The 57,671-nt window shown below is 35.1% G+C and carries 53 protein-coding genes; 43 read left to right on the top strand and 10 right to left on the bottom strand.

Annotation, left to right across the window (positions count from 1 at the left end):
* Window positions 1-99: 99 nt before the first annotated feature.
* The gene (gene rpmH, locus BLQ19_RS17275; protein ID WP_013548937.1) at window positions 100-267 is read right to left on the bottom strand and encodes a 50S ribosomal protein L34; all 168 of its coding nucleotides are present in this window, start codon (window positions 265-267) and stop codon (window positions 100-102) included.
* 195 nt (window positions 268-462) lie between these two features.
* Between rpmH and BLQ19_RS17270 the strand changes: the two genes are divergently transcribed.
* Window positions 463-978, top strand: coding sequence for a hypothetical protein (locus BLQ19_RS17270; RefSeq protein ID WP_074539173.1), 516 nt, complete (start codon window positions 463-465; stop codon window positions 976-978).
* Window positions 979-1,054: 76 nt separating this feature from the next.
* Here the strand turns inward: BLQ19_RS17270 and BLQ19_RS17265 are convergent, their stop codons facing one another.
* A complete protein-coding gene (locus BLQ19_RS17265) occupies window positions 1,055-2,002 on the bottom strand; it encodes a lytic transglycosylase domain-containing protein (protein WP_024479828.1) in 948 nt (315 codons plus the stop codon).
* A 29-nt stretch (window positions 2,003-2,031) separates the two neighbouring features.
* Entirely contained in the window at window positions 2,032-2,709 is a 678-nt protein-coding gene (locus BLQ19_RS17260) for an alpha/beta hydrolase (RefSeq protein WP_029448440.1), read from the bottom strand.
* 168 nt (window positions 2,710-2,877) lie between these two features.
* On the opposite strand from BLQ19_RS17260, the gene BLQ19_RS17255 reads away from it, so the two are divergent.
* The gene (locus BLQ19_RS17255; protein ID WP_024479826.1) at window positions 2,878-3,174 is read left to right on the top strand and encodes a GNAT family N-acetyltransferase; all 297 of its coding nucleotides are present in this window, start codon (window positions 2,878-2,880) and stop codon (window positions 3,172-3,174) included.
* A 33-nt stretch (window positions 3,175-3,207) separates the two neighbouring features.
* On the opposite strand, the gene mtaB is transcribed toward BLQ19_RS17255, so the two are convergent.
* From mtaB to BLQ19_RS17240, 3 genes are all read right to left on the bottom strand, one after another.
* Entirely contained in the window at window positions 3,208-4,536 is a 1,329-nt protein-coding gene (mtaB, locus tag BLQ19_RS17250) for a tRNA (N(6)-L-threonylcarbamoyladenosine(37)-C(2))-methylthiotransferase MtaB (protein WP_024479825.1), read from the bottom strand.
* Window positions 4,537-4,539: 3 nt separating this feature from the next.
* Window positions 4,540-5,715 carry a GlmU family protein gene (locus tag BLQ19_RS17245; RefSeq protein WP_029445732.1) on the bottom strand — a complete coding sequence of 392 codons (1,176 nt, stop codon included), beginning with the start codon at window positions 5,713-5,715 and terminating at the stop codon, window positions 4,540-4,542.
* An 88-nt stretch (window positions 5,716-5,803) separates the two neighbouring features.
* On the bottom strand, window positions 5,804-6,055 hold the full coding sequence (locus BLQ19_RS17240; RefSeq protein ID WP_024479823.1) for a type B 50S ribosomal protein L31: 252 nt from the start codon (window positions 6,053-6,055) through the stop codon (window positions 5,804-5,806).
* A 166-nt stretch (window positions 6,056-6,221) separates the two neighbouring features.
* Between BLQ19_RS17240 and BLQ19_RS17235 the strand changes: the two genes are divergently transcribed.
* The 9 genes from BLQ19_RS17235 (at window position 6,222) to BLQ19_RS17195 (ending at window position 14,227) form a co-directional block, all read left to right on the top strand.
* Window positions 6,222-6,728: a DUF4199 family protein gene (locus BLQ19_RS17235; protein WP_162147796.1), complete on the top strand. Its 507-nt coding sequence runs from the start codon at window positions 6,222-6,224 to the stop codon at window positions 6,726-6,728.
* A gap of 31 nt (window positions 6,729-6,759) precedes the next feature.
* Window positions 6,760-7,266, top strand: coding sequence for a DUF4199 domain-containing protein (locus BLQ19_RS17230; RefSeq protein WP_074539172.1), 507 nt, complete (start codon window positions 6,760-6,762; stop codon window positions 7,264-7,266).
* Between the two features lie 92 nt (window positions 7,267-7,358).
* Window positions 7,359-7,880: a DUF4199 domain-containing protein gene (locus BLQ19_RS17225; RefSeq protein ID WP_024479820.1), complete on the top strand. Its 522-nt coding sequence runs from the start codon at window positions 7,359-7,361 to the stop codon at window positions 7,878-7,880.
* A 34-nt stretch (window positions 7,881-7,914) separates the two neighbouring features.
* Entirely contained in the window at window positions 7,915-8,886 is a 972-nt protein-coding gene (locus BLQ19_RS17220) for a glycosyltransferase family 2 protein (RefSeq protein ID WP_024479819.1), read from the top strand.
* 30 nt (window positions 8,887-8,916) lie between these two features.
* On the top strand, window positions 8,917-10,626 hold the full coding sequence (locus BLQ19_RS17215; protein ID WP_024479818.1) for a phospho-sugar mutase: 1,710 nt from the start codon (window positions 8,917-8,919) through the stop codon (window positions 10,624-10,626).
* Complete coding sequence (locus BLQ19_RS17210; RefSeq protein WP_024479817.1) at window positions 10,626-12,449, top strand: ABC transporter ATP-binding protein; 1,824 nt, start codon at window positions 10,626-10,628, stop codon at window positions 12,447-12,449. Before BLQ19_RS17215 ends, BLQ19_RS17210 begins: the two co-directional genes overlap by 1 nt.
* Window positions 12,450-12,699: 250 nt before the next feature.
* The gene (locus BLQ19_RS17205; protein WP_025614414.1) at window positions 12,700-13,242 is read left to right on the top strand and encodes an RNA polymerase sigma factor; all 543 of its coding nucleotides are present in this window, start codon (window positions 12,700-12,702) and stop codon (window positions 13,240-13,242) included.
* Between the two features lie 33 nt (window positions 13,243-13,275).
* A complete protein-coding gene (locus BLQ19_RS17200; RefSeq protein ID WP_074539171.1) occupies window positions 13,276-13,782 on the top strand; it encodes a hypothetical protein in 507 nt (168 codons plus the stop codon).
* Window positions 13,775-14,227, top strand: a complete 453-nt coding sequence (locus tag BLQ19_RS17195) for a hypothetical protein (protein ID WP_024479814.1) — start codon at window positions 13,775-13,777, stop codon at window positions 14,225-14,227. Before BLQ19_RS17200 ends, BLQ19_RS17195 begins: the two co-directional genes overlap by 8 nt.
* A gap of 40 nt (window positions 14,228-14,267) precedes the next feature.
* Here the strand turns inward: BLQ19_RS17195 and BLQ19_RS17190 are convergent, their stop codons facing one another.
* The gene (locus tag BLQ19_RS17190) at window positions 14,268-15,296 is read right to left on the bottom strand and encodes a WD40/YVTN/BNR-like repeat-containing protein (protein WP_074539206.1); all 1,029 of its coding nucleotides are present in this window, start codon (window positions 15,294-15,296) and stop codon (window positions 14,268-14,270) included.
* Between the two features lie 164 nt (window positions 15,297-15,460).
* Here BLQ19_RS17190 and BLQ19_RS17185 point away from each other — a divergent pair, with 164 nt between their 5' ends.
* Window positions 15,461-16,687 (top strand): RsmB/NOP family class I SAM-dependent RNA methyltransferase, encoded by a 1,227-nt coding sequence (locus BLQ19_RS17185; protein WP_074539170.1) that lies wholly within the window; start codon window positions 15,461-15,463, stop codon window positions 16,685-16,687.
* A 114-nt stretch (window positions 16,688-16,801) separates the two neighbouring features.
* Window positions 16,802-20,461, top strand: a complete 3,660-nt coding sequence (gene purL / locus BLQ19_RS17180) for a phosphoribosylformylglycinamidine synthase (RefSeq protein ID WP_074539169.1) — start codon at window positions 16,802-16,804, stop codon at window positions 20,459-20,461.
* Window positions 20,462-20,747: 286 nt separating this feature from the next.
* On the opposite strand, the gene BLQ19_RS17175 is transcribed toward purL, so the two are convergent.
* Window positions 20,748-23,348, bottom strand: coding sequence for a T9SS type A sorting domain-containing protein (locus BLQ19_RS17175; protein WP_074539168.1), 2,601 nt, complete (start codon window positions 23,346-23,348; stop codon window positions 20,748-20,750).
* 247 nt (window positions 23,349-23,595) lie between these two features.
* Between BLQ19_RS17175 and BLQ19_RS17170 the strand changes: the two genes are divergently transcribed.
* The 5 genes from BLQ19_RS17170 (at window position 23,596) to BLQ19_RS17150 (ending at window position 31,789) form a co-directional block, all read left to right on the top strand.
* A complete protein-coding gene (locus BLQ19_RS17170; RefSeq protein ID WP_074539167.1) occupies window positions 23,596-25,365 on the top strand; it encodes an AMP-dependent synthetase/ligase in 1,770 nt (589 codons plus the stop codon).
* A gap of 436 nt (window positions 25,366-25,801) precedes the next feature.
* On the top strand, window positions 25,802-26,254 hold the full coding sequence (locus tag BLQ19_RS17165; RefSeq protein WP_029445720.1) for a MarR family winged helix-turn-helix transcriptional regulator: 453 nt from the start codon (window positions 25,802-25,804) through the stop codon (window positions 26,252-26,254).
* A 14-nt stretch (window positions 26,255-26,268) separates the two neighbouring features.
* On the top strand, window positions 26,269-28,674 hold the full coding sequence (locus BLQ19_RS17160) for a 3-hydroxyacyl-CoA dehydrogenase/enoyl-CoA hydratase family protein (RefSeq protein ID WP_074539166.1): 2,406 nt from the start codon (window positions 26,269-26,271) through the stop codon (window positions 28,672-28,674).
* Window positions 28,675-28,678: 4 nt separating this feature from the next.
* Window positions 28,679-29,869 (top strand): acetyl-CoA C-acyltransferase, encoded by a 1,191-nt coding sequence (locus BLQ19_RS17155; protein WP_025614406.1) that lies wholly within the window; start codon window positions 28,679-28,681, stop codon window positions 29,867-29,869.
* A 120-nt stretch (window positions 29,870-29,989) separates the two neighbouring features.
* A complete protein-coding gene (locus tag BLQ19_RS17150) occupies window positions 29,990-31,789 on the top strand; it encodes an acyl-CoA dehydrogenase FadE (RefSeq protein WP_025614405.1) in 1,800 nt (599 codons plus the stop codon).
* Window positions 31,790-32,074: 285 nt separating this feature from the next.
* Here the strand turns inward: BLQ19_RS17150 and BLQ19_RS17145 are convergent, their stop codons facing one another.
* Entirely contained in the window at window positions 32,075-33,880 is a 1,806-nt protein-coding gene (locus BLQ19_RS17145) for a glycoside hydrolase family 15 protein (protein WP_074539165.1), read from the bottom strand.
* Between the two features lie 104 nt (window positions 33,881-33,984).
* On the opposite strand from BLQ19_RS17145, the gene BLQ19_RS17140 reads away from it, so the two are divergent.
* Genes BLQ19_RS17140 through BLQ19_RS17130 form a run of 3 tightly spaced genes read left to right on the top strand, consistent with a single transcriptional unit; the run spans window position 33,985 to window position 38,754 of the window.
* Complete coding sequence (locus BLQ19_RS17140) at window positions 33,985-36,192, top strand: bifunctional alpha,alpha-trehalose-phosphate synthase (UDP-forming)/trehalose-phosphatase (RefSeq protein ID WP_029445717.1); 2,208 nt, start codon at window positions 33,985-33,987, stop codon at window positions 36,190-36,192.
* A gap of 41 nt (window positions 36,193-36,233) precedes the next feature.
* On the top strand, window positions 36,234-37,394 hold the full coding sequence (locus BLQ19_RS17135; RefSeq protein ID WP_074539164.1) for an MFS transporter: 1,161 nt from the start codon (window positions 36,234-36,236) through the stop codon (window positions 37,392-37,394).
* Window positions 37,395-37,416: 22 nt separating this feature from the next.
* Window positions 37,417-38,754 (top strand): M28 family peptidase, encoded by a 1,338-nt coding sequence (locus BLQ19_RS17130; protein WP_074539163.1) that lies wholly within the window; start codon window positions 37,417-37,419, stop codon window positions 38,752-38,754.
* Window positions 38,755-38,824: 70 nt separating this feature from the next.
* Here BLQ19_RS17130 and BLQ19_RS17125 read toward each other — a convergent pair whose 3' ends face one another.
* Window positions 38,825-39,766: a 3-keto-disaccharide hydrolase gene (locus BLQ19_RS17125; RefSeq protein ID WP_074539162.1), complete on the bottom strand. Its 942-nt coding sequence runs from the start codon at window positions 39,764-39,766 to the stop codon at window positions 38,825-38,827.
* 149 nt (window positions 39,767-39,915) lie between these two features.
* Here BLQ19_RS17125 and BLQ19_RS17120 point away from each other — a divergent pair, with 149 nt between their 5' ends.
* From BLQ19_RS17120 to BLQ19_RS17020, 22 genes are all read left to right on the top strand, one after another.
* The gene (locus BLQ19_RS17120) at window positions 39,916-41,562 is read left to right on the top strand and encodes a M1 family metallopeptidase (RefSeq protein WP_074539161.1); all 1,647 of its coding nucleotides are present in this window, start codon (window positions 39,916-39,918) and stop codon (window positions 41,560-41,562) included.
* Between the two features lie 62 nt (window positions 41,563-41,624).
* The gene (locus BLQ19_RS17115; protein ID WP_074539160.1) at window positions 41,625-42,545 is read left to right on the top strand and encodes a hypothetical protein; all 921 of its coding nucleotides are present in this window, start codon (window positions 41,625-41,627) and stop codon (window positions 42,543-42,545) included.
* 175 nt (window positions 42,546-42,720) lie between these two features.
* On the top strand, window positions 42,721-43,386 hold the full coding sequence (locus tag BLQ19_RS17110) for a hypothetical protein (RefSeq protein WP_074539159.1): 666 nt from the start codon (window positions 42,721-42,723) through the stop codon (window positions 43,384-43,386).
* A 181-nt stretch (window positions 43,387-43,567) separates the two neighbouring features.
* A complete protein-coding gene (locus BLQ19_RS17105; protein WP_029448398.1) occupies window positions 43,568-44,371 on the top strand; it encodes a BatD family protein in 804 nt (267 codons plus the stop codon).
* Window positions 44,372-44,466: 95 nt separating this feature from the next.
* Entirely contained in the window at window positions 44,467-44,937 is a 471-nt protein-coding gene (locus BLQ19_RS17100; RefSeq protein WP_074539158.1) for a hypothetical protein, read from the top strand.
* A 39-nt stretch (window positions 44,938-44,976) separates the two neighbouring features.
* On the top strand, window positions 44,977-46,056 hold the full coding sequence (locus BLQ19_RS17095) for a hypothetical protein (protein ID WP_074539157.1): 1,080 nt from the start codon (window positions 44,977-44,979) through the stop codon (window positions 46,054-46,056).
* A gap of 77 nt (window positions 46,057-46,133) precedes the next feature.
* Window positions 46,134-46,625 carry a nuclear transport factor 2 family protein gene (locus tag BLQ19_RS17090; protein WP_074539156.1) on the top strand — a complete coding sequence of 164 codons (492 nt, stop codon included), beginning with the start codon at window positions 46,134-46,136 and terminating at the stop codon, window positions 46,623-46,625.
* Window positions 46,626-47,008: 383 nt separating this feature from the next.
* The gene (locus BLQ19_RS17085; protein ID WP_139150278.1) at window positions 47,009-47,236 is read left to right on the top strand and encodes a hypothetical protein; all 228 of its coding nucleotides are present in this window, start codon (window positions 47,009-47,011) and stop codon (window positions 47,234-47,236) included.
* Window positions 47,237-47,295: 59 nt separating this feature from the next.
* On the top strand, window positions 47,296-47,967 hold the full coding sequence (locus BLQ19_RS17080) for a hypothetical protein (RefSeq protein WP_074539154.1): 672 nt from the start codon (window positions 47,296-47,298) through the stop codon (window positions 47,965-47,967).
* Window positions 47,968-48,006: 39 nt separating this feature from the next.
* Complete coding sequence (locus BLQ19_RS21080) at window positions 48,007-48,372, top strand: hypothetical protein (protein WP_139150277.1); 366 nt, start codon at window positions 48,007-48,009, stop codon at window positions 48,370-48,372.
* Between the two features lie 54 nt (window positions 48,373-48,426).
* On the top strand, window positions 48,427-49,482 hold the full coding sequence (locus BLQ19_RS17075; protein WP_074539153.1) for a helix-turn-helix transcriptional regulator: 1,056 nt from the start codon (window positions 48,427-48,429) through the stop codon (window positions 49,480-49,482).
* Window positions 49,436-49,567, top strand: a complete 132-nt coding sequence (locus tag BLQ19_RS21825; protein ID WP_175444447.1) for a helix-turn-helix domain-containing protein — start codon at window positions 49,436-49,438, stop codon at window positions 49,565-49,567. The genes BLQ19_RS17075 and BLQ19_RS21825 overlap by 47 nt, the downstream gene beginning before the upstream one ends.
* An 82-nt stretch (window positions 49,568-49,649) precedes the next feature.
* Window positions 49,650-50,426 carry a hypothetical protein gene (locus tag BLQ19_RS17065; protein ID WP_074539152.1) on the top strand — a complete coding sequence of 259 codons (777 nt, stop codon included), beginning with the start codon at window positions 49,650-49,652 and terminating at the stop codon, window positions 50,424-50,426.
* A gap of 1 nt (window position 50,427) precedes the next feature.
* Window positions 50,428-51,462 carry a S41 family peptidase gene (locus BLQ19_RS17060; RefSeq protein ID WP_074539151.1) on the top strand — a complete coding sequence of 345 codons (1,035 nt, stop codon included), beginning with the start codon at window positions 50,428-50,430 and terminating at the stop codon, window positions 51,460-51,462.
* Window positions 51,463-51,634: 172 nt separating this feature from the next.
* Window positions 51,635-52,651: an LLM class flavin-dependent oxidoreductase gene (locus BLQ19_RS17055; RefSeq protein ID WP_074539150.1), complete on the top strand. Its 1,017-nt coding sequence runs from the start codon at window positions 51,635-51,637 to the stop codon at window positions 52,649-52,651.
* Window positions 52,652-53,000: 349 nt separating this feature from the next.
* Complete coding sequence (locus BLQ19_RS17050; protein ID WP_074539149.1) at window positions 53,001-53,582, top strand: suppressor of fused domain protein; 582 nt, start codon at window positions 53,001-53,003, stop codon at window positions 53,580-53,582.
* Window positions 53,583-53,617: 35 nt separating this feature from the next.
* Entirely contained in the window at window positions 53,618-54,205 is a 588-nt protein-coding gene (locus tag BLQ19_RS17045) for a hypothetical protein (RefSeq protein WP_074539148.1), read from the top strand.
* Between the two features lie 124 nt (window positions 54,206-54,329).
* The gene (locus BLQ19_RS17040; protein ID WP_074539147.1) at window positions 54,330-55,472 is read left to right on the top strand and encodes an outer membrane protein assembly factor BamB family protein; all 1,143 of its coding nucleotides are present in this window, start codon (window positions 54,330-54,332) and stop codon (window positions 55,470-55,472) included.
* Window positions 55,473-55,604: 132 nt separating this feature from the next.
* A complete protein-coding gene (locus BLQ19_RS17035; RefSeq protein WP_074539146.1) occupies window positions 55,605-55,868 on the top strand; it encodes a hypothetical protein in 264 nt (87 codons plus the stop codon).
* A complete protein-coding gene (locus tag BLQ19_RS21865; RefSeq protein WP_074539145.1) occupies window positions 55,865-56,188 on the top strand; it encodes a hypothetical protein in 324 nt (107 codons plus the stop codon). The genes BLQ19_RS17035 and BLQ19_RS21865 overlap by 4 nt, the downstream gene beginning before the upstream one ends.
* A gap of 159 nt (window positions 56,189-56,347) precedes the next feature.
* A complete protein-coding gene (locus BLQ19_RS17025; RefSeq protein ID WP_074539144.1) occupies window positions 56,348-57,022 on the top strand; it encodes an SIMPL domain-containing protein in 675 nt (224 codons plus the stop codon).
* 253 nt (window positions 57,023-57,275) lie between these two features.
* The coding region (locus BLQ19_RS17020) for a hypothetical protein (protein ID WP_139150276.1) at window positions 57,276-57,671 on the top strand (396 nt) is incomplete at its 3' end.

Below are 57,671 nucleotides of genomic sequence, written 5' to 3'. Positions count from 1 at the left end.
TATTATATAGTGTTCGCTAATTATTTTTAAAAATAGGCAAAAAAAAAGGTGTTACTTATAAAAAAGTAACACCTAATATTTTAAATAACAAATGAATCATTATTTTTTATGTCTTGTTTCTGAAGATACAGTTAATTTTTTTCTTCCTTTTGCTCTTCTTCTAGCAATAACTTTTCTTCCATTTACAGACGCCATGCGTTCTCTAAAACCATGTTTATTTCTTCTTTTACGCTTTGATGGCTGATATGTTCTTTTTTGTCCGGGCATCTTATAATATCTTTAGTATCCTTTAATTTTCAATTATTAGTTTTGTCGATGGCTCGTCCAAAACTGGGCGCAAATATACAAAGACTTTTCGCATTGACAAATCTAATTTAAAAAATATTTTAGTTTGTTTTTATTACTTTTGCCAAATTAAAAAATAGAAGTAAAAACTAACTCCTTTTCAAATTTACAAATAACATGTTTAATAAAATTTTTAAATTAATAATTGCCGGATTAATTATAGCCTATGCTATATACCAATTTATTGAAGGTAACATTGGTAATGGTATCTTTTTAATCTTGTTTTCATTAATTTTTATATTCCTTTATTTCAGAAATGAAATTATACTTCTAGCCTTTTTAAGAATGCGAAAGCAAGATTTAGCTGGAACTGAAAAATGGCTTTCTAAAATAAAAAACCCAGAAGCAGCGCTAACACTGAAGCAACAAGGGTATTATAACTATTTACATGGCATCATTTTTTCTCAAACAAACTTAACTACCGCTGAGAAATACTTTAAGAAAGCTTTAAAACTTGGCTTAACAATGAATTACGACGTCGCTATGGCTAAATTAAGCCTTGCGGGTATCTCTATGCAGAAAAGAAGAAAAAGAGAAGCTACAATGCTTCTTAATGAGGCTAAAAAATTAGACAAACAGAATATGCTTTCGGATCAAATAAAAATGATGAAAGAGCAATTGAAGAAAATATAAGCTTCTTAACAACAACCAATAAAAAAGCTTTAGTGGTTCGCTAAAGCTTTTTTATATCTAAATGGTACTTAAATGTCTATTTTGATTCCTTGTAATAGCCCTTATTCGGAATTTCAATAATATATTTCTTTCTAGAATTATTGTTTAAATGCGGCTCACGCAACCAAGGATTATGACGTTTTAATATCTTATAGTTAATCTCATATTGCTTAGCAAAATCTGCAAAGTTTGTCACTGGAACATCTACTTCCACATTGAACGTAGGCACTTGTGTATACATATCCTCTTTAGCAATATCAAAACCATATTTACTAGGGTGCGATAAGATCTCTTTAATAGCTAAAATTCGGAAGACATAACGACCAGTTTCTTGACCTAAAAGCAAATCATAATACGCATTTACATCTTGCGCATTCAAATATTTCTGAATTCCGTAAGATCCCGCGTTGTAAGATGCTGCTGCCAAAGTCCATGTACCAAATTTCTCTTTAGACTTTTTCAAGTAATCACAAGCAACCTCTGTAGCTTTTTCTATATGGTAACGCTCATCTACGTTATCATTCACTTCTAAACCATACTCTCTACCTGTAGTTTTCATAATCTGCCAAAAACCAGAAGCACCTGCAGGAGACTTTACATTCTCTAAGCCGCTTTCTGCTACAGCCAAGTATTTAAAATCATCTGGAATTCCATTTTTAGCCAAAATAGGTTCTATAATTGGAAAGTATTTATTAGCGCGTTTCATTAATAAAAGCGCGTTAGATTGCCAGTAAGTATTAACTAAAAATTCACGATCTACACGCTCCATAATTTCAGGATCTTCAAAAGGAACAGCCTCCCCCGCAAAATTTAGGTCATCTGGAATATCAATAGCAGATATTTTGTATCCTGTTGCTTTTTCTGACACCATTGTTGCATCTTTTGCAATCTGGTTTTCATCTGTAGAATTTTGGACTGCAAAAATAAGTGTACTCACGACACATAGCACTCCCAAAAGCATTAACGTATTTTTTAAAAATTTCATAGCTACCATAGTTTTATACATCAAAGATATTAAATAGAACTTTCGTTTTGCAAAATAATTGTAGGAAGATGCTCATTAAACCATTTATATCTGTGAATTATCATGGTATGAGTCCCATTTTTAACTTTTATGCAATTTTTAATGTTTTCTACAGGAAAAACAGGGTCTTTCTCCCCTTGAATATGAATCAAATTTTTAAGCTCCTCCCCTTCTTTCCAATTTATGATATGATCTATACACCAATCCAAATAATATTTATCCCGTACAGACAGGTACCGCTCATACAACTCCAATCGTTTTACCACTGTTTCGCCAAAAGCATATTTTGCCAGCAACTCTACATTGTTCACAAGCCCTGTAGGAAGCAATTTATGAATCTTGGTATATTTCGCAAACTGCATTCTTTTTGGAAGCTCTGACTGCGCTTTTACGCTTGAAATTATAATAAGCTTTCTCACAGGAATAATTCGTGCTATTTCCTGAACGAGGATACCCCCAAAAGAAACGCCAATGAGCACCGGATTAGGTTCTGTTATTTGTTCACTCATTAGTTTTGCATAGGCTACTAGAGAAATTCCTTTTTCTGGAGCAAACCATTCTAACCTATGAACGGTAAATAACTCTTCAGGCAATTTGATATGCTCAAAAATTAAAGAAGAAGCAGCCATACCTGGCATAAAATAAACGGGGATTTTTATTTGTGTCATAGGAAAGTAAACTATCAGAAAACTAGGAAATTAGCAAAAAAATAAGTACTTTTATGCTCTTGCTAATTTTTATATTAAACATTTATTTTTACATCTTACCACCAATCAACCTTTACAACTTTGAGAACCTTGTATGGGTTAATTTTAATGAACTAAAATCAAAACTATATGAATGAAGTAAACATTACAGACAATAGTTTCTTACGTCAATTTGAAACAACGGTTAATGGGCACTTAGCAAAGATTGAATATTCTGCTCAGGAAAGAAAGATTTTCTTAACTAAATTGATAATCCCTGAAACTGTTACTCAAGAAGGCTTTAAAGAACAATTCATCGAAGCTGTATTAAACGTAATTCAAGAAAGAAATTTACGAGTAGTACCTACAAGTCCGCAAATTGCTGGATTTCTAAGAAAAAATAGCAGGAAATATAAAGATATGCTGCCCGTCGGTATTCGCATCTAATCCTAAAAAAACCGCTCCAAAAGAGCGGTTTTTTTATGCTTCTATTTTTTCTGACACAAAATCAAACCGAACCAAACCGTCCTCGTCAATAGTGGTAAGCGTAACTTGCTTTAACTGATTGACCAATTCTGGATTCCACGGTGATTTTACCTTAACATAATTCTCTGTAAAACCATGGATATACCCTTCCTTATTCTCTCCTTCAAAGAGAACGGTACGGGTAGTTCCGAGCTGACTTTCATAAAAAGCTCTTCTCTTTTTAGCAGATAAGCCCCGTAACATCTTACTACGTTTACTACGCACATTTTTAGAGACCACTCCATTCATTTCTGCAGCAACAGTATTATCACGTTCTGAATAGGTAAATACATGCAAGTAAGAGATGTCCAACGTATTTAAGAAATGGTAGGTTTCTAAGAACAGCTCATCGGTTTCTCCTGGAAAACCAACTATAACATCCACACCAACACAAGCGTGCGGCATAACCTCTTTAATACGCGTAACACGGTCTACATATAAACCACTCAAATACCTACGACGCATTAATTTCAAGATTTCATCACTCCCACTTTGAAGCGGAATATGAAAGTGTGGCACAAAAGAATTACTCTTAGCCACAAAATCTATAGTTTTATTTTTCAACAAATTAGGTTCTATACTAGAAATCCTTAACCTATGGATTCCCTCAATAGCATCTAAAGCTTCTACCAAATCATAAAAAGTATGTTCGTGTTTCTTATTCCCGAACTCCCCTTTACCATAATCACCAATATTTACACCGGTAAGTACAATTTCTTTAATGTCTTGCGCCGCAATTTCTTTTGCATTTTTAAGCACATTCTGCAAAGTATCACTACGCGAAATTCCACGAGCTAAAGGAATAGTGCAATAGGTGCACTTGTAATCACAACCATCTTGCACTTTTAAAAAAGCGCGGGTTCTATCGCCAATAGCATAGCTCCCTACATAAAAATCTGCCTCAACAATTTCACAAGAATGCACTTCTCCAAAATCATTTTTAGACAAATCGTTTATATAATCTGTAATTTTAAATTTTTCGGTAGCTCCTAAAACCAAATCTACACCGTGCACAGACGCTAATTCTTCTGGTTTTAATTGCGCGTAACAACCAATAGCCGCAACGAAAGCATCTGGATTTACTTTTTGCGCTTGTTTTACAATACTTTTAAAACGTTTATCTGCATTTTCTGTAACAGAACATGTATTTATAACGTACATATCTGCATGTTCAGAAAAATCTACACGATCAAAACCTTCTTCTTGAAAATCTCTCGCAATTGTAGATGTTTCTGAAAAATTCAATTTACATCCTAAGGTATAAAATGCAACTTTCTTTTTCATCGCTTAGTAATTTCTCCACTTTTTAGTTTCCTCAAAAACATGGGTTAAAATTGCCTCTTCTTTTTCATCAAATTCTATTCCCCTGCGAGACATCACTAATCTTGCAGTTTCAAATGCTTTATTAGGCAAATATTCTGTAAAGCCAGAAGCACCGCCCCAACTATAACTCGGCACAAAATTTCTAGGAAAACCTGCTCCATAAATATTTGTACTTACCCCAACTACAGTTCCTGTATTAAACATGGTATTTATGCCACATTTACTATGATCACCCATCATTAAACCACAAAACTGAAGTCCCGTTTTCGAAAAATCCTCGGTTTCATAATTCCATAATCGGACATGATCGTAATTATTTTTTAGATTAGAATTATTGGTATCTGCTCCTAAATTACACCACTCCCCAATTACCGAGTTCCCTAAATAACCATCATGACCTTTATTAGCATATCCCAACAAAACAGAATTATTAACTTCTCCTCCTATACGAGAATGTGGTCCTACTGTAGTTGCTCCATATATTTTAGCCCCCATCTTCACTATAGCTCCTTCACATAATGCAAAAGCGCCACGTATCATAGCACCTTCCATAACTTCAGCATTAGCACCAATATAAATTGGTCCTGAAGATGCATTTAAGATACTACACTCAACCACAGCACCTTCTTCTAAAAATATGTTCTCAGGATTAATTACTGTATTTGTTTTAGAAATAGGCTGACTTTTACGGTCTTCTGTAATAAAATCAAAATCTTCTTGTATCGCCGCTGCATTCTTAGAAAAAATATCCCATGAATTTTCGATACGTAGTACGTCACCATCAAATTCAATAGCCTCATAGGTAGCTAAATCTACCTCCTCTTGCGACTCTTTAGTATAAAATGCAATAACTTCTTCTCCAAAAAAAATAGCTTGGTTCTCTGACAACTCAGTAACCATAGTCACCAAAGTTTCATTCGGCAAAAAAGACGCATTAATTAACACATTCTCTTCCAACTCTACCATTGGGTATTTTTCCGATAAATATTCCTCAGTAATGGACGTGGTCGTACTTTTTAAATAATTTTCCCACTTTTCACGAATCGTAAAAATCCCAACACGGATATCAGCCACAGGCTTTGTAAAAGTAAAAGGCAAAAGCGCTGTCCGTACGGTACCATCAAAAAGAATGTAATTCATCAGTCAGTAATTTTTTGGTAAAAATAAAAAAAGTCACGTTCCGTTGTTTAACGGAACGTGACTTAATTGCTAAAAGTAGCAAAAAATATTATTTTTCGAACTTCTTGTATTTGTTCTTGAACTTATCAATACGCCCTGCAGTATCCACTAATTTAGCTTTACCAGTATAAAAAGGGTGTGATGTTCTTGAAATTTCTAATTTAATTAAAGGATACTCTACACCTTCAACTTCTAACGTCTCTTTCGTATCTGCAGTAGATTTCGTAATAAAAACATCCTCATTAGACATGTCTTTGAAAGCAACTAATCTATAATTCTGTGGGTGTATATCTTTTTTCATTTTTAAAAAACTTAATAACTTCTATTTTTAGAGAATGCAAATTTATGTTTTTTTCTTAAACCTACAATTATTAATCACTAAAAATTCAATAAAAAATATTCTGAGTGATTCTTTCCCAAGAATTAAAGCCTATTTTTGTGCTATTAAAGTCAAAAATAAGCAAATTTTGGAATCAGATAACTCTAGTGCAATTAAAAAAATAGTTTTACCAATAGCCCTTATATTCGGGGCTGGAAGAATTATCTTCGATTTAATTCCCAAAATAGCAGGCGCCAATAGTAAAGTTTACTACGCTACTTTTTTAGTTGCATTTGTTTTTGAGGTACTAACCATCATTTATATCATAAAAAAGTACAAGAAAAGTCAAAATAACAGCATAAATCTAAAAGAAGCCTTAATTGTTGGTGTTATGTTTATGGTAATAGTGGGTGGTTTATACGCCATTCAATCGTATTTATATGATGTATATATAGATCCAGAGTTTCAAAGAGAGACCGCTTTGGAATGGGCTAATCTCTATGGAAAAAGTGGGGATGTAGAAAAAATGATGAATGAAGGAGACCGTATTCAAGAGACGAGTTCTATTTTTAGCATTATCAGTAGCATTCTTAAATTCTCTTTACTTGGCATTCTAGTTTCTTTTATCGTAGGAACTATAGTAAGAAACCGTTAAAACAAGGACATCCATTTATATATAGCAACATATGAAACCACATCAAATTGAAGCTTTAAAATTTGGAACAAAATACGGCATCATAACTGGAGTTATTGGCATTATTTTTACAGTGGTATTGATTGCTTTAAACATGCTTTATAATCAATCTATAGAAAAGACCCTTAGTGGTTTCGTCGTTTTAATTGTTCCCATAATCACAGCTATCTATATATTTAAAAAGAAAAATAACAGTTTAGCCGTAGAACAAGCCATAGGTGTTGGCGTTATTACCGCTTTGGTTGCGGCAATAGTTACCATTCTTTTTACCTACCTATTAACCAATTTTATCTTAACAGATTTCTGGGATAACTCTGCTGCCATTAACAGAATACAACTCAAAGAACAATACCCAGCAATTACTCCTGAGCAGCTACAAGAGAACATTGCATTAAAGCAAAAAATGTCTTGGATCACCTATCCTTTCATCTTATTATTCAATTTATGCATTGGTTTTGTAGTATCACTCCTTACCGGAATTGCACTAAAAACTAAATAATACTTCGTTAAATTCTTTATTTATCCGTTAATTCTTGTAACATTTTACATTAAACTGATACTAAGTAGTAGAACCACTTTAAGTAAGATGACATGGAAGCTAAGAAACCAACAACAGGAAAATTTGGATTAATTTACGGAACAGCAGCAGCTATAATCGGTATTGTATTTACCTTTATGCTCATGGCTAGCGATTTGCTTTTTGATCCATCGCCCGTAAAATCTATTGTGCAAGCCATCATATTTATCGTCATTGTTATCCTAGCAATTTATAATTTCAAAAAAAATAATGACAACTACTTATCTCTAGGACAATCCTTAGCTATAGGCGCTATAGTAGCTATAGTTGCTTCTATCATCGGTCTTATTTTCATGTATTGCCTCACTACCTTTATAGTTCCTGACTTTTGGGCGCAAAACGCAGAAGCCACTAGAGCTATTATGATTGAAAACAACCCTTCAATATCTCCTGAAGATCTTGAAAACATGCTAGAAATGCAAAGTAAGTTTAATTGGATTATCTATCCTGCTATGTTAGTTATGAATCTTGTCGTAGGATTTTTTACAGCATTAATTACAGGTCTGATATTAAAAAAGACTGAAAATTTATATTAATCCGTACTTTTGAAAAGATTTTCAGAAGTATTGCATGAATTTATCTATTATTATACCTCTTCTTAATGAAGAAGAATCTTTAAAAGAATTACATAATTGGGTTGTTTCCGTCATGGAAAGCAATAACTTCTCCTACGAGATTATTTTCATCGATGATGGTAGTACAGATAACTCATGGCAAGAAATTTCGGCTTTATCAAACACTAATCCTGCTGTAAAAGGAATTAGATTTTTACGTAATTACGGAAAATCACAAGCTTTACATGCAGGTTTTAAAGCGGCGGCTGGTGATGTGATCATTACTATGGATGCCGATTTACAGGATAATCCAGACGAAATTCCGGAATTATATACTGCCATAAAAACAGAAGGATACGATCTTGTTTCTGGATGGAAGAAAAAAAGGTATGACTCAGTTTTAAGTAAAAACATGCCTTCTAAACTTTTTAATTGGGCGGCACGCAAAACTTCAGGGGTAAAACTTCACGATTTTAATTGCGGACTTAAAGCGTTTAACAGCAAAGTGATTAAAAACATTGAGGTTTCTGGAGAAATGCACCGATACATTCCTGTTTTAGCCAAAAACGCAGGCTTTTCTAATATTGGAGAGAAAGTCGTACAACACCAAGCCCGTAAATACGGGAAGACCAAATTTGGCATGGAACGCTTTATTAATGGCTTTCTAGATTTAATTACCATTTGGTTTGTTTCTAAATTCGGAAAACGTCCTATGCATTTATTTGGTGCTTTAGGCGTATTAATGTTTTTTGTAGGTTTTTCTTTTGCCTTATATTTGGGTATTGATAAACTATTTATTCATAGAACAGGAAGATTGATTACAGACCGACCACAATTTTTCATCTCTTTAACCGCTATGATTATTGGTACACAGTTATTTTTGGCTGGTTTTTTAGGAGAAATAATGGTACGATCTAAAACAAATGAAACACGCTATACCGTAGCGGAAGAATTAAACACAACAATTTTAAACGAATATTCTAAATAAATTTACGACACACCCTAAAGCACTATTTTTATGGACAATATACTAAATACAGCCAAAACCTGGTTAACCGATTTCTTTGATGCTGATACTAAAAAAGAAGTTCAAGATTTAATAGATAACAATACCGAAGAACTAAAAGACAGGTTCTATAAGAATATGGAGTTTGGTACTGGCGGTATGCGCGGTGTAATGGGCGCTGGAACAAATAGAATAAACAAATACACTTTAGGAAAAAGTACACAAGGTTTAAGTAATTACTTAAACGAAGTATATAAAGGAGAAGAATTAAAAGTGGTTATTGCTTTTGATTGCCGCCATAATAGTGACACTTTAGCAAAAACAGTGGCTGAAGTATTCTCTGCAAACGGAATTAAAGTATTTTTGTTTTCTGAATTAAGAACTACTCCTGAGCTTTCTTTTGCGGTAAGACATTTAAATTGCCATGCAGGTATTGTACTGACTGCGTCACACAACCCACCTGAATATAATGGGTACAAAGTATACTGGACAGATGGCGGACAAATAGTACCCCCACAAGACGGGAAAATTGTAGCAGAAATTAATTCGCTTTCTTTTGAGGATATTAATTTTAAAGCTAACCCTGACTTAATTGAATTAATAGATAAAGAAGTTGATGAAGCTTTTATTTCAGAATCTGTTGCCAGAGGTAGTTTTAATGCAAAAGGTAAAGACGATTTTAAAATAGTATTCACTTCCTTACACGGAACATCCATCACTGCTATTCCAGAAGTTCTAAAACGCGCTGGATATAAAAACGTGACGATTATAGAAGAGCAAGCTAAACCAGATGGTAATTTCCCAACGGTAAAGTCTCCCAACCCAGAAGAGCCGGAAGCGCTTTCTATGGCGATTAAAAAAGCTACGGAAATTGGAGCTGATATGGTGGTAGGTACCGATCCAGATAGTGATAGATTAGGTATTGCCGTACGTAATCTTGATGGCGAAATGGAAATTTTGAATGGAAACCAGACGATGGTTTTAATGACTAAATTTCTTTTAGAAAAAGCCAAGCAAGAAGGTTTTAAGGGGAACGAATTTGTTGCCTCTACTATTGTTTCCACGCCAATGATGGAAGCGATGTCTAATGCCTATGGTGTAGAATACAAAACTGCATTAACAGGATTTAAGTGGATTGGAAAAATGATTAAAGATTTCCCTAACCAAAACTTTATTGGTGGTGGCGAGGAAAGCTTTGGTTTTATGGTAGGTGATTTTGTTCGCGATAAAGATGCCGTTACTTCTACCCTATTGGCTTGTGAGATTGCTGCAAACGCAAAAGCGAATGGCAGCTCATTCTACAAAGATTTAATTGATTGTTATGTTGATTACGGCTTCTACAAAGAAAAGCTTATTTCTTTAACTAAAAAAGGAATGCAAGGTGCGGAAGAGATCAAGCAGATGATGATTGATTTTAAAGAAAACCCTGTTCTTAGTATTGATGGTTCAAAAGTGATTATCGTTGATGATTACAACACATCAACCTCTAAAAACCTAAATACTGGCGAAATTTCTACTATTGACATTCCTAAATCTAACGTACTAATCTATACCACAGAAGATGGCACCAAAATGGCCGCTAGACCAAGTGGAACTGAACCTAAAATTAAATTTTATTTCAGCATCAATACTTCTTTAGATACAGCCTCGGCATTCAAAGAAGTTAATGCCAAATTAGAAGCTAAAGTTGCTCGTATTTTGAGTGAACTTAAATTGAATTAATGGATAATTACAAAAAGATTCTTCGCTACGCGAAACCTTACCGTAGCTACGGATATTTAAACATATTTTTCAACATTTTATACGCATTGTTCAGCGCGCTATCTTTTGCCGCGCTGATGCCAATGTTAAATGTTTTATTTGATAAAAACGAAGCCTTAACAGTTCCGCCTACCTATACAGGTATCAGCAATGTTAAAGATTATTACATGGATTACATGAATTATCAAGTAACCCAATATGCTGCAGAGGATGAAATGAAAGCCTTAGTATTAGTGATTGGCCTTGTAATTGTATTATTTCTACTAAAGAATTTGGCTAATTATTTTGCCATGTATTTTATTACATTTTTAAGAAACGGCGTTCTCAAAGATGTCCGTAATTCGATGTATAAAAAAATTACAGAGCTTCCTATTTCGTTTTATTCTGAAAAGCGAAAAGGAGATGTTATTGCTCGGATTACTTCCGATGTATTAGAAGTCCAACACTCCTTCTTATCTGTTTTAGAGTTGATTGTTCGTGAGCCTTTAACGATAATTTTCACTATAACGGTAATGTTTTTGATTAGCGGACAACTGACCCTATTTGTTTTTATTTTTATTCCACTTTCTGGTTATGTTATCTCTCTGATTGGGAAGTCCCTAAAAAAGCAATCTGATGACGTGCAACGCGAACAAGGAGAATTTTTATCGGTTGTAGAAGAAACTCTTGGTGGGTTACGGGTTATTAAAGCATTCAATTCAGAATCTCGTTTTTACAAAACTTTCTCAGCATCTACTAATCGATTTTACAATTTCTCAAATAAATTATTAAACCGACAAAATCTAGCATCCCCGTCTGGTGAATTCTTAGGAATCTTAACGATTAGTGTTTTACTATGGTTTGGGGGGAAAATGGTTTTAGTAGACAAAACATTAGATGCACCTTCTTTCATTACCTACATGAGTTTAGCATATGGTGTTTTAACACCGGCTAAAGCAATAAGCAAGGCAATTTACGGGGTTAAAAAAGGAGACGCTGCAGCAGAACGTATTTTAGAAATACTTGAAACAGAAAATCCAATTACCGAAATCACGAATCCAATAGAAAAAAATACGTTCGATACTGGTATAGCACTACAAAATATAAGTTTTAAGTATGATGATGAATATGTACTTAAAAACTTCAACCTGAAGGTACCAAAAGGATCTACGGTGGCATTGGTAGGGCAATCTGGAAGTGGAAAAAGTACTATAGCTAATCTTGTTACGCGCTTTTATGATGTTAATGAAGGAAGCATCAGTATCGACGGAGTCAATATTAAAGAATACTCTAAAGGCTCTTTACGCGGCCTTTTAGGTTTAGTAACACAAGATTCTATTCTTTTTAACGAGACAGTTCGTAATAACATCAGTTTAGGAAAAGAAAATGCTACAGATGAAGAGATAATAGAAGCTGCAAAAATAGCAAATGCTCATGATTTTATTATGGAGTTACCAAAAGGCTATGATACCAACATTGGAGACAGTGGGAATAAATTAAGCGGCGGGCAAAAACAACGTTTGTCTATTGCACGTGCCGTATTAAAAAACCCTCCTATCATGATTCTTGATGAAGCTACTTCTGCTTTAGATACAGAAAGTGAACGTTTGGTGCAAGATGCCTTAGAAAAAATGATGCGTAACCGTACTTCTATTGTTATTGCACACCGTTTATCTACCATTCAAAGTGCAGACAATATTGTGGTATTACAAAAAGGAGAAATTGTAGAGCAAGGTTCACATACCGAACTTTTAGCAATGAATGGCACCTACAAGAAGTTAGTGACCATGCAATCCTTAGGATAATATTTTGTCCATCTATTTTAATAGATGATACAGACGCGTCTGATGTTTATAAATTTCGAATTGATTTTAGCCTGATTTAAAATCAATTCGAAGTATCTAGATACTGATATACAGAAGGCTACAGAACTTTTCTTCACACACCAGAACAATGTAAATTCTCAGTACACTTCATAAATTTTAACAAATTTCTCTATTCCCATTAAACCTTTTTATAAATTTAGAGTCCTACCTACATCTAATGCATTAAAATTTGATAGAAGAAGCACTCTTGGTTAAGCAACTACAGACTGAGGCCACGCAAAAACGGGCTTTTGAATTGTTGGTGAATACCTACAAGGAGAAACTCTATTGGCATATAAGACGGATTGTTTTAGATCATGACGATACCGATGATGTTTTACAGAACACATTTATAAAGGTGTTCAAAAACATTAACGGCTTTAAAGGCGAAAGCAAACTATATTCTTGGATGTATCGGATAGCCACAAACGAAGCACTGTCGTTTCTAAATTCAAAAAGTAAAAAATTGAATATTGGCAATTCTGAAATTCAGGAAAAGATGATTGCTAACTTAGAATCTGATGTTTATTTTGAAGGTGATTATATTCAATTGGCATTGCAAAAAGCTATTGCCACATTACCCGAAAAGCAGAAATTAGTTTTCAACATGAAATATTATCAAGAAATGAAATATGAAGAAATTTCAGATATTCTTGAGACATCGGTAGGAGCCTTGAAAGCATCTTATCATTTAGCAACTAAAAAAATTGAAGCATTTTTAAAAGACGATTAAACCTATTAACAAATTGATAGTCAAACAATAGCAATGAAAAAAACAGGAAATAGTTTCAAGGTTCCAGAAGGTTATTTTGATAACTTCACCAGTAAATTACTCGATAATTTACTTGAAGAAGCAGCTATTACCCCTAAAAATGAAGGGTTTAAAGTTCCAGATGGCTATTTTGAGAATTTCAATAAAGAATTAGAAGCCAAACTTGAAACAAAAGAACCTAAAGTAATCGCTTTAAAATCTTATAAAAAATACTATTACGCTGCAGCATCAATAGCAGCTGCAATTACCATAGCCATTGGTCTAAATTTAAATAAAACTCCGGAATTGAGCTTTGATGATTTAGCCGATGTAGATATTGAAAATTATTTTGACAGTAACGAATCTAGCTTGAGCAGTTATGATATCGCCGAAATTATTCCGGTAGATGAATTGGAAATTTACGATGTTATAGACAACCATTTGAGTGATGAAAATGTAATGGATTATCTAGAAAACAATATTGATGATTTTGATGAATTAAACATAGAAAGCAATGAATAACTTAAAAAATATAATTCCCATACTACTACTTATGCTTACCGTTTCGCTTTCTTTTGGACAACGAAATGGCGATTGGGATAAGATTAGAACGCTTAAAATAGCGTTTATCACTGAACGTTTAGATCTTTCTAGTAAAGAAGCGCAGACCTTTTGGCCTATTTATAATGAATACCAAGCTAAAAGAGAAGACTTGCACGAAAAAGGTCATACTGAAATAAGAAAGAAACTCGATGCTTCTGATAATTTATCCGAAAACGATTCTGCCAAGCTTTTAGATAAATACCTTCAGTTTGAGAAAGAAGAAGAAGAATTAGAGCAAACATACCTAAAGAAAATTCAGAAGGTTATCTCTGCAAAGAAAACTTTATTATTGATTAGATCTGAAGGAGACTTTAAACGAAAATTGATCAAGCAATATCGCGATAAGCATAAAAATAACAAGTAAATATCTTTAAAAACCGTTACTCATCTATGTAGCGGTTTTTTTAGTTGAAAATTAATTTAGACACTCTTCCTTTTCCTGCTGCATACGCCACAGAATCATTTTTAAAACGAAGCGTAAAAAAGCCCTCATCAGATAATTTCTTCCAAGTAGCTCCCATATCACTAGAATAACTTATTCCTGTGAAGCCCACAGCAACTAATCCTTTCCCATCAGAATTTGGTATAAATTGCACACAACTTTTATAATTAGGTTCCACACCGTCGGCTACTAAATTCCATGTTTTCCCACCATCTGTAGTCATCACTTTATTGGCCTTACTGCTTTCCGGCTGTGTATAATCGCCTCCTACAGCAAATCCTAAACGATCATCATAAAAATCTAGAGAATAAATACCCTGCGTAGCTTCTTTATGTAACACTGGAGTTTGGATAACCGACCAAGTATTAGCTTTGTCGTCCGAATAATAAATACGTCCGTGGGTAGTTGCCACCCAGGTTTGATTTCCAATCACTTTAATATTGGTGTTGCTGGCTGCAAAAGCCCCTTCATCCGCTTTTCCTTTAGGTAAGGAAGTACAATCTTGCTTGTGCCAAGTTTTCCCTCCATCTCTGGTTATTATAATTGATAAGCATCCATTACTACTATCGCCAATAGCAATCCCTTCCTGATCATTCCAAAAGGTCATTGCATCATAAAATACATTTTCCCCTTCTTCCTTATACACTAATTCTAGTTTGCCATGATCCCCTGTTTTGTATAATAAAGCGGGCGTTCCAATAGATAATACAAAAACATCGGTTCCTGTATGTGCAATACTTCTAAATTCTGGGCGAATAGAATCATACTGAACATTAGTTCCAAAAACTTTTCCTGTAGTTAAATTTACAGTCCCTACAAATCCCTTATTAGCCGAAAAAGCTAGGGTATTATCTATAAGCTCTATAGCACGTATACTTAAGGAGTCTTCATAAATAGTGTCTACTGTCACGACCGTAAACGGTTTACGGGTTGTTTCTTCATGACAGGAAACTACTAGCAGGGAAATTATAGCAATAAATACGTATTTCATAACACTCAACATTTACAAAAACCAAAAGGTATTGGTTCTTTTTTTCGATTAAGGTCTAATCTAGACCGCGACAATGATAATTTTAATCAAAATTAAAGGGAATCAGTTCTAATACAATACCTTTGCAGCCTTAATTTTTAGTTAAAACAAAAAGATTTAAATAAATGAAGCTACATAGAAATTTGGTGTTTGCTGTTGTGGATGCCTTAAACCTCATTTTTAATGAAGAGGAATATGCTGATAAAGTAGTTCAGAAAGTATTAAAGTTTGATAAGCGTTGGGGTGCTCGCGATAGAGGTTTTATAGCAGAAACTACCTATGAAATTGTACGTTACAAACGTTTGTACATAGAAATTGCAGAAGTAAAAGCACCATTTAGTAGGCCTAATTTATTTAGGGTATTTGCTGTTTGGGCTGTACTGAGAGGTATTGAATTACCCGATTGGAAACAAATAGAAACCGTTCCTACTCGTAAGATTAAAGGACGTTTTGATGAGCTTTCAAAAATTAGAAAATTTAAAGAATCTATTCCAGATTGGATGGATGAAATTGGAGAGAAATCATTAGGTGAAAAACGCTGGACTAAAGAAATAAGCGCCTTAAACCAACAAGCAGATGTAATTTTAAGAGTAAATACTTTAAAAACTACCAAAGAAGCACTTAGAGCTAATTTATTAGAAAACGGTATAGATTGTGAACCTATTGCAGGGTATACAGATGCACTAAAATTAGCAGAACGTGGCAATGTATTTAGAACAGATGCATTTCAAAACGGAATGTTTGAAGTACAAGATGCTTCTTCGCAGCTAGTTGCAGAATTTTTAGATGTAAAACCTGGGCAACGTGTAATAGATACTTGTGCTGGTGCGGGTGGTAAAACCTTGCATATTGCTGCCTTAATGGAAAACAAAGGGCAGTTAATTGCCATGGACATCTACGAAAACAAGCTAAAAGAATTAAAACGTAGAGCAAAGCGAAATGGTGCTTTTAATATAGAGCCTAGAGTTATTGATTCTACCAAAGTAATTAAAAAGCTATATGGTAAGGCTGATCGTATTTTGATTGATGCGCCTTGTACTGGCTTAGGTGTTTTACGTAGAAACCCCGATGCAAAATGGAAGCTACAACCAGAGTTTTTAGAAAAAATAATGGCTACTCAGCAAGAAATTCTTCGTAGTTACAGTAGAATGTTGAAACCAGAAGGGAAAATGGTATATGCTACCTGCTCTATTTTACCGCAAGAGAACAATGAACAGGTAAAAACTTTCTTAGCTTCTGAGGAAGGAAGAGATTTTAGATTGCTAAAAGAAAACAAAATTTACTCCTCTGAAAGTGGGTATGATGGGTTCTATATGGCGCTATTAGAAAAAGTAGCTGAGAAAAAAGCATAAAGTCGATTAAAAAGTAATCAACAATTAAGCTGAAAACTGTTAACTATTCCTGTAAATAATTCAATGAAAAAAATGTAAATTTGTGCTTTCTTAAACGAACAATTTAGACCGCACATGATTCACTTTTTCGGGGAAGTCACCAGTAAAGTTTTTGCAGTACAAACCAAAAACGAACTATCAGAAGAAAATATTTCAAAATTATCGTGGTTGTTTGGCAACCAACCTAAAATAAATACGGCGTCTCTTGACGCCTTTTTTGTTGGCCCACGGGCAGCGATGATCACACCTTGGAGCACCAATGCCACAGAGATTACTCAGAATATGGGTATCGAAGGTATTATTAGAATTGAGGAGTTTTCTGCTTCGAATGAAACAGATAACGGCTTTGATCCAATGCTCTTACAGAAGTACAAGGCATTGGATCAAGCTATATTTACGATAGCGATTGCTCCTGAAGCGGTATTAAATATTCAAGATATTGCCGCTTTCAATCAAAAAGAGGGTTTAGCCTTAAGTGATGAAGAAGTAGGCTATCTAGAAACACTCGCTAAAAAGTTAGGCCGTAAACTTACGGATTCTGAAGTTTTTGGCTTTAGCCAAGTAAACTCAGAACATTGTCGTCATAAAATTTTCAATGGTACTTTTGTCATTGACGGAAAAGAAAAGCCGTCTTCTCTTTTCAAATTAATTAAAAAGACTTCTAAAGAAAATCCTGGAACCATAGTATCTGCTTATAAAGATAATGTAGCCTTTGTCTCGGGCCCTAAAGTGGTACAATTTGCTCCAAAAAGTGCCGATAAACCAGATTTCTACGAAGAAAAAGATTTTGATTCCGTTATTTCATTAAAAGCAGAGACACATAACTTCCCTACCACTGTAGAGCCATTTAACGGCGCAGCTACGGGAGCTGGAGGCGAAATTAGAGACCGACTAGCAGGCGGTAAAGGTTCTTTACCTTTAGCAGGAACTGCGGTATACATGACTGCTTATTCTAGACTAGAAGAAAACAGACCATGGGAAAAAGGGATGCCTGAGCGTGAATGGTTGTACCAAACCCCTATGGATATCTTAATAAAAGCATCTAATGGCGCGTCTGATTTTGGAAACAAATTTGGACAACCGCTAATTACAGGTTCGGTGTTAACCTTTGAACACACAGAAGATGATCGTCGTTTAGCCTATGACAAAGTAATTATGCAAGCAGGTGGTATCGGCTACGGAAAAGCAGAACAAGCAATAAAAGACAAGCCGGAGACTGGAGATAAAATTGTAATCCTTGGTGGTGACAATTACCGTATTGGGATGGGTGGCGCTGCTGTATCTAGTGCAGATACGGGAGAATTTAGTGCTTCCATAGAATTAAATGCTATACAACGTTCCAATCCTGAAATGCAGAAACGTGCCGCTAACGCTGTTCGTGGCATGGTAGAGAGTGATGTGAATACCATTGTTTCTATTCACGATCATGGAGCAGGCGGACATCTAAATTGCTTATCAGAATTAGTAGAAGAAACGGGTGGTAAGATAGATTTAGATAAATTACCTATAGGCGACCCTACCTTATCGGCTAAAGAAATTATAGGGAACGAATCTCAAGAACGTATGGGATTAGTTATTGGCAAAAAAGATGTAGATCTCCTAGCGCGTATTGCAGAACGCGAGCGTTCTCCTATGTATGAAGTAGGAGAAGTAACTGGTGATAATCGGTTTACTTTCGAATCTAAAACTACAGGTGAAAAACCTATGGATTTAGCCTTGGAAGATATGTTTGGCAGCTCCCCAAAGACGGTAATGACCGATAAAACAATCCCTAGAAACTATGATAACGCCCAGTATTCTTTAGAGTTTTTCCATGATTACTTAGATCATGTTTTACAATTAGAAGCGGTAGGATCTAAAGATTGGCTTACCAATAAAGTAGACCGTTGTGTAGGAGGTAAAGTAGCCAAGCAACAATGTGCTGGTCCATTACAATTACCCTTAAACAATTGTGGTGTAATGGCCTTAGATTTTAAAGGTAAAGAAGGTATCGCTACTTCTATTGGCCACTCTCCTATTTCTGGTTTAATAGATCCTGCGGCAGGAAGTAAAAATAGTATTACAGAAGCACTTACAAATCTTGTTTGGGCGCCATTAAAAGATGGCTTGGCCTCTGTTTCGCTATCTGCTAACTGGATGTGGCCTTGTAAAAATGAAGGTGAAGATGCCCGTTTATATGAAGCTGTTCAAGCAATTTCGGATTTCTCTATTGCATTAGGGGTTAATGTACCCACTGGAAAAGATTCTCTTTCCATGAAGCAAAAATATAAAGATGGTGATGTAATTTCTCCAGGTACCGTAATTATATCAGCAGCAGGAAATTGTAACGATATTACGAAAGTAGTAGAACCCGTATTACAAAAAAATGGGGGTGCTATCTACTACATCAACCTATCCAAAGACAACTATAAATTAGGGGGCTCCTCTTTTTCACAAGTATTAAATAAAATTGGTAATGAAGCACCTACGGTTACAGATGCTGAGTACGTAAAAACTGTATTTAATACGCTACAAACATTAATAAAAGCAGATCAAATTACGGCTGGTCATGATGTTGCTTCAGGCGGACTAATTACTACGTTATTAGAATTATGCTTTGCTGATGTTGATTTAGGAGCTACGCTGGACCTCTCTAGTTTAGGTGAAGAAGATACCATAAAATTATTATTCGCTGAGAATGCAGGAGTTGTTTTTCAAGCAAAAGATGATACCATTGAGACCTCATTAAAAGCTGCAGGCATAGATTTTAAAAAGATAGGAACCGTTACTCACGAGAGTACCTTAACCATTAAAAATGGAGGTATGGAAATGGGATTAAACATTGTTTCCTTAAGAGATACTTGGTTTAAAACTTCTTATTTATTAGATAATAAACAAACGGCAAATGGCTTAGCTAAAGACCGGTTTGATAATTACAAGAATCAAGCTTTAGACTATGTCTTCCCAGTTGGTTTTGAAGGTAAATTACCTAAAATTGAAGGAAAACGACCGAAAGCGGCAATTTTAAGAGAAAAAGGAAGTAATTCTGAACGAGAAATGGCTAACGCAATGTACTTAGCTGGTTTTGATGTAAAGGATGTACATATGACCGATTTAATCTCTGGTCGTGAGAATCTAGAAGACATACAGTTTATTGGTGCTGTTGGTGGCTTCTCTAATTCAGATGTTTTAGGAAGTGCCAAAGGATGGGCAGGAGCTTTTAAATACAATGAGAAAGCAAATACTGCGCTAAAGAATTTCTTTGCAAGACCAGACACATTATCGGTAGGTATTTGCAATGGTTGTCAGCTATTCATGGAACTAGATTTAATTAATCCGGAACATCATACCCATGGAAAAATGACGCATAATGATTCTAACAAACACGAAAGCAACTTTACTTCTGTAGAAATTCAGAAAAACAATTCTGTAATGCTTTCCTCTCTTGAAGGTTTAAAATTAGGTGTATGGATTTCTCATGGTGAAGGTAAATTTAATCTACCGCTTTCTGAGTCTGATTATGCTATTGTAGCTAAATATGGTTATCAGGGCTATCCTGCAAACCCAAATGGTAGTGATTTTAATACCGCTATGCTTTGTGATAAAACAGGAAGACACTTGGTTACGATGCCACATATTGAACGTTCCACATTTCCTTGGAACTGGGCACATTACCCATCCTATAGAAAAGATGAAGTAACGCCTTGGCTACAAGCTTTTATAAATGCTAGAGTTTGGATTGAAACACAAGAATAATAAACTTCATTTAGAATATAAAAAAAGACCACTTTTCGCAAAGTGGTCTTTTTTATTTTGAATTAGCATTAAGGTTAGTTTCAAAATACTATTTAAAGTGAGAAGCTGTAGCTGCATTAATTTCACTTTCTACAGCAAATATTCCGTTTTTAGTACTTAAAGATTTTAATGCCATATGGAATCTATTAATATGAGGTTGGTTAGTAGTTTGATTTTATTTGCAATAAAAAAGACCATCTAAAATTAAATGGCCTTTCTATTCATAGCAATTAATTATCAATCAATATCATTTAACAACAATCTTTCCGCTCCATATCTGATCTTTACTCGCTAACTTGTAAAAATAAATTCCAGGACTCAAGTCTTTACGAGGTATTGTAATTTCGTTCTTTCCGACTACACTTGTTCCTTCTTGCGAATGGTTATTTAATAAAATTCCATTTAGAGAAAATAACTCCAACGTATAGGTATCATCTGTTCTTGAAGTATAATATAAGGTAGTTGAAGCTTCTACTGGGTTAGGATATATTAAAGCTTTTGTGCTCGTTTCTTCCTCCACGATAATTTCTTCTTCTATAGCAGATCTATTATTAAAATCGATCTCGGATACTGTCATTTCTTTTTCCTGAACACTTCCATCCGTAGAATGCATATTAAAAAGTACCACTTTTAAGTTTGAAAAATCTCCTATACTATTTTCTTCATTTTTAAAATCTGAAGCAAGAATCGTAAACATTTTATCTTCATCACTTAGCAGAAGTTCTGTGGTGTAAAAAGCGCCATCACCTTTTAATATTTTAACTTCTAAAGTTCCTGTTCCAGAGGCATTAAAAGATAATTTCTCATAAGCAGACAAATCTACTGCTTGAAAACGTGGTGTTAATGCACGATAAACACCTAAATAATTGGCAGTCGTTCCTTTAGCATGAACATTCCGTTCTATCCTATATCCACTATGTGCATAGCTAGTTTCATTCTGCTGCACATCATACACAGTTACGGTGGTATTGTCAGAAGATTCATCTAAGCCCCAAGGTGCATCTGCAACAAAAAGATCATCTGGTGTATCGCCTTGCGCATTTTGTATTCTAAATCCAAAATCAAACAATGCTCCTGTTTCTACCGTAATACTTTCTACCCTTGAAGTAATAGTTGTCGCTAAGTTCAAGTTATCTGTACCACTAGTTTCTGTCTTTTTCATTCCACCATCCATAGTAATAGACGTACTATTATTATTGTTGGTAAGCTGTAAGTTTATAGCACCATTAGCATAACTAGCGCTTCTTACAAAAACCGGAGGTGGTGTAGACCCTTTATAATCGATAATTACGCTATTAGCCTCCAAAAGGTTTAGTATTTCATCTCCTAACTTCAGTAAATCGTCAACCGAATTAGACCATATTTGAAAATTATAATAAGCTGTATTCTTTTCATAAGCATCAATATTCCAATGAGATTCTACTACAAATTCATCATTCTCGTTAACTCTTGCAGAAAATGTCAAAGCAAATTCTATACTGCCGTCTGCTTGTTTAATAATTGACTTAATAAAATCTTTTTCTCGTAATTGAATCGTAGACACCGATAACAATTGGGCGCCTAGAAAACGATCACATATAAACTTACTGTGTTCATACACATTATCATCCGTTTTTATCACCATTAAAGCACTAACGGTTTCGCTCTCTTTTAAATAATCAACAGAGAAAATATCAGAGGCATTCGTAAGCGCTAATAAATCTGCTGGCGAAGATTCTATCGTAGAAGTCTCCCCTACAATACCTAAAGGCACCAACGTATTTAATGGAATTTCTTTACTGGTATAGGCTCCTTTTCTTTTATAATTAAATCCTTTCTTTATGGTTTTAGCGGTGGTTTTATCAAACTTATAATTAGCTGTTGCTCGATTAAAGTTTCGCTGATTTATTAAACTAGAGAGTCTGTCATTACTTTCTAATCCTCCATCATTACCTCCTGATGTTGTTGTAATGGTAGGGCAAGAACTTATTCCTGAACAAGAAGGATCATCACAATCTACCAATCCATCACCATCATCATCTACTCCATTTATACAATCTTCTTGCGGTACAGGTGCTGTAGGACAACGTGCACCATCATTACTTGCACTCGCCGGACCAAAGGCAAATATATTAGACACCATAGCACCGTTAGAAATAGTATGTACATTGTTTATTTTATACACAGAGCCCGTTTGATTGGCAGAGATATAGAAATTACCATCTACATCAAAATATACCGCTCCATAGGTATAGTCAAATCCTGAAAGTATAGGCACAATGCCCAAGTCTTCCACGTCTCCTGTAGCTACAGAAATTCTATACAAAATATTGGACCCTTTTTCAACCGCATATAATTTGTTATCCACTGCATTAAAGGCCCAATCATGTATACTAATATTTTTATTTAAAGTAAAAGAACCAAGATATTCTAAGTACGTTTCAGAAGCTGGATTTAAATCTATCCCATAAAAAGTACTACCTCCTGCTTTGAAATAATAAATCCCATCAATACTAATATCTCCTACATACTTATTTTTAGTGTCTGGTAATTCTGGAATCTCAAAAATTTCTGGTATAAAATCTTTTCCGATACGGACAATTGATTTAGCTGGTGAGGATAAATATCCCCAAATATAACCATCAGCAGAATTATATGCCGCCGCATTAATACTACCTGGTGTAATGTCTTCAGCTACAATATAAGATCCGCCCGAAGCTAAATCTACCGCATAGATATCGTTATACTGAAATAAATACGCATTAAAATCACATTCAAAAGGTTCTGATTGCGCTTTTAAAAAGGTGAAATTACAGAGGACTACTAGGATAAAAATAGCATAATTAAGATTGGAGTAGTTTTTTTTCATCGATTTTAGTTTTAGTACTGATTAAAACAAAAATACGAAATAATCGAAGGATTTTTCCTACATTTGGTTTAACAGTACTTATAACTAGTTAAATTGCAGTTTATTGTAGATGACTGGAAAAATTAATTTTACCAGAAGCTTAAAATCATTTTAACGAATTTGATGACAGAAACGTTAATATTTATGTGATTCTCAGTTTTAAAGTCGGTTTTTTTCTTATTTTGCAATACAAATTCAGATTAAACCTATGCAAAACATAACCCGACTCTTTGATTTTCCTTATTATCAGCTAGAAAAATACAACCTTGAAAAGGCACTAGTTACTAAAACTGATGGGAAATGGGTTGCGACATCAACAGAAGAGTATTTAGACAAAGCCAATACGATAAGTAGAGCTTTATTACGTTTAGGCGTAAAAACTAATGACAAAATTGCTCTTATATCTTCCTCGAATAGGACCGAGTGGAATATTATGGATATTGGTATACTCCAATTAGGAGCGCAAAATGTTCCTATATACCCAACAATATCGGAAGAAGATTATGCGTATGTTTTAAATCATTCGGAGGCAAGCTACTGTTTTGTTTCTTGCTCAGAAGTGTATGAAAAAATTAAAGCGATTAGACATGAGGTGCCTAACTTAATTGATGTCTTCTCTTTTGACACGCTAGGTGACTGCAAAAATTGGTCAGAAGTTTTAGATTTAGGAAAAGATACTTCGAATCAAAATGAAGTAGATGATTTAAAAAATGCGGTTAAAACCACAGATTTAGCTACTTTAATATACACTTCTGGTACCACAGGAAGACCAAAAGGTGTTATGCTTTCTCATGAGAACATTGTAAGCAATGCGCTTGGAAGTTTTCAACGGATTCCAATAGAAGTAGGAGCATCAAGAGCCTTAAGCTTTTTACCTTTATGCCATGTGTATGAGCGCATGCTTATTTATTTATACCAATATTGTGGCTGTGCTATTTACTACGCTCCTATTGATCAAATAAGTGAATATGCTCAGGAAGTAAAACCACATGTCATGACTGCGGTGCCTAGGTTGTTAGAAAAAGTATATGACAAAATTATTGCCAAAGGAACTGACTTAACAGGTATTAAGAAAAAATTATTCTTTTGGGCAGTGGATATAGGCTTACAATATGAGCCTTATGCGCAAAATGGCTGGTGGTACGAACAAAAACTGAGCTTAGCGCGTAAATTAATTTTCAGCAAATGGAAAGCTGCCCTTGGTGGGGAGCTGTCTGTAATGGCTTCTGGTAGTGCTGCACTACAACCTAGATTAGCGCGCATCTTTAATGCTGCAGATTTTGGTGTGATGGAAGGCTACGGCTTAACAGAGACATCACCAGTAGTTTCGGTTAATGATATGCGTAATGGCGGTTTTAAAATAGGTACTGTTGGAAAACCAATTGACAGAACTGAAGTTAAGATCGAAAGTGATGGTGAAATTTGTATTAAAGGGCCACAAGTAATGCTAGGGTACTTTAAAGATGATGCAAAAACTAAAGAAGTAATCATTAATGGCTATTTCCATACCGGAGATATTGGAGAGATCGATGCTGAAGGATTTTTAAAAATCACTGATCGTAAAAAAGAAATGTTTAAAACATCTGGCGGTAAATATGTAGCGCCTCAATTGTTAGAAAACAGATTTAAGCAATCTAGATTTATAGACCAAATTATGGTGATTGGAGAAGGTGAGAAAATGCCTGCCGCATTTATTCAACCCGATTTTGATTTTGTTAAAAATTGGGCTAAGATTCACAATGTCACCATCACAAGTAATGAAGACCTTGTTAAAAATGAAAAGGTTATTGCTAGAATTCAAGAAGAAGTAGATGATGCCAATACAAACTTTGCAAAATGGGAAACGGTGAAACAATTCCGATTAACACCAGATGCATGGAGTGTTGAAAATGGACATCTGACCCCTACCCTAAAATTACGTCGTAAGATTGTAAAAGAGAAATACGTAGAATTATACAATGACATTTTCGGACATTAACCATTTTTATAAGTTCTAAAATAACAATGCCAATACGATACGCAGTTAAAACGCAGATTGTATTGGCATTTTTATTTTTACCCTTCATTCTACAACCAAGCTACCTTATTACACTTTTTAGAACCTATACTAAAACCTAGATAGTAAAATTTTTATTTCCCTACCACTCCATCATAAATTTATTTTTTTTGCAAAAATACAGGCTCAACGGACCCAATGCATTCTAAACCTACCACCCTGTTGTTATGAGTAGAAAATTTCTTACAAAAACCAACTTGCTTTTATAATTAATTAGTCTACAGTACGTTAAAACCTTAGTGTAATACATTATCTTAGATTGTAGTTTAAAGAATTAACAATCAACATCAAAAAATTTCCACAAATTTATTATGCATGCATAATAAATTTTACTATATTTGAGTTCTATAAATAATGTATGAAGGAGCTTACAATAGATTATGCTTTAAGAGCCACTTGGCAAGCAGTTGCCAGAATGTATAACGAAGAGGCTAAAAATTTTGAGACCACCATGGCGGTAGGTTTCACTTTATTAAGTATTGATCCAAAAACAGGCACCCCTTCTACTGCACTAGGTCCTAAAATGGGCATGGAAGCAACGAGCCTTTCTAGAATACTAAAAAGTATGGAAGAAAAAGGCTTGATTATTAGAAAACCAAATCCTAATGATGGAAGAGGTGTTTTAATTCACCTAACACCATTTGGCCTAGAAAAAAGAGTGGATTCAAAAAATGTTGTACTTCGTTTTAATGAAGTAGTTAAAGACAACGTTCAGGAAGATCACTTAAATGGTTTTTTTGAAGTTATGGATACCATTAATAAGTTGGTTATAGATAAGAAAATTTACACTAAAGATTCAAAAACAATTTAATCGTAATGAATTCGATGAATAAACACATTAAGAAAGTAGCCGTTGTTGGTTCTGGAATTATGGGAAGTGGCATAGCATGTCATTTTGCTAATATCGGAGTTGAAGTATTATTACTAGATATTGTCCCTAGAGAACTAAATGAGAAAGAAAAAGCTAAAGGCTTTACGCTTGAAGATAAAGTGGTTCGCAATAGATTGGTAAATGACTCATTAACCGCAGCATTAAAATCTAAACCGTCACCAATTTATAATCAGAAATTTGCTGATCGTATCACAACAGGAAACCTTGAAGATGATATTGCTAAAGTTTCTAAGGTAGATTGGATTATTGAAGTGGTGGTAGAACGACTTGACATTAAAAAGATAGTCTTTGAAAATTTAGAAAAACATAGAACACCAGGTACTTTGATTACCTCAAACACCTCTGGTATTCCTATAAAATTCATGAGTGAAGGGCGTAGTGAAGATTTCCAGAAACATTTCTGTGGAACGCACTTTTTTAACCCTGCACGATACTTAAAACTTTTTGAAATAATTCCTGGTCCTAAAACTTCACCTGAAGTATTAGACTTTTTAAATGGATATGGGGAACAGTTTTTAGGTAAAACTTCAGTTGTTGCTAAAGATACTCCTGCTTTTATTGGAAACAGAATTGGTATTTTTAGCATTCAGAGTCTTTTCCATATGGTAAAAGAGTTAGGAATGACTGTGGAAGAAGTTGATAAATTAACGGGCCCCGTAATTGGCCGTCCTAAATCTGCTACCTTCAGAACTGTTGATGTGGTAGGTTTAGATACGTTGGTGCATGTGGCAAACGGAATTGCTGAGAATTGCAAAGACGATGAAAAATTAGACCTATTTAAATTACCAGCCTTCATCAATACTATGATGGAAAATAAATGGTTGGGAAGTAAAACAGGGCAAGGTTTTTACAAAAAATCAAAAGATGCTAAAGGAAAAACAGAGATCTTAACGCTAGATTTAGATACCATGGAGTATCGTTCTAGTAAGAGAGCGAGTTTTGCCACTTTAGAATTAACAAAGACTATTGATAAGGTTGCTGACCGATTTAAAGTATTAGTTGCTGGAAAAGATAAAGCTGGTGAATTCTACAGAAAGAGTTTTGCTGCATTATTTGCGTATGTATCGCATAGAATTCCAGAAATTACAGATGAGCTTTATAAGATTGATGATGCAATGAAAGCTGGATTTGGATGGGAACACGGACCTTTCCAAATTTGGGATGCTATAGGCATTGAAAAAGGACTTGATATAATGAAGGCAGAAGGAGAAACTCCTGCTGCTTGGGTCAATGATATGTTAGCCAGTGGAACAAAATCGTTCTACGCTGTTAAAGACGGAGCTACTTATTTCTATGATATCCCGAAGAAATCTATTGAAAAAATTCCAGGTCAAGATTCGTTTATCATTTTAGACAACATTAGAAAATCTAAAGAAGTTTTCAAAAACAGCGGTGTTGTGGTTGAAGATTTAGGAGATGGAATCTTGAATGTAGAATTCCAATCTAAAATGAATACCATTGGTGGTGATGTTTTAGCCGGTTTAAATAAGGCTATTGACCTTGCTGAAAAAGACTTCCAAGGTTTAGTCGTTGGTAATCAAGCGCCAAATTTCTCTGTGGGTGCAAACATCGGAATGATTTTCATGATGGCCGTAGAGCAAGAGTATGACGAGTTGAACATGGCTATTAAAATGTTCCAAGATACGATGATGCGCATGCGTTATTCTGCGATACCCACTGTAGCTGCTCCGCATGGAATGGCACTAGGGGGTGGTTGTGAGCTTTCACTTCATGCAGATAAAGTAGTCGCTGCAGCAGAAACTTATATTGGGTTAGTAGAATTTGGTGTTGGTGTCATCCCTGGCGGGGGTGGTTCTAAAGAGTTTGCGGTTAGAGCACAAGACCAATTTCATAAGAATGATGTAGAGCTTAACGTGCTTCAAGAATACTTCTTAACTATTGGTATGGCTAAGGTTTCTACCTCAGCCTATGAAGCCTTTGATTTAGGCATCTTACAAAAAGGGAAAGATATTGTTGTTGTTAATAAAGACCGACAAATTGCTACAGCTAAAGCGCATGCTAAATTAATGGCAGAGGCTGGATACACGCAACCGGTAAAACGTAAAGACATTAAAGTTTTAGGAAAACAAGCTTTAGGAATGTTCTTAGTAGGTACAGATTCTATGGAAGATAGTAACTACATCAGTGAACACGACAAAAAGATTGCTAACAAATTAGCTTATGTTATGGCTGGTGGAGATTTATCGGAACCTACACTAGTTACAGAGCAATATTTGTTGGATCTAGAGCGTGAAGCATTTTTATCTCTTTGTACAGAACATAAAACATTAGAAAGAATTCAGCACATGTTGAAAACTGGGAAACCTTTAAGAAACTAGAAAAATGAAAACAGCATATATAGTAAAAGCATATAGAACAGCAGTCGGTAAAGCTCCAAAAGGGGTCTTCCGATTCAAAAGAACAGATGAATTAGCCGCAGAGACCATTCAGTATATGATGAAGGAGCTGCCGCAATTAGATAAAAAAAGAATTGACGATGTTATCGTAGGGAATGCAATGCCAGAAGGTTCTCAAGGACTTAACATGGCCCGTTTAATTTCTTTAATGGGATTAGACGTGGTGGATGTTCCTGGAGTAACGGTAAACCGTTTTTGTTCTTCTGGTATTGAAACTATTGGTATTGCAACTGCAAAAATCCAGGCAGGAATGGCAGACTGTATCATCGCAGGTGGTGCAGAAAGCATGAGCTCTGTTCCTATGACTGGAAACAAACCAGAATTAAATTATGACCTCGTTAAATCTGGTCATGAAGATTACTACTGGGGAATGGGAAATACTGCAGAAGCCGTAGCTAAACAATTTAAAGTATCTCGTGAAGATCAAGATGAGTTTGCTTACCATTCTCATATGAAAGCTTTAAAAGCGCAAGCAGAGAATCGTTTTCAAGACCAAATTGTTCCTATTGATGTAGAGCAAATCTACGTGGACGAAAATGGAAAAAAAGCAACTAAAAAATATACGGTCACTAAAGACGAAGGTCCTAGAAAAGGAACAAGTAAAGAAGCTTTAGCTGGTTTAAGAGCTGTTTTTGCTGCTGGTGGTAGTGTTACTGCTGGTAACTCATCTCAAATGAGTGATGGTGCTGCTTTTGTAATGGTAATGAGTGAAGAGATGGTTAAAGAATTAAACCTTGAACCTATAGCTCGTTTGGTAAATTATGCTGCGGCAGGTGTTGAGCCACGTATCATGGGTATCGGTCCTGTAAAAGCAATTCCGAAAGCTTTAAAGCAAGCCGGATTAAAACAAGAAGATATTGAATTGATTGAGTTGAATGAAGCATTTGCTTCACAGTCTTTAGCCGTAATGCGTGAGTTGAAATTAAATCAAGATATCGTAAACGTTAATGGTGGTGCTATTGCCCTAGGTCACCCACTAGGATGTACTGGAGCAAAACTATCGGTGCAACTCTTTGATGAAATGCGCAAGAGAGATATGCAAGGCAAGTATGGTATGGTAACTATGTGTGTAGGTACTGGCCAAGGCGCTGCAGGAATTTTCGAATTCTTAAAATAAAATCCCTTCTCAATCTTTCTACTAAGGCCGGATTGAGAATAAAAAAAATAAAAATCTTAACTTAAAATAACATCGTTTTTCTCTTTTTTTAAAGAAATGGCGATAGGAAAAATTATAACAATGGCAGAAAAAGAAATACTACGTGGAGGTCAGTTCTTAGTAAAAGAAACCAACTGTGAAGACATATTTACGCTTGAAGATTTATCTGAAGAGCAAAAAATGATGCGTGATAGCACCAAAGAATTCGTAGACCGCGAACTTTGGGCGCATTGGGAACGTTTTGAGAAAAAAGATTACGCTTATACAGAAGAGACCATGCGTAAAGCGGGTGAACTTGGATTGTTAAGCGTTGCTGTACCCGAGTCTTATGGAGGAATGGGTATGGGCTTTGTATCTACCATGTTAGTTTGTGATTATATCTCTGGTGCTACAGGTTCTTTTAGTACTGCTTTTGGTGCCCATACGGGTATTGGTACTATGCCAATTACATTATATGGTACGGAAGAGCAAAAACAAAAATACGTTCCTAAATTAGCTTCTGGTGAGTGGTTTGGCGCTTATTGCCTTACAGAGCCAGGTGCAGGATCTGATGCTAACTCTGGTAAAACTAAAGCAGTTTTGTCTGATGATGGTAAACATTATAGTATTTCTGGTCAAAAAATGTGGATTTCAAATGCAGGTTTCTGTAGTGTATTCATTGTTTTTGCAAGAATTGGTGATGATAAGAACATCACAGGATTTATCGTGGAAAATGACCCTAGTAATGGTATTTCTTTAGGTGACGAAGAGAAAAAATTAGGTATTCATTCTTCTTCTACGCGTCAAGTATTCTTTAATGAAACTAAGGTACCTGTAGAGAATATGCTTTCTGATAGAGGAAACGGATTCAAAATTGCCATGAATGCCCTTAACGTAGGTAGAATTAAATTAGCTGCTGCTTGCTTAGATGCACAACGTCGTGTTATTGGCGAGGCTACTAAATATGCCAATGAGCGTATTCAGTTTAAAACTCCTATTATGAATTTTGGTGCTATAAAAGCTAAAATAGCGAATATGGTTACTAATGTTTATGCTGATGAATCTGCTGCTTATAGAGCTGCGAAAAATATTGAAGATAGAATTGCAATGCGTGAAGCTGCAGGAAATTCTCATCAAGAAGCAGAACTAAAAGGTGTTGAAGAATATGCTATAGAATGTTCTATTTTAAAAGTAGCTGTATCTGAAGATTGCCAAAGTACTACGGATGAAGGTATTCAGATTTTTGGAGGTATGGGCTTTAGTGCTGATACACCCATGGAATCTGCCTGGAGAGATTCTCGTATTGCTCGTATATATGAAGGTACCAATGAAATTAACCGTATGTTAGCGGTAGGTATGCTTGTTAAAAAAGCAATGAAAGGTCATGTAGATCTTTTAGGTCCTGCAACTAAAGTTGGTGAAGAATTAATGGGTATCCCTTCTTTTGAAACACCAGATTTTTCTGAGCTTTTTGCTGAGGAAAAAGATTTGGTGGCTAAATTGAAAAAAGTATTTTTAATGGTAGCTGGTTCTGCTGTGCAAAAATACGGTGCTGAATTAGAAAACCATCAACAACTGATGATGTCTGCTTCTGATATATTAATTGAAATATACATGGCAGAGTCTACTATACTAAGAACTGAGAAAAACGTAAAACGATTTGGTGAAGCAGAACAAGCTACACAAATTGCGATGTCTAAATTATACTTATACACTGCTGTAGATACTGTTATCCAAAAAGGAAAAGAAGCTATTGTTTCTTTTGCTGAAGGTGACGAGCAACGTATGATGTTAATGGGCCTTAAGCGTTTTACAAAATATACCAATAACCCTAATGTAGTAGCTTTACGCACGCAAATTGCGGATAAAGTAGCTGCAGACAATGGTTATACCTTTGACTAATTCTGATTATTATTTGTTTTAAACGCAGAAGGAAGAACCGCTCTTAACAGAGCGGTTTTTTTATTTTTAGTATGTTGGGAGAAACCTGAGCTCTGATTTTTTTTACAAAAACATATAGCTTTGTTTATACTGCGGCTAAAACTGCCGCTACTACAAACGATCGATGAGGAGCTTTTAGGTAGCATTCCTAAATGCTATTGTTTTTCTATAAATAAAAAAACTAGTTTTCGCTACTGAAAGTTCAGCATTGAAAACTAGTTTTAAATACAAATAAGTATATTTCTATTACTCTCTCATAGACTCTAAAACATTTTCCTCAGAAGCCTTGTTAGAGAAGTTAATTGCACATTCTATCAATGCCAAGTGGGAGTATGCTTGCGGGAAATTCCCTAATAAGCGTTTTGTTTTAAAATCTACGTCTTCACTAAATAAGCCAAGGTGGTTGCTATAACTTAACAATTGCTCAAAATGATGCAGTGCCTTTTCTTCCTGCCCTATTTTAAATAAGCTATTGATGAACCAGAAGGTACAGATGGTAAATGAAGAAGAAGGCTCACCAAAATCGTCCTCATTCTTATAACGGTATAACAAGCCATCATTACATAAGTCTTTTTCTACGGCCAATACCGTACTCACAAATTTTGGATCTTTGGCTTCAATAAATCCGTAAGACTCCATAAGTAATACAGAAGCATCCATATCTGAAGAACCATACGATTGTGTAAATGCTTGCTTTTCTTCATTCCAAGCATTTTCCATGATGTCCTTCTTAATTTTTTGCTCTAGAGGCCTCCACTTTTCAATTTTATGCTTTTTATCTAAAAGCTCTGCTACTTTTATAGCTCTATCTATAGCCGTCCAACAAAGTACTTTTGAAAAAGTAAAGTGTCGGTCTTCTGAACGAAATTCCCAAATACCCTTATCTGGTTCTTGCCAATGCTTTTCTACAATCCAAACAATTCCTTTGGTAATGCCCCAAAGCTCTTCACCGTTTTGGATTCCAATACTAAACTGGTTGATCAATTCGTAGATCACATCCATCAGGATCCCATAAATATCATTCTGTACTTGCTCGTAAGCTGCATTACCTACTCTAACAGGTTTAGAGCCTTTGTAACCACTTAAATGCTCTAAGGTTTGCTCTGTTAGCTTTTTCTCACGATTAATACCATACATGATCTGTAACTTCTCATCCTTATCAGGAATCAAATCAATAATGAACTGCAAGTAACGTTTCGCTACATTCTTATGTCCAAGATCTGAAACCACTTTGATCACCATAGAAGCATCACGTATCCAACAGAAACGGTAATCCCAATTACGAACTTCTCCAATGGTCTCTGGAAGTGATGTTGTCGCGGCTGCTAAAACAGCCCCTGTCTTATCATAACTTAATAATTTCAAGGTAAGTGCACTACGTTTAATTTCTTTATCAAACTTCTTATAGGTGGGCGTTTTCTGAGACCAATCCATCCAATAAATGCGCGTACGTTCTAAGTTTAAAAACACTTTTTCCGTCGTCGGTAAGAATATTTTCTCGTTATAAGCTAGTAGAAAAAAACCATTTTCTTCTAAGGTAATTTCATCACCATTCAACACCTTCTCTTTATCAAAAGAAGTGTATAAGAATACCGTATCAAACTTAACTTCATGGGTTAAACTCGCTATAAAATCTTTCTTTATAAAAGATTCTGTTTTGCCTTGTGCATATTCTAATTTAGGGTTGTAAACCACTTTAAATTTTGGTTTTCCTGCTACAAGTTTCACGAAACGCGAAACTTCTGGTGGTGCAAAAAACGTATCATCCTCTTTATGAAACCTTGGCATAAAGTCATGAATTTCAAAACAGTTTTCTTCTCCTTCTGTAAATTTGGTAATTAATATTGCCGTTTCAGCATCATAGAACTGTTGTATCTCATACGTATCTTCAACTTCAAAACCAAAGCTCCCTCCAATTTCTTCATCCAATAGCTTTGCAAACACCGAAGACGAATCAAATTCTGGCAAACAACACCAGTCCATTGAACCAATCTTAGAAACTAATGCTGCACTCCTACAATTTCCTATTATTCCGTAGTCTAAATTATCCATATCAATAAATTGCTAACTCAAAAGGTTAATAAAATTGTCATTACCCTTCTTTTTCACGAAATTTAGAGAAATTAATTCTAAAAAACTGTAAAAACAACCGAATAATGGGCAAAACTATCATAATCTCAAACAGACTACCGATACAATTACAAATTCATAATGGAGGCATAACTGCAATACCAAGCGTGGGTGGATTGGCTACTGGAATGAAATCTGTGCACTCTGGTGGAGATAGCCTTTGGATTGGATGGAGTGGTTTAACCGACGAAGAAATCCCTGAAAACTTAGTAGGTGATATTGATGATGCACTGTCAAAACATGGATCATCAAAAGTAAATCTATCCCAACAAGAAGTAGATGGCTTTTATTACGGATTTAGTAATAGAACCGTTTGGCCTCTATTCCATTATTTTTTAGAATATTCAGAATTTGAAATAGAAAGCTGGGAGACCTATAAAAAAGTAAATCAGAAATTTGCCGATGCCATTGTAGCAAAAGCAGATGATGATGATACGATATGGGTACATGATTATCAGTTGATGTTGGTTCCGCAAATGGTGCGTGAAAAATTACCAAACATTTCTATTGGTTTCTTTTTACACATTCCGTTTCCTTCATTTGAAATATTTAGAACCTTACCATGGCGTAAAGAAGTATTAGAAGGATTATTAGGTTCTGACTTAATAGGCTTCCATACCTATGATTATGAACGTCATTTTTTAAGTTCTGTACGTCGTATTCTTGGTTTAGATGTAAGTTTTAATGATATCTACCTAGAAGACCGTATTATAAAAGTAGATTCTTTCCCGATGGGAATTGATTATAAGAAATTTAGTGATGCTGCACTAGAACACCAACAACGTTCAAAAGCAGAGCAATCTGAATTACAGCAACGTTTAAATAACCATAAGGAATCTGCCCCAGATGCCAAATTTATTCTTTCCATAGACCGTTTAGACTATACTAAAGGAATTGCGAAACGTTTAAATGCTTTTGAATATTTCTTAACGAAATACCCACAGTATAAGGAAAAAGTACGTTTAATTATTTTGGCTGTGCCTTCTAGAAGTAATGTACCACAATACCAACTTTTAAAAAGAGAGGTAGATGAGCTTGTAGGTAGAATTAATGGAGAATTCTCTACCGTAAGTTGGACACCTATTTGGTATTTCTACAGGTCTATGCCTTTTGAAAACTTAATAGATTTATATACCTCTAGTGATATTGCTTGGCTTACTCCTATTCGTGATGGTATGAACCTTGTGGCCAAAGAATATGTAGCCACAAGAACAGACAAAACAGGAGTGCTTATTTTGAGTGAAATGGCAGGCGCCGCCAATGAAATGAATGAATCATTATTAATTAACCCTAATAATTTTGAGCAGATTGCAGATACTATTCATCAAGCAATTCAAATGCCTAAAGAAGAGCAGCAAGAACGTAATGATGTTTTACAAAAACGATTAGAGCGGTATAATGTAGAACGATGGGCTAATGATTTCATGAGCTCCTTAACAGATCAAAAAGAAAACAGCCGTAGCTATGTGTCTAGAAAGCTCTCAGCACAATTATTGGATAAAATTACTGATGATTATAAAACTTCAAAAAGAAGGTTACTGTTTATAGATTATGATGGTACTTTAGCAGGCTTCCATAACAATCCGCAAAAAGCGAGTCCAGATGAAGAATTGTATGATTTATTAGATGCTATTTCATCACAAGAAAATACAGACATGTACCTTATCAGTGGTCGGGATAAAGAAACCTTTACCAAATGGTTCTTACCTAAAAAATACAATATGATTGTAGAACATGGAGTATGGATTTCTGAAAACGGAGCAGAATTTAGCATGTTAGAGAATGTAAAGAAAGACTGGATGGAAAAAATACTTCCAGTATTAGAATCGTTCGTAGACAGAACTCCGGGTAGTTTTATTGAAGAAAAAAACTATTCGCTAGCATGGCACTACCGAAAAACAGATCCTGATTTTGGTCAAAAAAGAGCTTCGGAATTAAATACAGTATTAACTAGTCTAATTGCCAATGATGACCTTAGTGTTTTAAACGGGAATAAGGTTATGGAAATAAAAAGCAGCAACGTAAATAAAGGCCGTGCCGCAATGCGTATGTATGGTAAAAACGATTACGATTTTGTTTTTGCTATTGGCGATGATTGGACCGATGAATTTATGTTCCAAGAGCTTCCAAAAACTGCTGTAACGGTAAAAGTGGGACTCCAGAAAACATCTGCAAAGTATTATGTAGACGGTACTAAAGATGTTCGTAAATTATTAAAACGATTTATAGATTAGTTTTTAAGTTTTCAACGACTAAAAAGATCAAATCATGACTCTTGACGCATAAACCGCATATTTTACCCGTACTAATACTAGCACAATTTGCCTGCACATCCTTATGGTTTGCAGGCAATGCTATTGTAGATGACATTGCATTGAAAACAGGATTAGGGCCAGAGATTATTGGATATGTCCTCTCTTCTGTTCAGTTTGGCTTTATTACGGGGACGCTAGTCTTTGCGTTCTTGATGATTGCTGATCGGTTTTCGCCTTCCAAAATATTTTTCATCTGCGCACTATTCGCTGCTGCTTGCAATTTAAGCCTTCTAGTGGCTGAACTCTCCAAATGGCATTTGCTTTTTGCGCGTTTTGGGACGGGCTTTTTTCTTGCTGGCATTTACCCAATCGGGATGAAAATTGCAGCAGATTATTATGAAAACGGACTAGGTAAAGCCTTAGGTTTTTTAGTAGGAGCTCTAGTTCTAGGAACCTCCTTTCCTTACCTCTTACAAGGATTAGAGCTCAATAGCAATTCTGATACCGTCTTAATTATCACTTCAGTGCTTGCTGTAGTTGGAGGAATCGTGGTGGTATTCTTTGTTCCTAACGGCCCATTTAGAAAAAGAAGTACCAATATAAAAATAAAAGCAGGTATCTCTTTATTCAGAATTCCTGCGTTTAGAACAGCCGCCATTGGGTATTTTGGCCATATGTGGGAGCTATATGCATTTTGGGCATTTACGCCACTAGCCTTATTTACGTACACTGCGCTAAACAGCAGTAACTTTTCAATTCCACTGCTCACTTTTGTAATCATTGCTTTAGGCGGACTCTCGTGCGCATTGGGCGGGTACTTGGCTCAGAAAATAGGTAGTTTTAAAATAGCCTACTATGCCCTATTTGGTTCTGCACTGTTTTGTATTCTCTCCCCTTTGCTTTTCAAATTACCTCCTGTATTATTTCTGATAGGATGGAGCCTCTGGGGCATGGCAGTTACTGCAGATTCACCCCAATTTTCTAGTTTGGTCGCTAATGCTGTTCCTCCCGAACTAAAAGGAACAGGACTAACGCTCGTAAATTGTTTTGGTTTCGCCATCAGTATCATCAGCATACAGCTGCTAACTATATTGTCTACCCAAATAAATCCAACTTTAATTTTCTTATTTTTAGGCATAGGACCACTTATCGGCCTATATGTTATGACTCAAAAAAAATAATTCAATGCTAACACTCAAAAAAATGAAAAAGAAACTACTCCTTTGTCTCCTTACTGCCTTTGTATCATTCCCTATTCTAGCACAGACCGATGTTCGAATATATGAGATTATCGCTGCTGTATCTGAAGACCGTATTAAAAACGATGTGAAGACCTTGACCGAATTTGGAACAAGAAATACCTTTAGTGATACCCTTTCTAATACACGCGGAATTGGTGCTGCCAGACGTTGGATAAAGTCTGAATTTGATAACATCTCTAGCTCTTGTGCCGACTGTATGGATGTTTTTTATCAGAAAGATTTTGTCACTAAAGATATGGGAGCACGTGTTCCCAAAGATGCTTGGGTTGTAAATGTAGTTGCCATTCAAAAAGGGACAAAATATCCAAACCGCTATATAATAATGAGTGGTGATATTGATTCTCGTTCTAGTGATACGATGGATTATACCACAGACGCTCCTGGCGCCAATGATAATGCTAGTGGAATGGCTGGGACTATTGAAGCAGCTCGTGTACTTTCTAAATATAAATTTGAGAATAGTATTATCTATGTAGGACTCTCTGGCGAAGAGCAAGGACTCTTTGGTGGGGGCGGATTAGCAAAATACGCTGTAGAAAAGGGTTGGGATGTTATTGGAATCTTGAACAATGATATGATTGGAAATATCACCGGAGTAGATGGTGTGGTGAGCAATCGTGATTTTAGAATTTTCTCAGAGCCTGTTCCTGCTACAGAAACAGATAAACAACGCCAAATGCGTCGTTTTTATGGCGGGGAAGTAGACGGAATTTCAAGACAATTAGCACGATACATTCATGAAAATGTAAAAACGTATATGCCCGAAATGAATCCTATGATGATCTATAGATTAGATCGTTTTGGTCGTGGCGGGCACCACAGGCCATTTAACGATGCTGGCTTTGCAGGAATCCGTATCATGGAAGCCCATGAAAATTACACCCAGCAGCACCAAGATATCAGAACCGAAAACGGAATACAGTATGGGGATGTGTTGGAGCATGTAAACTTTGGTTATGCCAAAAAATTAACGGCCGTAAATGCTATCAACTTAGCGTCCTTAGCATGGGCACCCCCAGCGCCAAAAGAAGTGAAAATAGGCGGTATTGTAGAACCAGCAGCAAAATTTGAATGGAGTAAAGTAGATGGTGCTCTAGGCTATAAAATATATTGGAGAGATACTACTTCTCCAACATGGGACCATAGCCGCTATGTAGGCAATGTAACTGAGTTTCTTTTAGAAGGGATTGTTATTGATAATTTTTTCTTCGGAATTTCTTCTGTAGGGAAAGATGGTTTTGAAAGTCCCGTAGTATTTCCGAATGCTATTCTACGATAAATTGAATCAGAGGAAAAAGCAAAACCCCATGCCAAGGCATGGGGTTTTACTTTTATATACTTTTAAAATACTAGTTAAGCTCCGGGGTAATTACAATACTTCTAAATTCTACAGGACCATGATCTCCTTGAATTAATAAAGGTCCTGCTTCAGCTTCGTTACTATCTAAAGCGCCTCCGGTAATTCCTGGTATAATTTGATCGGTAATAATGGCCTTACCATTAGCCACAATACTTACTCGATTTCCATTTAAGGTAATATCATAAGATTGCCATTCTCCTGCTGGTTTTGCCATCATTTCATTAGGCGTCAAAAATCCGTAAATACCTCCAAATAAAATATTAGAAGGTTCTAAGCCTCTATTATCTTCAATCTGTACCTCATGACGACCTCGCAAGTAAATACCACTATTACTTCCTTCTGGATATTTAAATTCTACATGTAATTTAAAATTTAAAAATTTTTCGTCAGATACCAAATTAGCTCCTGATTTTGGACTAGTTAATATGCCGTTTTTTACAATCCATTGGTTATCGCCCATAGCACTCCACCCTTTTAAATCGGTTTCATTGAAAAGTGCTTTTGGAGCCCCCCAAACAATATTTTCCTTATATGGTGCTACTTTGGCAGGCGTTGCTGTCCATTTGTATTTTTTTCCATCAGTATATACCATCGTTCCAGAAAGTGTTGTTCCTTGCAGTGCTCCTTCAAATTTCAGGTCTTTATCTCCCGGCTCCCATTGGCGTGGAATGGTAAAATTAAATCCATTATTTTTCACTTGTACCTCTGCAATAGGTCTTGCACTCCCAAAGGCATAAACAAAACGCCCAACCAAAGTAGATCTACCCGATTTTGTAATTTCTAACCATGATGGTAATTCTTTACCTTCTTGTTGTATGACCATATCCCATCGGCCTATAAACGGACTTTGATCCTGTGCAATTGCTATACTTGAAACGGATGTAAATAGGAAGAGAAAACCTAATGCCAATGTTGTAGCGTAAAATTTCATTTTTAAGTTTTGTTTGAGTGAATGGTAAAGATACTTATTCGGCAATTAACTTCTAAATATTCTGATCGAACTTCATTCTTGTAGGGCAAAGCCGACAAATTTTAAAAATTAGTTTAACTTTAGCCGCATAATTATAGCACGGTAGCCGCATGAAACATTTTTTAGCCCTATTTTTTTTCCTTTTTATTTGTATTTCTAGCCATAGCCAAGGCTTATTACAAGCCAAAGATTATTTTTCCGAGCAAGATACCTTGAGAGGGAGCATCACCCCGGAACGCGCCTGGTGGGATTTAAATTTCTACGATTTGAAGATTTCAGTGCAACCAGATGAAAAATTTATTTCAGGCAGTAATACTATTGCCTATACTGTTTTAACTCCTCAACAAATCTTACAAATAGATTTACAACCCCCATTGCAAATAGAAAAAGTTACTCAAGATGGAGAAGAATTAGACGTAAGATCAAACATAAACGCGCATTTCATCACCCTAAAAAAAGAACAAAAAAAAGGCGCTAAAAATAAGATTACCGTGTTCTATTCAGGAACCCCTAGAGCCGCTAAAAATGCACCTTGGGATGGCGGTTTTTCTTGGAAAAAAGATAGTAATGGAAAAAATTTTGTAGCTACTTCTTGCCAAGGTTTAGGCGCAAGCGTTTGGTGGCCTAATAAAGACCATATGTATGATGAAGTAGACAGCATGGCCATTAGTGTTACCGTACCTAAGGGTTTAATGGATGTTTCTAACGGGCGACTAAAAGCGGTCATCGAAAATGAAACAACTACCACTTATGAATGGGAAGTGCTAAACCCTATCAATAATTACGGAGTAAATGTAAATGTGGGCGACTATGTGCATTTTGGAGAACAATACCAAGGGGAAAAGGGTGTTTTGGATATGGATTATTATGTTTTGAAAGATAATTTAGAGAAAGCTAAAGCGCATTTCAAAGATGCACCAAAAATGATGAAAGCTTTTGAACATTGGTTTGGACCGTACCCGTTCTACGAAGATAGTTTTAAACTTGTAGAAGTGCCGTATTTAGGAATGGAACACCAGAGTTCTGTTACCTATGGCAACCAATACAACAAAGGATATTTAGGCCGTGATCTTTCTGGGTCTGGTTGGGGATTAAAGTTTGACTATATCATTATCCACGAAGCCGGTCATGAATGGTTCGCCAATAATATTACGTACAAGGATATTGCAGATATGTGGATCCATGAAAGCTTTACCACCTACTCCGAAAACTTATTTGTGGATTACTACTATGGCAAAGAGGCAGCACAAGATTATGTTATTGGCACTCGAAAACTAATCCAGAATGATCGGCCTATTATTGGTGCTTATCATGTAAATAATGAAGGAAGTAGTGATATGTACTTTAAAGGCGCCAATGTGCTACACACCTTACGACATGTACTCAACGATGATGAAAAATGGAGAAGTATTTTAAGAGGTCTAAATAAAGAATTCTACCATGCAACGGTAACCACCGCTCAAATAGAAAGTTACATCTCTAAAGCCGCCAAAATAGATTTGAGTGCCTTTTTTGAGCAATACTTAAGAACTATAGAAGTGCCTGTATTGGAATACCATTATGATGGTAAAAAGTTAAAGTATAGATATACACATATTGTAGCTGGTTTTGCCATACCAGTAAGCGTTTCTACTGCAGGAAAAGAACTTTGGATTACTCCTACTGCCGAATGGAAAACTAGCAAATTAAAAGGAGATACTTCTAGCTTTAAAATTAACCGCAATTTTTATATCAACCATAAAGCAGTAGTTCAATAAATGGTTTGCTTTTTATCAGAACTACGCTATCAAACTAATTCTTTACTTATTTAAACCAAACAATGAAACACTATTCTTTAATTTTTACCGCTCTTTTTCTTCTAATTTCATGTAACAAGGTTAATCTTTCAGAGGAGGTTTTACAAACCATTGGGGCCGCAGAAGGAGAAATAGAAGTCGCCACAGAACCAAAAGAGGCAGGATCAATAAAATTAGTTGAAATAACCTCCAATATAAATTCATCAACAGCAAATAACTCTTTTGATTTTACTGATGAAAATAATTTATTCCTCCACAATAGCAACGCGGAATTATCATCTTGGAATATAACAGCTGCCAATTCTTTGCAGATCGATATCACCCCTGATGAAAAAAAAATTACAAAATTAAAATTTACCAGTACTGAAAAAGAGACCCAAGCTAAAAATATAACGGAGACCGTTGTTGAATATGATGGCAGTACTATTCATCATATAGCATCTACCTATGAAGGAGAAGTGTATCAAAAGTATGATTTAGTGTATACCGACCAAACCATACTTTTCAAAGATGTACTTGGAACACGGGATAGAACTATCGTTGTGAACAGTGACGGTACTATTTCAAAATTTTCCCAGGAAGGCATTTCTATACAATTTGAGTATGTTAATGAAAACCTCACAAAAAAAATTCTGAATGATACTTCCATTTTTGAGTATGCTTATGACGATAAACGCAATCCTCTAAAAACTTTAGAATCATTAAATTTAGCTACGATTTTAAACTATTTAAATGTTATTGGAGGATGGGAATTTTTAATTACAGATGAGCATAATCTCTGGAAGAACACAAATAACCTTACCAAGTTTACTGTCGAAAATTATACCCTTGGTGATTTAGAAGATCAAACTTTTTCTTATGAATATGATGCGGAAAACTTTCCCATTCAAAAAATGAATACCGCTAATTCTATCCTTACGAAATATAGCTATAGTCTAGACTAGCTTTATTGCGAACTTAGGAATGGTTATCGCGGCTTTATGAGCGACTCTGATTGAGTGTATACTAATTTATTAAAATCTAGTTATAGTAGTAATTTCTTTCTTCATAACCACTAAAATTTCTTCGGAATAAAGCGGATATGATCTTATGCCTCATTAAACGGATAAAAAATATCACATGAAAAAAATTCTAGGAATTGCCCTCTTGTATGCTTTAGGAATGTATAATGTTCATGCACAACCTACCAATACCGCTAATTTTGTTCCTGAAAGCTATGTGTTATCGGAGACGTATTATGGTGACGTAAATAAAGACGGAGAAGAAGATTGTATTCTTATCATTAAAGGAACGGATGAAAAAAATGTAGTCATCAATAGATTTGATCAAGAAGTAGACCGTAATAGAAGAGGAATAATTGTACTCCTTAAAAATAACGGCAGTTATGAAGTAGCAGATAAAAACTATGATTGCTTTTATTCTGAAAATGAAGATGGTGGAGTTTATTACGCCCCAGAGCTTTGGATCGAAGTAGAAAGATCTAATCTTATAATCCATTTTGCGCATGGTAGATACGGCTATTGGAGGTACATTTTTAGATTTCAAGAGTCGGAATTTAAACTTATTGGGTATGATGCTAGCAGTAATCATGGCCCGATTATAGATCGAGAAACTAGTATTAATTTTTTGACCAAGAAGAAACTAACAAGAGTAAATACCAATCAAGATTCTGAAGGGGGTGATGAAATTTTTGACGAGACTGGGGTGAAATTTGAACAAGATCGGTTATTTAAGCTCTCTGAAATTGAACACTTTGAAGACTTTGATATGGGTTTGGAATACTAAAAGCATTTATATAGAGTTTAATTCTTAGTACTATTTTTTTCTATAGACAAATACTTAAACCTAATTTCTATAATATCCTTTCTTAATTCAGTTTTCTTATCCTAATTGTATACTTCTAATACATAACACATAATGGATTACAGAACCGCTTAATTCAGAAAAAAAAATTTAAAGAATATAAATGAAATTCCTCAATTTTATACTGCTACTAGCTATACTCTGTTCTACAACCATAGGCGCACAAGTAAAATTTACAGCTAAAGTAGCTAAAAAAATTATAGGTCTAGATCAACATTTACGGGTTGATTTTTCTATGGATCAAGAGAAGAATATCAGTTCATTTACACCTCCTGAATTTGAAAATTTTAAAGTAGTTGGAGGCCCCATACGGGCTATGAATACGACAATTGTAAATGGAGTGGAGACTTTAGAAACGGTCTATAGTTATATTATTACTCCGAAAGCTTTAGGTACTTTTTCCATTGGGGCTGCCCAAATTACCATTAAGGAAAAAACGTATCAGACAGTGCCCATTACAATAACAGTTAGTAAAGCGGTTAATAGTACGAGTATACCTACTGCCCCACATGAAAATATTTATATGTTGGCTACGGTATCAGAAGAAAGAATTGGAGTGCAAGATTCTCTTATCGTCTCCCATAAAGTGTATGTTTCACCCGATGTTGGAATTATAGATTGGAAATTAGCCACCAAACCTTCATATACCAATTGTACTTCGGATCGTATTGAAATTGAAAAGTTAGCGGTTAAAAATATCACCTATAAAAATAGAGAATTCAGGGCCACCACCTGGCAACAAGACGTATTAAAGCCAAAAAAGAAAGGGTTTATACATATTGCACCCGTTCAAATGGAAATTGAGTTCAAATATCTTAGCGGGACCTATGATATTTTTGGAAAACCTATTTATGACACGAAGACCATACAAGTAACATCAAAAGAAGTACGTGTCCCTGTATTATGATTACCTAAAGATACTTACCATTTATCGAAAATTTACCCTATATTCATTCTGTAAGAAAAACCTTAATTTTTTCTTATGTATCTAATCTACTAAACATGACCAAAAAAAACACTTTCAAGAATTATATTCTTTTTACTTTCGCAGGAACATTTTTACTATGTACTTCCTGTAATACCCCTATTAAAGACAAAGAAATAGCACCACCTGTAGATGTAGATCCTATTGAAGGAGTTTGGGAATTGAGTCATTTCTATCATCTTGCCAATGGGGATACACTTATTACAGACACCTCAAAAGTACAGCACAAAATTTATCTTGATGGCTATGTTATTTGGAATACGAGCCCAGCTGAAGATGCCTCTGAATGGCATGGGTATGGAACTTACACGTTTAAAAATGACACCATCACAGAAGTATTGACCTCTATGTCGTATTCTATGAAAAGTGATATTAACACCTATATCATCCCTATAGAACGTACTAAAAACTCATACAAACAAGTAAATACCTATAGTCATAACGATACCGTTTTTCATAATATTGAAATCTATAAGCGAATAAATTAAGAACGGACTCTTAGCTTCTAACCAAAGTAATCTATCACCATGAAAAACTTTTACCTCTTACTGGTATTGTGTTTGCTATCATCCAGTATTTATTCTCAGCATTTAGGCACCGTAGAATTTACTAGAATTTCAGAACAACTGGTTCAACAGTACCTTGAAAGTAATTATTTAGATGATGAAAGTTTGGTGCAAAAAGGTAATTGCGTCTATGATAATACCAACAGTTATGCATTATCCTGTATTTCTAGTTCTTGGGACCTTGAATGGATCTCTGATTTTAATGGAGATGGAATTAACGACCTCATCATCCAGATTACCGATGAAGGTTTAGGTGGTGGCGGTAATGCCTTTGGATATAGCTTTGAAATAGTAACTCTTGATAACGAGAAAAACATAATAGAAAGCTATTCCCTCTTCGGGGGTGGTAAAATGTCTTATGCTCTTTTAAGCATAGACCGTGTTACCAATGGAAGAATCTATGCTACCTATGAGCAGAACCCTCATGGTTATGGTTTTCAAAAGGTAACTTATGACAACCAAAAACAGCTACCACTAGAATTCTACTTAGAAGGCCAAAATATATTAGAAAAAAACTATACAAAATGTCCTATAGCAGAAATGAACAAGGATGTTTTCAAAAATGATTTAGATCTGGAGGTAAAAAGAAGAAGTTCCATGGACGATTTTTTTAATACAGAGCAAACAGAACAACTGTATTTGAAAGACAATACACACTATAATGCAAGTATAATGGGCTGTGAAGACATCAATCTCTATTTTTCTCATACCATTCCTTTTCAAAGTGCTCTTGAGAGCAATACCTCAGCCATTAAAAATGAATGGTTAGAACATATTAGCTTTTTAAAAGAACACACGCGGTACAAATCGGTCTTTACCGAATTACTCACCGAAGTTATTCTACTAAGCCCCGAGAATATAATTATTGAGGAATACGGCGGAGCAGACCATCAATTTGAGCTTTCTAATGATTGGAAATGCTTTTTATTTGTTTCGGGTAATGATGAACAAGGTAGTTTTATTACCGTAAGATTAGTCAAATCGGCCAACCCAGAACCCTTAGGGTTTTGGGAAGCCCTAGAAAAAAAGAGTGCACTATAATCCTATGAACAGCATATAATTAAGGACTACTGTAACAACTATACTTTTAATTCGTCTTTAAAAAAATAAGACCAATTATGAGCACATCCAAATTTTTCTTGAGTATGGCACTACCCCTACTCATACTTTTGTCTTGCAAAGCCACCAAAATAGAAGGCAACTCCGATACTATTCCTAAATATTCTCCCGTAGACGCCGCATTGCATAAAACTATTGCAGCATTAGATGCTAACTTTTTTGATGCCTATAACCACTGTGATTTAGAAAAACAAGCTTCTATATATTCGGACAATATTGAATTTTATCATGACAAAGGAGGTTTGATGACCTCCAAGGAGGAAATTATTGATGGTACGGAAAAGAATATTTGCGATAAGGTCACCAGAACGCTAGTAAAAGGCAGTATAGAAGTATATCCAATAAAAGATTATGGTGCTGTTGAAATAGGATACCATACCTTTTTTAATAAGCAGGAGCCCAATGCGGTTGCTGTATCCAGTAAATTTATAATCATGTGGCAGCACACCAACAATGTATGGAAAATAACTAAAGTCATTAGCTTACATTAATTCATCAATACAAAATTAAAAGGGCATGGACACTTTACTTTCGGGTTACTCTAACACCCCATTGGAAACGTAATTGTTTTTTTAGCGCTATCTTTAATAGTACATTCGTTCCGGGTATGAGAGGCTAGGAATCCAAACATAAGTATGAAAAATAGATGGATAAGTTGGTTGCTATTCACATTAGCCATCACTTGTATTATTTTTTCAAGCACACTACTTCTAAAGGGGAACAGAGCTTGTTCTGGAGACGGCTATCTTATTAAATTGCTACTCCTTCCCGGAGTTTTTGTATTGATCCCTTCGGTGTTAATCGCGCTGTATATATTAGTACAATCTTTTCGAAAAAAATAATAATTTATAAACGAATCACTAAAATGAGCAGATTGAAAAATATAGTATTCGGACTTCTTATCCTATCCTTTTTTGGTTGTAAAAATCAAGATAACAGATTAAAAGACGGACCTAGAAGTCCTGGGCCCCATGGTCCTTTAAGTGCTTCAGATTTTAATAGAGATGGTACGGTTACTAAAACTGAAATGGAGGAATTTATTACCATGGGTCCGGAGCGAAAGTTTGGATTGATTGCTTATTTTAAACTGTATGATGCTTAATATACTTACTTTTATACGTTAGCGTTCAAATCATAGCATCTAGCTCTTAAAAACAACTCATGAAAAAATATACGGTCCATTTATTAATTCCACTCCTTGTATTTTTTTCCTATTGCAATGCCCAATCCCCTAAAAAAGAAAAAGCAAAAATGAATAAAGAGGTGAGAAAACTGGTGAATTTAGGGAAAGATGCTATCATCCAACAGGCATTAACAGCTTTAGATAAAAAAGCTAGTTTAACTAATTTTTCTTCAACTAGCGTACAAACCAATGGTAGAGAAGTGTATGTAGTTTTTTCAAACCCCGTGCTCTACTTGCCACAAAATTCAATCTTTAAATATACAATGGGTATTCATCTTATGACGGGCGCGCAATTTTCTAATACCATTGCAAATCCTGAAGATTTTAGACCTACCACCGCTATTCCTATATACCAAGAAACAGCAACGGCTACGGAACATATCGCTTTTGTTGTGGAAGCCATCCCTAATTTAAATGCGTCTGACCTTACGAATTTTGAAGGTTCCCTCATTATCCGTGAGAAAGAAGATCATTATGCTGTTCGTGTGGTTTCTGAAATACAAGAGTCTTGGTACAAGATAAAAAAAGACACGGGAACTATGTATGACGAAGGGCATGCGCATCTTGCGCCTCAACCTTTTGCAGAAAGGGATCCTGAAGCTTTTAGAGAAATAAAATTTGATAACCAAGCAAATAGCAATACCTTTTAGAGATTCGTTAAATTATATAATAAAGACAATACCTCAAAAATGGAAATAGCGCATTATATTGGTTTTACTTGTATCTTGTTAGGAATTACAATAGTTGTTGTAACCACCTATTATTCTCATCCGAGAATAAGAAATTCTATTTTCAAAGCCAGTCTTTATATATCCCTACCTGTAATTGTACTTGCGCTTCTCTTTTATTTCGGGTTTAACTTTGCTGAAGCTGTTCTTTTTGATTTACCCTGTCAAATAGTTGCACTCATTGTCATAAGTATTTATAGCTATTATTATAGTGGTTTTAAAAGAATAGATATCCCCTCATTTATTGCCCTTTTCTTGGGTTTGTTACTTTTCTTTTTTGGACTTTTCTTTGTGATAGTCATCGCAACCATGCACTTAGGGTTTTAATTTTTATTACAGAAGTAAACACTAAAAGAAGTATAAAAAATTTACCACCTCGGAATGAATTTAAATGCACTAGAAATTCTAGTTTTTGTAAGCTTAACTCAAGGTCTGCTTTTCGCCGTAGTTCTTTTAACTCAGAAAACCTTCCGCGTTAAAGCAAATAAATATCTAGCGTACAGTACTTTTTTGTTATCCTATATTGGCGTGGTAGAACTTTTGGTCGCTAAAGATTTTGATGACAAATACTATTTCATTGATTATTTTGGAGATGATATCCCATGGCTTTTTCTCTTTTATATTCCCATGCTGATTTACTTTTTAAAATCTACAAAAAACAGCTATGCGAAGAGCGAAAAAATATGGATACTTACCGTACCGTTTTTCTTCTTCTGGCTCTTATATACTATTATTGATGTTCAATTAGATTTTCAGCTTCTAGAATGGGACTTGATTACCAACTATTACCGACTGGTATATGAAACCAAATTTTATACGTCTATTCTATTCAATACAACATTAATCACTATTTCCTTTTTTATTATTAAGAGAAGTGCCATTAGTCCTGATAAAAAAAAATGGCTGAAAAATATATGGGCATTTAATGCTGGCCTATTGTTCATTTGGGTGATTAATACTTTTATTCCCGATGATCTATACCCTATTGCACATAGTGACATTACCTACCCTGTGTGGTTGGGAGTTTCCTTCTATGTGTATTGGCTCATATTCAGGGGACTACTACAATTAAAACTCTCTCAAGATAAATCAGAAATACATGAATTACGCAAACCTCCAGAACTAGTACCTAAGGACGTTAGCGCTACTAAGAATTCCAAACCTTATTTTGAACCTCAAAACAACTATTTTCAGGAATTTACGGCACTAATGACGGTTGAGAAATTATATAGAAATCCGGAATTAAGTAGGGACCTGATTGCCAAAAAATTAAACGTAAGTCCTGGCTATCTTTCGCAATTAATTAGTGCTTCTGTTCATTCCAATTTCAGTTCTTTAATTAACGATTATCGCATTAGCGATGCCAAACAAATGCTACTAGATTCAGACTTTGATAAGTATAGCATTGTTGCCCATTGGTTTAGAGGCTGGCTTTAAATCTAAATCTACCTTTTATACTGCCTTTAAAAAGCATACAGGATATACTCCCAATCAGTTTAAAGCGCTAAAGAATGAGTCCTAATTAATCATAATCTAACTTTTTGGGACTCGTAATGTCTTGGTTGATTGTACTATTGAGCTATCAATCAAAATCTTAAGAACTCATGAAGACAGCGCTTACCTTATTCTTTTTACTCTTCTGTAGACACCCTAGTGTGTTAGCACAAGCCCAAGAATCTTTTCCTACCCATTATATTGGCATAGGTTTAGGCTATAGTTTTGACCATATCAGCGATCAGAATTTTTCGCCTTTACACCAGAAAGGTCAAGGGCTATTTTATACTTTATTTTATGAACAAAGAAAGGAAAACATTTTAAAAATAGCCCTTACATACGGAAATAATTCTTTAAAATCTGGCGCTAATGATGACTTCACTAGCGATCACTATTTTGTCGATGTAGGAATCTCCTACTTAAAAAATTTAGCCGCTTCAGATGCTGTAACAAAATTTTACTTAGGTGGTGCCTATGGTTTAAAGATTACCTATTTAGATTGGAAAGACCAAGATGCTTTTAGCTATATCGCCACTAATGGATTATCGCTTTCTGGAGCAGTAAAAACCAAAATAAACGACAAGCAGCGAATAGGAACTACGGTAGGTATTCCTGTAGTACAATTTTTGAGTAGACCGCCGTACAATGGCATCGACGAGTTTATCATAGCACACCAAGACAATCCTGCTGCTATTATTTTTAATGGAAAATTAGCTTCATTTGAAAGCTACAAAGCCATTACCTGGAACATCAATTATAGTCGGGAAATTTTAGCACATTTTAATTGGAATGTAAACTATGACTTCAGTCTTCAAAAGGTAGACCAAGAACAAGAATACAAAAGCATTTCTAACCGCATTTCTACAAGTGTACTTTATAAATTTTAATATGAAAAAGATCATTCTAATAGGTACTCTAGTACTACTCGTTTCTTGTGCCAAAACTTTTATATCCAAGGAAGAACCACTGACCAATAGCGCGACTTTTGAACTTTTTTGGACCGATTTTGACCAACATTATAGCTTATTTGATGTCCGAAGTATAGATTGGGATGCCCTCTACAGCAGCTACCAACCCAAGGTACATGAAGGACTCTCGGAAGCCGACTTATGGAACCTTCTCGCTAGCCTCATTGAAAATTTAGACGATAGCCATACCGTTTTGTATGATGGTAATGGGTACAGCTACCGTTCTGGCTATGCTTTAAACGAGCAATCTATAGCTGAAATTAGTGAAGAATTGATACGCACTTCCTATGTAGAAGGGCTAAAAGAAGTTAGCTCTGAAGATCAGTTAGCGTATGGAAAGATAAAAGGCAAAAACATAGGGTATATTTATTTAGGCTCCATGGATGGACAAAACCCCGCTAGTATCCATACTATTATAGAGGAGTTTTCAAATGTGGAGGCTATTCTACTAGATGTACGGCAAAATACAGGAGGAGATGATCGCTATGCCGCAGCAATGGCAAAAGCTTTTTCAGATGGGAAACATCTAATTTATACGGTAGCTACCCGTGATGGCCCTAACCATGATGATTTTGATGCAAAAAAGAACTATTACACTGCGTATGATCCGAGCCAAACATTTTCTAAACCGGTTGTCATACTTACGGATAGGAAAACTATTAGTGCCGGAGAAATATTTTTGCTGCATATGAAATCTTTTGAGCATGTAACTCAAATTGGTGATACCACCGCGGGCGATTTTTCTACCATAAGCAATATGCGCTTTTTACCCAACGGGTGGCATTATAGGTATTCTATACAGAAAGTTTTACTCCCTAATGGCGAAAGCTTAGACGGTATTGGACATATCCCAGACATGTACGTAAAAAACACAGTAGAAAATATTGCAGCTAAAGAAGATAAGGTATTAGATACCGCTCTTAAATACTTGTTAGACACCTACGGTATAGATTAATTTTTTAAACAAAAAACGATGGTTCTAGACAAGCTATGCAGCTAAGGTTATATTTAGGTACGCAGGTGTAATTTCTGGTGTTTTGTTACGACTAATTTTTATGAAATTATAAGTAGATTCCAATGTAAAGAATCTATTACTTTGTAACATTTTTTCAAAAAAATTTAAGCATATGTCAACAAAAAATATAGCCTATTCTGTTTTAGATCTAGCCATAGTATCTAAGGGCAACACATTAAACGAAACTTTTAAAAACACATTAACCTTAGCCCAAAAAGCGGAAGAAGTGGGCTACACTCGCTTCTGGCTCGCAGAGCATCATAATTCTGATCATATTGGGAGTGCAGCTACCGCTGTGCTTATTGGTTATGTAGCAGAAGGCACTAAAACAATTAAAGTTGGTTCCGGGGGTATTATGCTCCCTAACCATTCTCCGCTTATTATTGCAGAGCAGTTTGGCACCTTGGGTACCTTGTACCCTAATCGGATCGATTTAGGTTTAGGAAGAGCACCAGGAACAGATCAAGAAACGGCACAAGCCATACGTTCAGACCATCGCCAAGCAGCATTTACATTTCCAGAAGAGGTAGGCGAAATTCAAAAGTATTTTGCGGAAGAAAATAGAAATGCCCGCGTACGTGCCACCGTTGCAGAAGGGGTTCCTGTGCCATTGTACATTTTGGGCTCTAGTACAGACAGCGCACATTTGTCTGCTAAAAAAGGATTACCCTATGCCTTTGCAAGCCATTTTGCTACCGCTAAGTTATTTGATGCCTTAAAAATTTATCACGAAGAATTTACCCCTTCGCCTTATTTAGCAAAACCCTACACCATGGCAGGAGTTAATGTTATTGTAGCAGATACGGATGAGGAAGCGGAAACCATAGCCACATCCTTATACAAAATTATTATTGGGCTTCTGACAGGGAAGAGAGATTTTATGCAACCCCCTACTCCTATGACGCCAGAATTAAGAGAAATGGCAAAACACCCTGCAGTAGACCAGATGCTTAAATATTCTTTTATAGGAAGCAAAGCGAAAGTAAAAAAACAAGTGGCACAATTTATATCGGCGACTAAAGTTGATGAGCTTATAGCGGTGACTAATATTTACAGTGCAGAAGACCGTATAAATTCATATCAATTATTTGCAGAAATCATGCAAGAGCTAAATGCGGAAAGTGCCTAAGCTCTAAAACATAGCTGTTGTAAGTCCCTCTCTAGGGTAACGTATTCTAAAGTGTTGGTTGTAGCGTTTGTAATGTCAAACGAACTACAGTCAACACTTTTTTTATGCGGCAATCATTTCAACCATGGAAATATACAATACTCTGATAATCTACAACTACGGCATATACCCATATAGCCTTCGTTCTGAATAACCCAAAATAAATTAGCTATAGAAAAAAATTCAACTTCTTCATCTAAATGCTGAATTAATAAAGAAAATAATAGTTATTTTTAGAAGCAACTATTGCTTCTCGACGTTAACTCATCTAAGGGGTACTACTTTTAAAAAAAAAATAACGCTATTAGTTATGTCACAAGAATTACCTGAGAATAAAACTCCTGTTGAAAAATTCATGGATCATCTAGACAGAATTTTTCAGGTCGAACCCGAATACTTTAGAAACGTATCTGAAATAGATGGAATTGCGGGTGTTACGAGTATAGTGTATAAAGATGTTCCTGAAAAAGGAATGATCACTGGAATAACCTATGGCCTTTCTCTCGTAGATCATCCTGCTTGGGAATTTGGAAGACCAGAATTAATTATAACGGTTGATTCTAAAGACACGACTTGGGCACAAGTGGCTGGATATTTAGCAAATAGCTTAAGAGGTAATTGTCCTTTTAGTTATAGTAATACTATCAACTTTAGAGAAAAAATATCTGAAGAATCTAATATGGATTCATTTCTTGTTTTTGCACCATCAATTTTAGATAAAAAAGACTTCACGAATATAGATGTTGGATTAGATTATAATATTACCATTGCCGGCCTTTATCCAATCTATGCTTCTGAAATAGCGTATATCAACCAAAATGGTCTTGAAAAATTTTGGAAACATCCTAATTTTGATATGTATGATGTGAATAGAAAACTAATTTCTGAATAAAAACATCAACTTAATATCTATTTTTAAACGTTAAAATGAAGATCAAATTAATAGCATCAAAAATCAAAGGCTACCTAAAAGAATTAACGATAATTACGGCTGGCGTGCTCATTGCATTACTTATTAGCAATTATAAAGAAAATAGCCAGGCAAGAACGTATTATAGGGCATCTGTAGAAACCGTTAAAAACGAAGTGCAATCTAATTTCTCAAATTTAAAAAGTATTATAGAAACACAGAACGTTTTAATAGATTCCATTAAGAAATATAGTGCTGATACAATCACGATTAGCGATCTTATTATTGAAAAAGGCGGAGGAATACAAGGGATTGCGCTGAGTAATTCTGGATTGGAATTTTACAAGAAAAATCAAATAAATGCAATTGATTTTAAAATGATGTCTAGACTCATAGAAATAGAATCTACTTCAAAACTTATAGAAACTAAAATGGACAAGCTTATGGATTATTTGTATCCAAACCTTTTTGTAGCTTCTGAAGAAAGTAAAAAACTAATTGTCTTACATCTCAAAAACTTACTAAATAGTGAACTTAAATTAGAACAGTTGTATAAGGAATTCATTACTGAATATGATCTTGAAAAAAATAGTCCAAATAATTAACCAAAGATAAACGTTGTAAACGTCCAGTATAATCATAGCAACAACTTAAAAACAACCCATGAAAAAACTAATCCTTCTCCTCTTCCTTATCACATAAACTAATTATTCTTTCGGTCAAGAGATTATGGCTGCTATCGAATCAAATGAACCCGATGAATCAAATTTTTCTAACAACACTATTTTAACCGCGGAAGACTGGTTGCATAATACTTCCCACAAAAAATTAACCTACAATACAGCAGTTAAAGAGTTGTTACTCATAAATAGGTATGATGGTACTTTGGAATGCTACAACGTAAATTTAGACAAGCAGTGGTCTTTTACGCCTGCAGATACGCTAAGGCTTAGCAACGGTGGCAATCAGTTTTTCTATAAAGATGGCGTTGTGTTTACCGCCTATATGACAGGATATATTTATGCCATAAATGCAACAGACGGTACACTATTCTGGGAAGATAAAGTAGGTATGGACCAGGAAAAATTACACTTTACCTCTCAATCCTTAACTCCGGTAAACAACAAATTGGTACTTACCTCTAGAACCAATAGTAACGTCTATGCGATAAATGCTTCTAACGGTACATTAGCATGGAACTATAGCTTAGGATCACCGCATAGCTATGAACCAAGGTTAATTGTAAATGATATAGTATCCATAAACAATGATCCGCTAATAAATACTTTTGAACTAGCTACCGGAAAAGCTTTATACCAAAAGAATTTTAGTACCAACCTTGGAAAACCAGCCACAGACGGAAATTTAATTATTGTTCCTTTTAGTCGCGGTGATAAAATAGTTGGTCTATTACCTGAAGCATTTGAGCAACAATGGGAGTTTGTATTTGATGAAGAATATTATAAAGTAGGCGATAAGATTTTTGTAGCGAACAATGCCGTTTATTTTGCTACAGAAACTAACGGGGATGAATCCGGCATATATTGTCTAAATGCAACTGACGGCAGCCTAACTTGGAAAAAAACAATTGAGGGCGATATCAAACATTTTGAAAAAATAAATGAAACCTTATATGGGTATACCAACGATAAACTGATTTTTTCTATGGCTACTGAAGATACCGTCTTGAACAAAATAAAGGTCAATCACCAGCCTACCTCGAATATTCAAATACATAATGGCTCTTTATATTTTTATGCGAAAGAAGGCCTAATTACTTATAATCTTAAAACTAAAACCGAAAAAATTGCCATTCCCTATGACGGTAAAGAAAGTTATAGTAGTGATACGCAGCTCCTATTTATTGAGTAAGTGCTAAGTGCTTTCTTTTTAGCGTAGGGTTATTTTTAGAAAACAGCTGCTGCGAAAATATATAATCTTGAAATAAATTTTTATAGCCTTTGAGTTTCACCAAATAAACAAATACTAATTTATCAAAGCTCCGTGAATAGTGATAGCAAAACACCCACGGCGCTAACTACTTGGTTAAAGCAAAAAGGACAACAAGGAGATAGCGGTTTTTTAGAAGTATCTTCTGATAAAGATAGCAACATAAATATGCGATGGCTTAATGACTCGCTCGCAGAAGTTATAATTCCGCCATATGCAGAGATCCTTAGAAAACTGATTCCGTTTATTTTTATGGAAGAACTAGTACCATCCGTTATCGCACAGAAACCAGTAGTACTAACTTATACTTTGATATGACTAAAGAATTTAAAGAGACCGTAGAAAACATGAAAAACTCTGCTGTTTATGAAAAAAAACAGTATTGGGAAGAAAGAGGATTAAACCAATCTGATGCCGAAGTAGTTCATATATTACGGACTTCAACCAATGATTTTCTTGACAAACTCAGCACAATTGTAAACGCTAACACCCCCAAAGAATCTAAGCTTACTGCTATCCGGGATATCGTTGATAAGCTCCCTTGGGACGATTTGGATACGGAAGAGAAAGAATTTTTAAGCGAGGTTATAGCTCCTGCCATTGAAGCTGCGGGTTTTGACCCTTGGAGTATTATTTAAAATTTTGCAATACAACTTTTAAAAACTAATAAATCCTCTTGATTCCTCGAAAAATATAAAAGATATATAAAACATATGTTCATTATATCTTAAATTGGCGGTATAATGAACATATGTTCATTATATAATTGTTGTACACAATATAAAAAACCATCAAAAATGAAGAAAATAATATACCTGTTTATACTTATTACCAATTTTGGATTTGGTCAAAGTGGACTTATTGAAATAAAAATTAAAGATTCTATTAGAATGAAACCAATCAATTTTGAATATAATGTTCAAATAAGTGAATCCAAATTTAATCGCTATGATGAAAATGGAGCGATTGGCAAGGATTCTGCTAAGATAAAAATGCAAGAAAAGTATAAGGAGCTTGAATTATTTCTTGAAAACAAAAATTATAAAATCCGACCTTTAAATAACTCTGAATTTCAAATTCACGATTTTGCGGGATTTTGGAAATTAGGATTTGCCGTTGAACTGAATACCTCTAAACAGTTGGAAAAACTGACGACGGAATTGAAAATGTTAGACTATATAACAGGTTCAGTAGGGGTAATTGAATACGGAGATACAGAATTGGACGAAAAAAGGTTGTTTTCAAAAATTTTAGAAAAAGCAAATAAAAAAGCACAAATGATTGCTAGTCTTACTGGACAAAAATTAGGTAAGATTATCGAAGTTAGAGAAGGAAAAGAAGTTGATAATATTAGTATCAATATCAAAGACGTTTACTTAAGTGCTCTTCAAAATAAAAATTGGGATGTTAATAAAAACATCATATTTGGACAGGAATGGAAAACAGTAGTTATTAAATTTAGTACGGAATAATACTGTGTACAACAAAACCTAAACGTAATGCGGACTTTAGGGTAAAACCGAAAGGTCTGTGTATATTTATAATGTCGCTAAATCTTTGGGATTTAGCTTTAGACAAAAAAATAAATCAAAACCAAAAGCTTTAGCTTCGTGCGCAGACGGAAACGAAAAGTTTCCTTACTACCGCACTACGCTTAGCCCAACCGTTGGCAATAATGCTAAACCAAGACCCAATAAAGAAATATAATTCAAACATTGACTAAAAATGAAAACAAAAATTTTACTCTTATTAATTGCTTCTTTGATGTTTTCTTACAAAACTAGTTATGGACAAACTAATGAAAATAACACTGAAATACATACGGCTGACAAAATTAATGCAAGGCTAATTATTTGTTCTGGATTATCTGAAAAGAATGTTCCTTTAGATGACTTGAAAGAAATTAATATAAAAGAAGATGGAAAAGTTATTCTTTATGTTAAATGGTTTAATCTAAAGAATAAAAGTTATGTAACATCTATGGACTTTCTTGACGTTAATGGCAATTACCTAGCTCAATCAAGTGAATATAAATTTAAAAATAAAAAGAAAACTCATAATACATGGAATTCTAGAAAGTTCAATAAAATTATTGTACCCGAAGGTATTGTGAAAATCAGA

It is taken from the genome of Cellulophaga baltica (genome assembly GCF_900102165.1).
Lineage (GTDB): Bacteria > Bacteroidota > Bacteroidia > Flavobacteriales > Flavobacteriaceae > Cellulophaga > Cellulophaga baltica.
The sequence above is the reverse complement of the archived record's forward strand: the minus strand, read 5'-3'. Positions and strand labels throughout refer to the sequence as shown.

Bases quoted from the DNA above. Each gene is read 5' to 3' on its own strand.
- rpmH (WP_013548937.1), bottom strand. From the start codon at position 267: ATGCCCGGACAAAAAAGAACATATCAGCCATCAAAGCGTAAAAGAAGA.
- BLQ19_RS17270 (WP_074539173.1), top strand. From the start codon at position 463: ATGTTTAATAAAATTTTTAAATTAATAATTGCCGGATTAATTATAGCC.
- BLQ19_RS17265 (WP_024479828.1), bottom strand. From the start codon at position 2,002: ATGAAATTTTTAAAAAATACGTTAATGCTTTTGGGAGTGCTATGTGTC.
- BLQ19_RS17260 (WP_029448440.1), bottom strand. From the start codon at position 2,709: ATGACACAAATAAAAATCCCCGTTTATTTTATGCCAGGTATGGCTGCT.
- BLQ19_RS17255 (WP_024479826.1), top strand. From the start codon at position 2,878: ATGAATGAAGTAAACATTACAGACAATAGTTTCTTACGTCAATTTGAA.
- mtaB (WP_024479825.1), bottom strand. From the start codon at position 4,536: ATGAAAAAGAAAGTTGCATTTTATACCTTAGGATGTAAATTGAATTTT.
- BLQ19_RS17245 (WP_029445732.1), bottom strand. From the start codon at position 5,715: ATGAATTACATTCTTTTTGATGGTACCGTACGGACAGCGCTTTTGCCT.
- BLQ19_RS17240 (WP_024479823.1), bottom strand. From the start codon at position 6,055: ATGAAAAAAGATATACACCCACAGAATTATAGATTAGTTGCTTTCAAA.
- BLQ19_RS17230 (WP_074539172.1), top strand. From the start codon at position 6,760: ATGAAACCACATCAAATTGAAGCTTTAAAATTTGGAACAAAATACGGC.
- BLQ19_RS17225 (WP_024479820.1), top strand. From the start codon at position 7,359: ATGGAAGCTAAGAAACCAACAACAGGAAAATTTGGATTAATTTACGGA.
- BLQ19_RS17220 (WP_024479819.1), top strand. From the start codon at position 7,915: ATGAATTTATCTATTATTATACCTCTTCTTAATGAAGAAGAATCTTTA.
- BLQ19_RS17215 (WP_024479818.1), top strand. From the start codon at position 8,917: ATGGACAATATACTAAATACAGCCAAAACCTGGTTAACCGATTTCTTT.
- BLQ19_RS17210 (WP_024479817.1), top strand. From the start codon at position 10,626: ATGGATAATTACAAAAAGATTCTTCGCTACGCGAAACCTTACCGTAGC.
- BLQ19_RS17200 (WP_074539171.1), top strand. From the start codon at position 13,276: ATGAAAAAAACAGGAAATAGTTTCAAGGTTCCAGAAGGTTATTTTGAT.
- BLQ19_RS17195 (WP_024479814.1), top strand. From the start codon at position 13,775: ATGAATAACTTAAAAAATATAATTCCCATACTACTACTTATGCTTACC.
- BLQ19_RS17190 (WP_074539206.1), bottom strand. From the start codon at position 15,296: ATGAAATACGTATTTATTGCTATAATTTCCCTGCTAGTAGTTTCCTGT.
- BLQ19_RS17185 (WP_074539170.1), top strand. From the start codon at position 15,461: ATGAAGCTACATAGAAATTTGGTGTTTGCTGTTGTGGATGCCTTAAAC.
- purL (WP_074539169.1), top strand. From the start codon at position 16,802: ATGATTCACTTTTTCGGGGAAGTCACCAGTAAAGTTTTTGCAGTACAA.
- BLQ19_RS17175 (WP_074539168.1), bottom strand. From the start codon at position 23,348: ATGAAAAAAAACTACTCCAATCTTAATTATGCTATTTTTATCCTAGTA.
- BLQ19_RS17170 (WP_074539167.1), top strand. From the start codon at position 23,596: ATGCAAAACATAACCCGACTCTTTGATTTTCCTTATTATCAGCTAGAA.
- BLQ19_RS17165 (WP_029445720.1), top strand. From the start codon at position 25,802: ATGAAGGAGCTTACAATAGATTATGCTTTAAGAGCCACTTGGCAAGCA.
- BLQ19_RS17160 (WP_074539166.1), top strand. From the start codon at position 26,269: ATGAATAAACACATTAAGAAAGTAGCCGTTGTTGGTTCTGGAATTATG.
- BLQ19_RS17155 (WP_025614406.1), top strand. From the start codon at position 28,679: ATGAAAACAGCATATATAGTAAAAGCATATAGAACAGCAGTCGGTAAA.
- BLQ19_RS17150 (WP_025614405.1), top strand. From the start codon at position 29,990: ATGGCAGAAAAAGAAATACTACGTGGAGGTCAGTTCTTAGTAAAAGAA.
- BLQ19_RS17145 (WP_074539165.1), bottom strand. From the start codon at position 33,880: ATGGATAATTTAGACTACGGAATAATAGGAAATTGTAGGAGTGCAGCA.
- BLQ19_RS17140 (WP_029445717.1), top strand. From the start codon at position 33,985: ATGGGCAAAACTATCATAATCTCAAACAGACTACCGATACAATTACAA.
- BLQ19_RS17130 (WP_074539163.1), top strand. From the start codon at position 37,417: ATGAAAAAGAAACTACTCCTTTGTCTCCTTACTGCCTTTGTATCATTC.
- BLQ19_RS17125 (WP_074539162.1), bottom strand. From the start codon at position 39,766: ATGAAATTTTACGCTACAACATTGGCATTAGGTTTTCTCTTCCTATTT.
- BLQ19_RS17120 (WP_074539161.1), top strand. From the start codon at position 39,916: ATGAAACATTTTTTAGCCCTATTTTTTTTCCTTTTTATTTGTATTTCT.
- BLQ19_RS17115 (WP_074539160.1), top strand. From the start codon at position 41,625: ATGAAACACTATTCTTTAATTTTTACCGCTCTTTTTCTTCTAATTTCA.
- BLQ19_RS17110 (WP_074539159.1), top strand. From the start codon at position 42,721: ATGAAAAAAATTCTAGGAATTGCCCTCTTGTATGCTTTAGGAATGTAT.
- BLQ19_RS17105 (WP_029448398.1), top strand. From the start codon at position 43,568: ATGAAATTCCTCAATTTTATACTGCTACTAGCTATACTCTGTTCTACA.
- BLQ19_RS17100 (WP_074539158.1), top strand. From the start codon at position 44,467: ATGACCAAAAAAAACACTTTCAAGAATTATATTCTTTTTACTTTCGCA.
- BLQ19_RS17095 (WP_074539157.1), top strand. From the start codon at position 44,977: ATGAAAAACTTTTACCTCTTACTGGTATTGTGTTTGCTATCATCCAGT.
- BLQ19_RS17090 (WP_074539156.1), top strand. From the start codon at position 46,134: ATGAGCACATCCAAATTTTTCTTGAGTATGGCACTACCCCTACTCATA.
- BLQ19_RS17080 (WP_074539154.1), top strand. From the start codon at position 47,296: ATGAAAAAATATACGGTCCATTTATTAATTCCACTCCTTGTATTTTTT.
- BLQ19_RS21080 (WP_139150277.1), top strand. From the start codon at position 48,007: ATGGAAATAGCGCATTATATTGGTTTTACTTGTATCTTGTTAGGAATT.
- BLQ19_RS17075 (WP_074539153.1), top strand. From the start codon at position 48,427: ATGAATTTAAATGCACTAGAAATTCTAGTTTTTGTAAGCTTAACTCAA.
- BLQ19_RS17065 (WP_074539152.1), top strand. From the start codon at position 49,650: ATGAAGACAGCGCTTACCTTATTCTTTTTACTCTTCTGTAGACACCCT.
- BLQ19_RS17060 (WP_074539151.1), top strand. From the start codon at position 50,428: ATGAAAAAGATCATTCTAATAGGTACTCTAGTACTACTCGTTTCTTGT.
- BLQ19_RS17055 (WP_074539150.1), top strand. From the start codon at position 51,635: ATGTCAACAAAAAATATAGCCTATTCTGTTTTAGATCTAGCCATAGTA.
- BLQ19_RS17050 (WP_074539149.1), top strand. From the start codon at position 53,001: ATGTCACAAGAATTACCTGAGAATAAAACTCCTGTTGAAAAATTCATG.
- BLQ19_RS17045 (WP_074539148.1), top strand. From the start codon at position 53,618: ATGAAGATCAAATTAATAGCATCAAAAATCAAAGGCTACCTAAAAGAA.
- BLQ19_RS17040 (WP_074539147.1), top strand. From the start codon at position 54,330: ATGGCTGCTATCGAATCAAATGAACCCGATGAATCAAATTTTTCTAAC.
- BLQ19_RS21865 (WP_074539145.1), top strand. From the start codon at position 55,865: ATGACTAAAGAATTTAAAGAGACCGTAGAAAACATGAAAAACTCTGCT.
- BLQ19_RS17025 (WP_074539144.1), top strand. From the start codon at position 56,348: ATGAAGAAAATAATATACCTGTTTATACTTATTACCAATTTTGGATTT.